60 protein-coding genes (1 of these 60 running past the window's edge) are annotated in these 54,013 nt (G+C 71.0%); 36 read left to right on the top strand and 24 right to left on the bottom strand.

Going from position 1 to position 54,013, the window contains the following annotated elements; all coding sequences use genetic code 11:
• Positions 1-361, bottom strand: partial view of an SDR family oxidoreductase gene (locus tag ACIRA5_RS31300; protein ID WP_403696296.1) — the 5' end (the start) only. The gene continues 1,175 nt to the left of window position 1, outside the view; 361 of the gene's 1,536 nt are visible here — the first part of the coding sequence; it begins with the start codon at positions 359-361; its stop codon lies off the left edge, out of view.
• A 174-nt stretch (positions 362-535) separates the two neighbouring features.
• Between ACIRA5_RS31300 and ACIRA5_RS31305 the strand changes: the two genes are divergently transcribed.
• Positions 536-715 carry a hypothetical protein gene (locus ACIRA5_RS31305; protein ID WP_352051588.1) on the top strand — a complete coding sequence of 60 codons (180 nt, stop codon included), beginning with the start codon at positions 536-538 and terminating at the stop codon, positions 713-715.
• 10 nt (positions 716-725) lie between these two features.
• Here ACIRA5_RS31305 and ACIRA5_RS31310 read toward each other — a convergent pair whose 3' ends face one another.
• Positions 726-893: a hypothetical protein gene (locus tag ACIRA5_RS31310; protein WP_403696298.1), complete on the bottom strand. Its 168-nt coding sequence runs from the start codon at positions 891-893 to the stop codon at positions 726-728.
• A gap of 115 nt (positions 894-1,008) precedes the next feature.
• Between ACIRA5_RS31310 and ACIRA5_RS31315 the strand changes: the two genes are divergently transcribed.
• The 5 genes from ACIRA5_RS31315 (at position 1,009) to ACIRA5_RS31335 (ending at position 6,155) form a co-directional block, all read left to right on the top strand.
• Positions 1,009-1,365: a YciI family protein gene (locus tag ACIRA5_RS31315; RefSeq protein WP_067377593.1), complete on the top strand. Its 357-nt coding sequence runs from the start codon at positions 1,009-1,011 to the stop codon at positions 1,363-1,365.
• Entirely contained in the window at positions 1,362-2,579 is a 1,218-nt protein-coding gene (locus tag ACIRA5_RS31320) for an RNA polymerase sigma factor (RefSeq protein ID WP_403696302.1), read from the top strand. The genes ACIRA5_RS31315 and ACIRA5_RS31320 overlap by 4 nt, the downstream gene beginning before the upstream one ends.
• A 100-nt stretch (positions 2,580-2,679) precedes the next feature.
• On the top strand, positions 2,680-4,038 hold the full coding sequence (locus ACIRA5_RS31325) for an aldehyde dehydrogenase family protein (RefSeq protein ID WP_403696305.1): 1,359 nt from the start codon (positions 2,680-2,682) through the stop codon (positions 4,036-4,038).
• Positions 4,039-4,298: 260 nt separating this feature from the next.
• Positions 4,299-5,189 (top strand): glycoside hydrolase family 19 protein, encoded by an 891-nt coding sequence (locus tag ACIRA5_RS31330; RefSeq protein WP_352051594.1) that lies wholly within the window; start codon positions 4,299-4,301, stop codon positions 5,187-5,189.
• 54 nt (positions 5,190-5,243) lie between these two features.
• Positions 5,244-6,155, top strand: coding sequence for an aldo/keto reductase (locus ACIRA5_RS31335; RefSeq protein ID WP_403696308.1), 912 nt, complete (start codon positions 5,244-5,246; stop codon positions 6,153-6,155).
• A gap of 55 nt (positions 6,156-6,210) precedes the next feature.
• Here the strand turns inward: ACIRA5_RS31335 and ACIRA5_RS31340 are convergent, their stop codons facing one another.
• The 3 genes from ACIRA5_RS31340 to ACIRA5_RS31350 all read right to left on the bottom strand — a co-directional run bounded on the left by ACIRA5_RS31340 (position 6,211) and on the right by ACIRA5_RS31350 (position 8,745).
• Positions 6,211-6,921: a dienelactone hydrolase family protein gene (locus tag ACIRA5_RS31340; RefSeq protein ID WP_403696311.1), complete on the bottom strand. Its 711-nt coding sequence runs from the start codon at positions 6,919-6,921 to the stop codon at positions 6,211-6,213.
• Between the two features lie 71 nt (positions 6,922-6,992).
• Complete coding sequence (locus tag ACIRA5_RS31345) at positions 6,993-8,045, bottom strand: sodium-dependent transporter (protein ID WP_403696313.1); 1,053 nt, start codon at positions 8,043-8,045, stop codon at positions 6,993-6,995.
• Positions 7,999-8,745: a phosphatase PAP2 family protein gene (locus ACIRA5_RS31350; RefSeq protein ID WP_403696316.1), complete on the bottom strand. Its 747-nt coding sequence runs from the start codon at positions 8,743-8,745 to the stop codon at positions 7,999-8,001. Before ACIRA5_RS31350 ends, ACIRA5_RS31345 begins: the two co-directional genes overlap by 47 nt.
• 390 nt (positions 8,746-9,135) lie before the next feature.
• Between ACIRA5_RS31350 and ACIRA5_RS31355 the strand changes: the two genes are divergently transcribed.
• Positions 9,136-9,531: a VOC family protein gene (locus ACIRA5_RS31355; protein WP_054233807.1), complete on the top strand. Its 396-nt coding sequence runs from the start codon at positions 9,136-9,138 to the stop codon at positions 9,529-9,531.
• A 41-nt stretch (positions 9,532-9,572) separates the two neighbouring features.
• Positions 9,573-10,637, top strand: a complete 1,065-nt coding sequence (locus ACIRA5_RS31360; protein WP_403696319.1) for an adenosine deaminase — start codon at positions 9,573-9,575, stop codon at positions 10,635-10,637.
• On the opposite strand, the gene ACIRA5_RS31365 is transcribed toward ACIRA5_RS31360, so the two are convergent.
• The 3 genes from ACIRA5_RS31365 to ACIRA5_RS31375 all read right to left on the bottom strand — a co-directional run bounded on the left by ACIRA5_RS31365 (position 10,625) and on the right by ACIRA5_RS31375 (position 13,655).
• Complete coding sequence (locus tag ACIRA5_RS31365) at positions 10,625-11,134, bottom strand: DinB family protein (RefSeq protein WP_403696322.1); 510 nt, start codon at positions 11,132-11,134, stop codon at positions 10,625-10,627. The two genes, ACIRA5_RS31360 and ACIRA5_RS31365, sit on opposite strands and share 13 nt — an antisense overlap.
• Positions 11,135-11,161: 27 nt before the next feature.
• Positions 11,162-12,661 carry a carotenoid oxygenase family protein gene (locus tag ACIRA5_RS31370; RefSeq protein WP_403696324.1) on the bottom strand — a complete coding sequence of 500 codons (1,500 nt, stop codon included), beginning with the start codon at positions 12,659-12,661 and terminating at the stop codon, positions 11,162-11,164.
• 100 nt (positions 12,662-12,761) lie between these two features.
• Complete coding sequence (locus tag ACIRA5_RS31375; protein ID WP_403696326.1) at positions 12,762-13,655, bottom strand: LysR family transcriptional regulator; 894 nt, start codon at positions 13,653-13,655, stop codon at positions 12,762-12,764.
• A 127-nt stretch (positions 13,656-13,782) separates the two neighbouring features.
• Between ACIRA5_RS31375 and mgrA the strand changes: the two genes are divergently transcribed.
• Positions 13,783-14,775 carry an L-glyceraldehyde 3-phosphate reductase gene (gene mgrA / locus ACIRA5_RS31380; RefSeq protein ID WP_403696329.1) on the top strand — a complete coding sequence of 331 codons (993 nt, stop codon included), beginning with the start codon at positions 13,783-13,785 and terminating at the stop codon, positions 14,773-14,775.
• 52 nt (positions 14,776-14,827) lie between these two features.
• Here the strand turns inward: mgrA and ACIRA5_RS31385 are convergent, their stop codons facing one another.
• Positions 14,828-15,823 carry an oxidoreductase gene (locus ACIRA5_RS31385; protein ID WP_403696332.1) on the bottom strand — a complete coding sequence of 332 codons (996 nt, stop codon included), beginning with the start codon at positions 15,821-15,823 and terminating at the stop codon, positions 14,828-14,830.
• 100 nt (positions 15,824-15,923) lie between these two features.
• Between ACIRA5_RS31385 and ACIRA5_RS31390 the strand changes: the two genes are divergently transcribed.
• Positions 15,924-16,853, top strand: a complete 930-nt coding sequence (locus ACIRA5_RS31390) for an AraC family transcriptional regulator (RefSeq protein WP_403696336.1) — start codon at positions 15,924-15,926, stop codon at positions 16,851-16,853.
• Here ACIRA5_RS31390 and ACIRA5_RS31395 read toward each other — a convergent pair.
• Both ACIRA5_RS31395 and ACIRA5_RS31400 read right to left on the bottom strand, forming a co-directional pair.
• Positions 16,843-17,148: a DUF1905 domain-containing protein gene (locus ACIRA5_RS31395; protein ID WP_403696339.1), complete on the bottom strand. Its 306-nt coding sequence runs from the start codon at positions 17,146-17,148 to the stop codon at positions 16,843-16,845. The two genes, ACIRA5_RS31390 and ACIRA5_RS31395, sit on opposite strands and share 11 nt — an antisense overlap.
• 97 nt (positions 17,149-17,245) lie before the next feature.
• Positions 17,246-17,626 (bottom strand): nuclear transport factor 2 family protein, encoded by a 381-nt coding sequence (locus ACIRA5_RS31400; protein WP_403696342.1) that lies wholly within the window; start codon positions 17,624-17,626, stop codon positions 17,246-17,248.
• A 383-nt stretch (positions 17,627-18,009) separates the two neighbouring features.
• Here ACIRA5_RS31400 and ACIRA5_RS31405 point away from each other — a divergent pair, with 383 nt between their 5' ends.
• From ACIRA5_RS31405 to ACIRA5_RS31415, 3 genes are all read left to right on the top strand, one after another.
• Positions 18,010-18,420, top strand: a complete 411-nt coding sequence (locus ACIRA5_RS31405; protein WP_261688162.1) for a hypothetical protein — start codon at positions 18,010-18,012, stop codon at positions 18,418-18,420.
• 227 nt (positions 18,421-18,647) lie between these two features.
• On the top strand, positions 18,648-20,981 hold the full coding sequence (locus ACIRA5_RS31410; RefSeq protein WP_403696345.1) for an FHA domain-containing protein: 2,334 nt from the start codon (positions 18,648-18,650) through the stop codon (positions 20,979-20,981).
• A gap of 5 nt (positions 20,982-20,986) precedes the next feature.
• The gene (locus ACIRA5_RS31415) at positions 20,987-21,613 is read left to right on the top strand and encodes a hypothetical protein (RefSeq protein ID WP_403696347.1); all 627 of its coding nucleotides are present in this window, start codon (positions 20,987-20,989) and stop codon (positions 21,611-21,613) included.
• 51 nt (positions 21,614-21,664) lie between these two features.
• Here ACIRA5_RS31415 and ACIRA5_RS31420 read toward each other — a convergent pair whose 3' ends face one another.
• Positions 21,665-22,966 (bottom strand): streptophobe family protein, encoded by a 1,302-nt coding sequence (locus tag ACIRA5_RS31420; protein WP_403696349.1) that lies wholly within the window; start codon positions 22,964-22,966, stop codon positions 21,665-21,667.
• 162 nt (positions 22,967-23,128) lie between these two features.
• Between ACIRA5_RS31420 and ACIRA5_RS31425 the strand changes: the two genes are divergently transcribed.
• Positions 23,129-24,493 carry a DUF6777 domain-containing protein gene (locus ACIRA5_RS31425; protein WP_403696352.1) on the top strand — a complete coding sequence of 455 codons (1,365 nt, stop codon included), beginning with the start codon at positions 23,129-23,131 and terminating at the stop codon, positions 24,491-24,493.
• Positions 24,494-24,500: 7 nt separating this feature from the next.
• On the opposite strand, the gene ACIRA5_RS31430 is transcribed toward ACIRA5_RS31425, so the two are convergent.
• From ACIRA5_RS31430 to ACIRA5_RS31445, 4 genes are all read right to left on the bottom strand, one after another.
• Positions 24,501-24,923 (bottom strand): PRC-barrel domain-containing protein, encoded by a 423-nt coding sequence (locus ACIRA5_RS31430; RefSeq protein ID WP_403696354.1) that lies wholly within the window; start codon positions 24,921-24,923, stop codon positions 24,501-24,503.
• Entirely contained in the window at positions 24,920-25,516 is a 597-nt protein-coding gene (locus ACIRA5_RS31435) for a PRC-barrel domain-containing protein (RefSeq protein WP_403696357.1), read from the bottom strand. Before ACIRA5_RS31435 ends, ACIRA5_RS31430 begins: the two co-directional genes overlap by 4 nt.
• Positions 25,516-25,659 carry a hypothetical protein gene (locus tag ACIRA5_RS31440; protein ID WP_403696359.1) on the bottom strand — a complete coding sequence of 48 codons (144 nt, stop codon included), beginning with the start codon at positions 25,657-25,659 and terminating at the stop codon, positions 25,516-25,518. The genes ACIRA5_RS31435 and ACIRA5_RS31440 overlap by 1 nt, the downstream gene beginning before the upstream one ends.
• 126 nt (positions 25,660-25,785) lie before the next feature.
• Positions 25,786-26,967, bottom strand: coding sequence for a PP2C family protein-serine/threonine phosphatase (locus ACIRA5_RS31445; RefSeq protein WP_403696361.1), 1,182 nt, complete (start codon positions 26,965-26,967; stop codon positions 25,786-25,788).
• A gap of 126 nt (positions 26,968-27,093) precedes the next feature.
• Between ACIRA5_RS31445 and ACIRA5_RS31450 the strand changes: the two genes are divergently transcribed.
• Positions 27,094-27,606, top strand: coding sequence for a MarR family winged helix-turn-helix transcriptional regulator (locus ACIRA5_RS31450; RefSeq protein ID WP_403696364.1), 513 nt, complete (start codon positions 27,094-27,096; stop codon positions 27,604-27,606).
• A 274-nt stretch (positions 27,607-27,880) separates the two neighbouring features.
• Positions 27,881-28,210, top strand: coding sequence for an STAS domain-containing protein (locus tag ACIRA5_RS31455; protein WP_403696366.1), 330 nt, complete (start codon positions 27,881-27,883; stop codon positions 28,208-28,210).
• A gap of 7 nt (positions 28,211-28,217) precedes the next feature.
• On the opposite strand, the gene ACIRA5_RS31460 is transcribed toward ACIRA5_RS31455, so the two are convergent.
• The gene (locus tag ACIRA5_RS31460) at positions 28,218-28,790 is read right to left on the bottom strand and encodes a MarR family winged helix-turn-helix transcriptional regulator (protein ID WP_403696369.1); all 573 of its coding nucleotides are present in this window, start codon (positions 28,788-28,790) and stop codon (positions 28,218-28,220) included.
• A gap of 187 nt (positions 28,791-28,977) precedes the next feature.
• Here ACIRA5_RS31460 and ACIRA5_RS31465 point away from each other — a divergent pair, with 187 nt between their 5' ends.
• From ACIRA5_RS31465 to ACIRA5_RS31495, 7 genes are all read left to right on the top strand, one after another.
• On the top strand, positions 28,978-29,430 hold the full coding sequence (locus tag ACIRA5_RS31465) for an ATP-binding protein (RefSeq protein ID WP_403696371.1): 453 nt from the start codon (positions 28,978-28,980) through the stop codon (positions 29,428-29,430).
• Between the two features lie 68 nt (positions 29,431-29,498).
• Positions 29,499-30,737, top strand: a complete 1,239-nt coding sequence (locus ACIRA5_RS31470; RefSeq protein WP_403696372.1) for a PP2C family protein-serine/threonine phosphatase — start codon at positions 29,499-29,501, stop codon at positions 30,735-30,737.
• Positions 30,734-32,401, top strand: coding sequence for an ATP-binding protein (locus tag ACIRA5_RS31475; RefSeq protein WP_403696374.1), 1,668 nt, complete (start codon positions 30,734-30,736; stop codon positions 32,399-32,401). The genes ACIRA5_RS31470 and ACIRA5_RS31475 overlap by 4 nt, the downstream gene beginning before the upstream one ends.
• Complete coding sequence (locus ACIRA5_RS31480) at positions 32,398-32,841, top strand: response regulator (RefSeq protein ID WP_352051621.1); 444 nt, start codon at positions 32,398-32,400, stop codon at positions 32,839-32,841. The genes ACIRA5_RS31475 and ACIRA5_RS31480 overlap by 4 nt, the downstream gene beginning before the upstream one ends.
• A 213-nt stretch (positions 32,842-33,054) precedes the next feature.
• Complete coding sequence (locus ACIRA5_RS31485) at positions 33,055-34,398, top strand: diacylglycerol/lipid kinase family protein (RefSeq protein ID WP_403696377.1); 1,344 nt, start codon at positions 33,055-33,057, stop codon at positions 34,396-34,398.
• A gap of 235 nt (positions 34,399-34,633) precedes the next feature.
• Positions 34,634-35,155, top strand: a complete 522-nt coding sequence (locus ACIRA5_RS31490) for a DinB family protein (protein ID WP_403696557.1) — start codon at positions 34,634-34,636, stop codon at positions 35,153-35,155.
• 124 nt (positions 35,156-35,279) lie between these two features.
• The gene (locus ACIRA5_RS31495; protein WP_403696380.1) at positions 35,280-35,762 is read left to right on the top strand and encodes a helix-turn-helix domain-containing protein; all 483 of its coding nucleotides are present in this window, start codon (positions 35,280-35,282) and stop codon (positions 35,760-35,762) included.
• 69 nt (positions 35,763-35,831) lie between these two features.
• On the opposite strand, the gene ACIRA5_RS31500 is transcribed toward ACIRA5_RS31495, so the two are convergent.
• The 3 genes from ACIRA5_RS31500 to ACIRA5_RS31510 all read right to left on the bottom strand — a co-directional run bounded on the left by ACIRA5_RS31500 (position 35,832) and on the right by ACIRA5_RS31510 (position 38,508).
• Entirely contained in the window at positions 35,832-36,434 is a 603-nt protein-coding gene (locus tag ACIRA5_RS31500; protein ID WP_388528179.1) for a ClpP family protease, read from the bottom strand.
• Position 36,435: 1 nt separating this feature from the next.
• Positions 36,436-37,089 carry an ATP-dependent Clp protease proteolytic subunit gene (locus ACIRA5_RS31505; protein WP_403696384.1) on the bottom strand — a complete coding sequence of 218 codons (654 nt, stop codon included), beginning with the start codon at positions 37,087-37,089 and terminating at the stop codon, positions 36,436-36,438.
• 192 nt (positions 37,090-37,281) lie between these two features.
• A complete protein-coding gene (locus ACIRA5_RS31510; RefSeq protein WP_403696387.1) occupies positions 37,282-38,508 on the bottom strand; it encodes an epoxide hydrolase family protein in 1,227 nt (408 codons plus the stop codon).
• Between the two features lie 158 nt (positions 38,509-38,666).
• Between ACIRA5_RS31510 and ACIRA5_RS31515 the strand changes: the two genes are divergently transcribed.
• The 4 genes from ACIRA5_RS31515 to ACIRA5_RS31530 all read left to right on the top strand — a co-directional run bounded on the left by ACIRA5_RS31515 (position 38,667) and on the right by ACIRA5_RS31530 (position 42,225).
• Positions 38,667-39,149: a VOC family protein gene (locus tag ACIRA5_RS31515; protein WP_403696390.1), complete on the top strand. Its 483-nt coding sequence runs from the start codon at positions 38,667-38,669 to the stop codon at positions 39,147-39,149.
• A 265-nt stretch (positions 39,150-39,414) separates the two neighbouring features.
• Positions 39,415-39,927, top strand: coding sequence for a winged helix-turn-helix transcriptional regulator (locus tag ACIRA5_RS31520; protein ID WP_403696392.1), 513 nt, complete (start codon positions 39,415-39,417; stop codon positions 39,925-39,927).
• Between the two features lie 682 nt (positions 39,928-40,609).
• Complete coding sequence (locus ACIRA5_RS31525; RefSeq protein ID WP_403696395.1) at positions 40,610-41,140, top strand: SRPBCC family protein; 531 nt, start codon at positions 40,610-40,612, stop codon at positions 41,138-41,140.
• Positions 41,140-42,225: an LLM class flavin-dependent oxidoreductase gene (locus ACIRA5_RS31530; RefSeq protein ID WP_403696396.1), complete on the top strand. Its 1,086-nt coding sequence runs from the start codon at positions 41,140-41,142 to the stop codon at positions 42,223-42,225. Before ACIRA5_RS31525 ends, ACIRA5_RS31530 begins: the two co-directional genes overlap by 1 nt.
• Positions 42,226-42,419: 194 nt before the next feature.
• Here ACIRA5_RS31530 and ACIRA5_RS31535 read toward each other — a convergent pair whose 3' ends face one another.
• Positions 42,420-45,797, bottom strand: coding sequence for a lectin (locus tag ACIRA5_RS31535; protein WP_403696398.1), 3,378 nt, complete (start codon positions 45,795-45,797; stop codon positions 42,420-42,422).
• A 478-nt stretch (positions 45,798-46,275) separates the two neighbouring features.
• Between ACIRA5_RS31535 and ACIRA5_RS31540 the strand changes: the two genes are divergently transcribed.
• The 4 genes from ACIRA5_RS31540 (at position 46,276) to ACIRA5_RS31555 (ending at position 48,273) form a co-directional block, all read left to right on the top strand.
• Positions 46,276-46,611: a TetR family transcriptional regulator C-terminal domain-containing protein gene (locus ACIRA5_RS31540; protein ID WP_403696401.1), complete on the top strand. Its 336-nt coding sequence runs from the start codon at positions 46,276-46,278 to the stop codon at positions 46,609-46,611.
• Between the two features lie 66 nt (positions 46,612-46,677).
• Positions 46,678-47,073 (top strand): nitroreductase/quinone reductase family protein, encoded by a 396-nt coding sequence (locus tag ACIRA5_RS31545; protein WP_403696403.1) that lies wholly within the window; start codon positions 46,678-46,680, stop codon positions 47,071-47,073.
• Between the two features lie 44 nt (positions 47,074-47,117).
• On the top strand, positions 47,118-47,456 hold the full coding sequence (locus tag ACIRA5_RS31550) for an SDR family NAD(P)-dependent oxidoreductase (RefSeq protein ID WP_403696405.1): 339 nt from the start codon (positions 47,118-47,120) through the stop codon (positions 47,454-47,456).
• Positions 47,457-47,943: 487 nt separating this feature from the next.
• Positions 47,944-48,273: a helix-turn-helix transcriptional regulator gene (locus tag ACIRA5_RS31555; protein WP_403696407.1), complete on the top strand. Its 330-nt coding sequence runs from the start codon at positions 47,944-47,946 to the stop codon at positions 48,271-48,273.
• Here the strand turns inward: ACIRA5_RS31555 and ACIRA5_RS31560 are convergent.
• Positions 48,258-48,773 carry a hypothetical protein gene (locus ACIRA5_RS31560; protein WP_403696409.1) on the bottom strand — a complete coding sequence of 172 codons (516 nt, stop codon included), beginning with the start codon at positions 48,771-48,773 and terminating at the stop codon, positions 48,258-48,260. The two genes, ACIRA5_RS31555 and ACIRA5_RS31560, sit on opposite strands and share 16 nt — an antisense overlap.
• A gap of 315 nt (positions 48,774-49,088) precedes the next feature.
• On the opposite strand from ACIRA5_RS31560, the gene ACIRA5_RS31565 reads away from it, so the two are divergent.
• Together ACIRA5_RS31565 and ACIRA5_RS31570 are read left to right on the top strand one after the other, a co-directional pair.
• A complete protein-coding gene (locus tag ACIRA5_RS31565; protein ID WP_403696561.1) occupies positions 49,089-49,382 on the top strand; it encodes a sigma factor in 294 nt (97 codons plus the stop codon).
• Positions 49,286-49,798: a hypothetical protein gene (locus tag ACIRA5_RS31570; protein WP_403696575.1), complete on the top strand. Its 513-nt coding sequence runs from the start codon at positions 49,286-49,288 to the stop codon at positions 49,796-49,798. Before ACIRA5_RS31565 ends, ACIRA5_RS31570 begins: the two co-directional genes overlap by 97 nt.
• Positions 49,799-49,898: 100 nt before the next feature.
• On the opposite strand, the gene ACIRA5_RS31575 is transcribed toward ACIRA5_RS31570, so the two are convergent.
• Positions 49,899-50,780, bottom strand: coding sequence for an RNA polymerase subunit sigma (locus ACIRA5_RS31575; RefSeq protein WP_403696410.1), 882 nt, complete (start codon positions 50,778-50,780; stop codon positions 49,899-49,901).
• Positions 50,781-51,162: 382 nt separating this feature from the next.
• Between ACIRA5_RS31575 and ACIRA5_RS31580 the strand changes: the two genes are divergently transcribed.
• From ACIRA5_RS31580 to ACIRA5_RS31590, 3 genes are all read left to right on the top strand, one after another.
• Positions 51,163-51,432: a WhiB family transcriptional regulator gene (locus ACIRA5_RS31580; RefSeq protein WP_403696412.1), complete on the top strand. Its 270-nt coding sequence runs from the start codon at positions 51,163-51,165 to the stop codon at positions 51,430-51,432.
• A gap of 299 nt (positions 51,433-51,731) precedes the next feature.
• On the top strand, positions 51,732-52,682 hold the full coding sequence (locus ACIRA5_RS31585) for an alpha/beta hydrolase (protein WP_403696415.1): 951 nt from the start codon (positions 51,732-51,734) through the stop codon (positions 52,680-52,682).
• Between the two features lie 113 nt (positions 52,683-52,795).
• Positions 52,796-53,407, top strand: a complete 612-nt coding sequence (locus tag ACIRA5_RS31590; protein ID WP_403696417.1) for an alpha/beta fold hydrolase — start codon at positions 52,796-52,798, stop codon at positions 53,405-53,407.
• Between the two features lie 222 nt (positions 53,408-53,629).
• On the opposite strand, the gene ACIRA5_RS31595 is transcribed toward ACIRA5_RS31590, so the two are convergent.
• The gene (locus ACIRA5_RS31595; protein WP_403696419.1) at positions 53,630-53,845 is read right to left on the bottom strand and encodes a hypothetical protein; all 216 of its coding nucleotides are present in this window, start codon (positions 53,843-53,845) and stop codon (positions 53,630-53,632) included.
• Between the last annotated feature and the right edge of the window lie 168 nt (positions 53,846-54,013).

The following is a 54,013-nucleotide window of genomic DNA, read 5'->3' on the forward strand; positions in this document are numbered from 1 at the left end:
TGAGGCCGCCCAGGTAGACGATCCTGCTCACCCCGGCGGCGCGGGCCTGCTCGCCGAAGATCCGGGCCGCCTTCCGGTCGGTCTCCTCGAAGTCGTGGCCCGTGCCCAGGGCGTGCACCAGGTAGTACGCGACGTCGATGCCGCGCAGCGCCTCGGCGACCGAGTCGGCGTCCGTGACGTCGCCGCGCACCACCTCCGCGTCGCCCGCCCACGGGTAGTCGCGCAGCTTGGCGGGGGAGCGGGCGAGACACCGTACGGGGTGACCCGCCTCCAGCAGCTCGGGGACCAGCCGGCCGCCGATGTAGCCGGTGGCACCTGTCACCAGACAGTGCGGGCCGGGGCGGGGATCGTCGTCGCTCATGGGTGCCTCCGTCGTTCACCGGGCCACCGGCTTTCCGTGTTCCCTCCCTCATCTCTTCCACGCGAACACGGCGGTCGGATGCGCCCAGGAGCTGTCCGGCGGAGTCTTTGCGGACATGTCCGGGGGAATCGCGGGCAGACGGGAGAACACGAGAGTCCGAGGTCACCGCTGGAGGTGTCTGCCGTGAGGGGCACGAAGGTGTTGGAGCGGTTTCCCGCGGGAGGCCCGCGCGGATCCTGGACGGCGGAGGAGTACGCGGCCCGGCGCCGCACCGAGGGGCAGCCCGCGACGGTGGTGATGGACCTGAAGTCGGACGCCTTCCTCGTGGTGGTGCCGGTCGGCGACGAGGACTGAACGACCCCGGTCAGGGCCGACCCGAGAGCCGGGCGCCGAGCTCCGCCGCCCTGCGCGCGAACGCCTCGATGCTGCTCGCCGGCATGCCCTCCTGGTCCACGCGTTCCGCCCGTGGGGCCAGCACCTCGGCCGCCAGCCGTCCGGCCGTCGCGACGAGCGGATGCGGTGGGGTGGTCATCGAAAAAATCTCCCGCTGCCGTCGTGTCGTGTGTCGATCCGGCCGTCTCCGGTTCGTGTAGTCAGTGAAAGACCACCCGAGAACGAGCCGAGAACGACACGGCCGAGGAGCACACATGAAGTACTACCTGCTGAGCGTGATGCAGCCGCCTGGTGAGCCGCCCGCGCCCGAGATCCTGAAAGAGATCATGCACAATCTCGACGTCTTCCACGCGGAGCTGCGCGAGGCCGGTGCGTGGGTGTTCGCCGGGGGACTGCACGGACCGGAGACGGCCACCGTGGTGCGCGCCAAGGACGGCGACGTGCTCGTCACCGACGGCCCGTACACCGAGAGCAAGGAGTACCTGGGCGGGATCTGTCTGATCAAGGCACCCGACCTCGACGCGGCTCTCGCATGGGGCCGCAAGGCGACGGTGGCGACCACGCTCCCCATCGAGGTGCGGCCTTTCATGGGCGAAGCCGAGGACGGATGACCCCGAACGCCGACATCGAGGCCGTGTTCCGCGCCGAATACGGCCGCGCGGTCGCCGTCCTCGTCCGCTTCCTCGGCGACATCGACCTCGCCGAGGAAGCGGTCCAGGACGCCTTCACCACCGCCCTGCGGAAGTGGCCGGAGTCGGGCATACCGCCCAGCCCGGCCGGGTGGATCATCACCACCGCGCGCAACCGCGCCGTCGACCGGCTGCGCCGCGAGTCCACGCGCGAGGCCCGGCACGCCGAGGCCGAGCGGCTGTACGCCCGGGACGACCCGGCCGAGGAGGGTCCCGTGCGCGACGACCGGCTCCGCCTGATCTTCACCTGCTGCCACCCCGCGCTCGCCACCCAGGCCCAGGTCGCCCTCACCCTGCGCCTCCTCGGCGGTCTGACCACGCCGCGGATCGCCCGCGCCTTCCTCGTCCCCGAGCCGACCATGGCGCAGCGGATCGTCCGCGCCAAGGCCAAGATCCGCGACGCTCGCATCCCCTACCGCATCCCGCGCGACGCGGACCTCCCGGACCGTGTCAGGGGGGTGCTCGCGGTCGTCTACCTCGTCTTCAACGAGGGCTACGGCGGCCGGGAGGACCTCTGCGCCGAAGCCGTCCGGCTCGGCCGACTCCTCGTCGAGCTGATGCCGGACGAGCCCGAGGCCCTCGGCCTGCTCGCCCTGATGCTCCTCATCGAGTCGCGTCGGCCCGCCCGCGCCACACCGGACGGCGCCCTGATCCTCCTCTCCGACCAGGACCGCTCACGGTGGGACCGCGATCTCATCACCGAGGGACAGACCCTCGTACGCCGCTGTCTGCGCCGCGACCGGCCTGGCCCGTACCAGATCCAGGCCGCGATCAACGCCGTACACAGCGACTCCCCGACCGCGGCCGCCACGGACTGGGGCCAGATCCTCCAGCTCTACGACCAGCTGGCCGCGCTCGTCCCGAGCCCGGTGGTCACCCTCAACCGGGCTGTCGCCGTCGCCGAGGTCGAGGGCCCGGAGCCGGCGCTCGCCCTCGTGGACGCGCTCGACCTGGACGGCTACCACGCCTTCCACGCCGTACGCGCGGACCTGCTGCGCCGCCTCGGACGCCACACCGAGGCCGCAGGGGCGTACGAGGCGGCCATCGCGCTGACCGACAGCGCACCGGAGCGCGCCTACCTCGAACGGGCCCGCGCGGCACTCCCGCGAAGCCCACCCTCCGACCTCCGTCCGTGACCCCGTGATTGCGGAACGTATTCCTCGTGCACCCGGAATTTATTTGGGCACATGAAAGGTTGGTGTTTACACCGAGCCCTCCGGCTCAAGACGACCGCCCGTGGGCCGCCAGGTCCGCACCGATCAGCGAGGCACCGTGAACGACCGCACCCCCGAGCAGCCCGCCGACATCGTGGCCCGGCTGCGCGCCACCTTCCGCTCCGGCCGCACCAAGCCCCTCGCGTGGCGCACCACCCAGCTGCGCCGACTGCGCGAACTGCTCACCACGCACGGCGCCGAGCTCGCGGAGGCCCTCCACGCGGACCTCGGCAAGAGCTCCACCGAGGCCTTCCGCACCGAGATCGACTTCACCGTGCGCGAGATCGACCACACCCTCGACCACCTCGACGAGTGGCTGCGCCCCGAGTCCGCCCCGGTCCCCGCCCACCTCGGCGCCGACGCGACGGCCTGGACGCGGTACGACCCGCTGGGTGTCGTGCTGGTCATCGCCCCCTGGAACTATCCGGTACAGCTCCTGCTGACGCCGATGCTCGGCGCGCTGGCCGCGGGCAACGCAGTGGTCGTCAAGCCCAGCGAGCTCGCGCCCGCCACCTCGGCGGCCGTCGCGCGGCTGCTGCCGCGCTACCTCGACACGGACGCGGTCGCCGTCGTCGAGGGCGCGGTTGCGGAGACCACCGCGCTGCTGGCGGAGCGTTTCGACCACATCTTCTACACCGGTAACGGCGCGGTCGGCCGGATCGTGATGCGGGCCGCCGCCGAGCACCTCACCCCCGTCGCCCTCGAACTGGGCGGCAAGTCCCCGGCGTTCGTCGACCGGGACGCCGACCTGTCCGTCGTCGCCGACCGGCTCGCCCGCGGCAAGTTCCTCAACGCCGGGCAGACCTGCGTCGCACCGGACTACGTCCTCGCCGACCCGGAGACCGCCCGCGCGCTGGAGCCCGAGCTCGCCCGCGCCGTCGAGGCCCTGTTCGGTGCCGAGCCGCGGCGCTCGGGCGAGTACGGGCGGATCGTCAACGAGCGGCACTTCGACCGGCTCAGTTCGCTGCTGGACTCCGGGCGCACCGTCATCGGCGGCACCGGAGACCGGGCCACCAAGTACCTCGCGCCCACCGTCCTCGCCGATGTCGATCCCTTGGCCCCCGTGATGCAGGAGGAGATCTTCGGACCGATCCTGCCGATCGTCACGGTGGTGGGGCTGGACGAGGCCATCGACTTCATCAACGACCGCGACAAGCCCCTGGCGCTCTACGTCTTCACCGAGTCGGACGCCACCCGGGAGCGGATCGCCGAGGAGACGTCCTCCGGAGGCCTCGGCCTCGGTCTGCCGCTCGCCCATCTGACCGTCTCCGACCTGCCGTTCGGCGGGGTCGGCGAGAGCGGCATGGGCCGCTACCACGGCCGCTACTCCATCGAGACGTTCAGCCACCGCAAGGCGGTGCTGGAGAAGCCGTTGGGCTAGGTCCTGTCCGACCCTCGGTGCCCCGGGAGATCGTTGAGGATCTGCCGGGGCACCGTTGTGCGCCCCTCTCTGCCAACGTTGTCAGATCTGACTGGTCTACACCCTTGACTGGTACATACCAAAGCGGTTGAGTGTGGCTCCACACCCCCCACCACGGCCGCCCCCGATGCCGTGGCCGGCCCCGCCGGCACGTGCGTACAAGGCTCAGCTCCGCGCTGCCCTTGACGGGGAGCGGCCGTGTCCCGCAAAGGAGTTGACCTGTGTCGAGGCGCCGCATCTCCGCAGTCCTGACAGCCCTCGCCCTCGCGTCCGCCACCCCGGTGCTGCTGCCGGCCGCCGGCGCCTCCGCCGCCGCCTGTTCGAGCTATCCGAGCTGGGTGGCCGGGAGGTCGTACGTCACCGGTGACGTCGTCCGCTACACCGACGGGAAGACCTACATCGCCGAGCACGACAACCCGGGCTACGACCCCACCATCAGCACCTGGTTCTGGGACCCCTACGCCTGCGACGGAGGTTCCACGCCTCCCTCCGACGGCTTCGTGGTGAGCGAAGCGCAGTTCAACCAGATGTTCCCGAACCGGAGTTCCTTCTACACCTACAGCGGCCTGCGGGCGGCGATGAGCGCCTACCCGGCCTTCGCCAACACCGGCAGCGACACGGTGAAGAAGCAGGAGGCTGCGGCCTTCCTCGCCAACGTCAGCCACGAGACCGGCGGCCTGGTCTACGTGGTGGAGCAGAACACCGCCAACTACCCGCACTACTGCGACTGGAGCCAGCCCTACGGCTGCCCGGCCGGACAGTCGGCCTACTACGGCCGCGGCCCGATACAGCTCAGCTGGAACTTCAACTACAAGGCCGCGGGCGACGCGCTCGGCATCGACCTCCTCAACAACCCCTACCTCGTACAGAACGATGCCGCCGTGGCCTGGAAGACCGGCCTCTGGTACTGGAACACCCAGACGGGTCCCGGCAGCATGACGGGCCACAACGCCATGGTCAACGGCGCGGGATTCGGCCAGACCATCCGCAGCATCAACGGCTCCCTGGAGTGCGACGGCAAGAACCCGGCACAGGTGCAGAGCAGGGTGGACGCCTACCAGCGCTTCGTGCAGATCCTCGGGACCTCGGCCGGCGGCAACCTCTCCTGCTGATCGGCCGTCGACGGCAGCCGTCCGGGCCCGCAGAAGGTGTGCGAAACTGCCGCGATGACCTCGGAAACGATCACCGCGGCAGCTTCCGGCACCTGGACGCTCGGAGATCTCCCCGTCCGCCGCATCGGCTTCGGCGCGATGCGGCTGACGGGCAGCGCGGCCTTCCACCTCGGTACGCCGAGCGACCGCGACCGCTCGATCGCCGTGCTGCGCCGCGCGATCGAGCTGGGCGTCGACCACATCGACACCGCCGCCTTCTACTTCTCGGCGGTGCGCTCGGCGAACGAGCTGATCAACAGCGCGCTGGCCCCGTACGCCGACGACCTGGTCATCGCCACCAAGGTCGGGCCGTTCCGCGACTACGCGGGGGAGTGGGGCACCCCGGCCCGGCCGGACCAGCTCCGTGCCCATGTCGAGGAGAACCTGCGGCAGTTGGGCCGCGACCACCTCGACCTCGTGTATCTGCGGCGGACGGGGCAGGACTCGATCACCGAGCACTTCGGCGCACTGGCCGAGCTGCGCGAGGCGGGGCTGATCCGGCACCTCGGCATGTCGAGCATCGGACTCCGGCACCTCGAGGAGGCGCTGGCCATCGCGCCGGTGGTGAGCGTGCAGAACCGGTACGGGCTCGACTCCCCGAACGCCGGGACCGACGAACTCCTGCGCAGGTGCGGGGAGCTGGGCGTCGCGTTCGTGCCGTTCTTCGCGATCGCCGGCAAGGGCGGTGAGCAGGGCGCAAGCGGCGGCGGCGACGGCGACGAGGAGGTGCTCGCCGTCGCGCGTGCGCACGGCGCGACGCCCGCGCAGGTACGCCTCGCGTGGACCCTGCGGCAGGGCCCGCACGTGCTCGCCATCCCCGGCACCGGCAGCCCGGACCACCTCGTCGAGAACGTCGCCGCGGGCGCGCTGCGGCTCACCGACGACGAGATGGTCCGCCTCGACGCACTCCATCGGCCGGGCGAGTGACCGACGGGCCCCGTCACGGGGGGCGGTCCTCGTCGGGCCGCCCCGGGTGACCTGCTCAGCCCAGTTGCTCGTGCAGGAAGGGCACCGTGCGCTCCCAGGCCCGCGCTGCCGACTCGGGGTCGTACGCCTCCGGTCGGCCGTCATTGAAGAAGGCGTGGTGGGCAGGGTAGAGACGGAAGTCCGCGGCAATGCCGGCCTGCTGCTGGACCGCCTCCCTCAGCTGGTCCAGGTTCTCCGTCGGGATGCTCGTGTCGAGTTCGCCGTAGTGACCCAGGATCTGTGCCTTCAGGCGGGAGAAGTCGGGCAGTTCACCCTGGATCACGCCGTAGAACGGCACCGCCGCGCTGACCCGGGGGTCGGCCGCGGCCAGGTGGAGGACGAAGCCGCCGCCCATGCAGAAGCCGACCGCGCCCACCGTGTCCGAGGTGACCTCGGGCAGCCCGAGCAGATGATCGACCGCACCGGAGAGCAGCTCGACGCCGCTCGACACCGGCAACTCCTTCATCATCCGGAAGGCCTCGCCGCTGTCATGGGCGACATTGCCGCCGTACAGGTCGGGCGCGAGGGCCACGAAGCCCTCCGCGGCCAGCCGGTCCGCCACCTGCGCGATGTGGTCGGTCAGACCCCACCACTCCTGGATGACGATCACCCCAGGTCCCTGCCCGGACGGCGGCAGTGCCAGATAGCCGTGGGCCGTGGTCCCGGCGCTGGGGAAGGTCACGTTCTGATGGGCGGGGGCTCCGGTCGGCTTCGGCAGCTCGGACATCGCACTCAACTCCTGTGGGACAGCGCTGGGCAGGAGCCGGGGGGGCCGGCCCCGAGTTGATCTCCACGATGTCATGCGCGGGCGCCCGGCCTGCCCCCGGCCCGCACGACGCGCCCCGCGGCCACCTTCTGCAGCAGGCTGTACGCCAGCACCGGCAGCAGGACGTGCGGCCGGTCGGGCAGGGTCGTCGTGATGAGGACCGCGCTCGCGCTGCTGTTGTTCATCCCGCAGGCCAGTGTCACGGAGGCGCCCGCCGGAGCGTCCAGGCGCAGTGCGCGGGCCGTGATCCCGCCCAGGGCGAACGACAGGCCGCAGACGGTGGCGGCGACGACCAGCGCCGCCACCAGCAGCACCGGTTCGGGATGGGTGAGGAAGGGGCCGAGGACACCGCTGGCGTTGACGTACGTCAGAAGCAGTGAGCCGATCATCGCCGTGGGGACCGCGGCGGCGAGGAGGCGGGTCAGCGCGCGGTCCGGCAGGGCGAGCCGGCACAGGATTCCCGCGCCGCAGGGCAGCAGGACTCCCGTGAGCGCGAAGGCGTGTCCGGCGGTCCGGGCGGCCCCCGACAGCGTGTTCGCGTAGTCGCCGCTCAGCAGGGGGCACAGGGCCGTCATGGTGACCGGGATCGTGAGCGGGCTGACGATCGTGGACGCCAACACCAGGCCCACGGTCGTCGACTGGTCGCCGTCCCCCTTGCTCGTCCACACGGTGGCCCCGGCCGCCACCGGCATCGCGACGATCAGGATCATCGCCGCGATCATTCCGCTGCCCCCGTCGCTGTCGGGCGACCGGCTCAGGACGAAGGCGACGCCCGGAATGATCAGCAGGGGTGCGACCAGATGGAGGACGAGCCCGGTCAGCAGTGCGGCGGGGCGCCTGACCAATGCCCGCAGTGCGTGGACCGGCACCTGTAGGCCGGCGGTGAACAGGAGCAGGGACAGCAGGAGACGCGGGGTCTCGAAGGCGATGTGCGGTAACCCGGCCGCCCAGATCAGGTGCGGCTGACGCAACCACCGCCCCGGCGCCGGCAGGGCCGCGGCGGCGAGGTACGACGCGCCGACGGCCCAGCCGAGGTGGTCACGGAGCCGAGTGAGGGGGGACTTCGCGGTGCGGGTGGGAGTCATCGGGGCGCTCTTCCGTCGGCGTGGGACCAAGGCGGAGACGGAGCGCCGATATGGAAGAGAACGTGTGCGGGGCGATGCGGGCGAGGACATAGACGCTGAGGCTCAGCCAGCACAGGGCGAACAGCCAGCCGCCGAGCACGTCGGAGAACCAGTGGACGCCTAGGTAGACCCTGGTGAGTCCGACCAGGACGGCCCAGCATGCGAGGAGCGCCGCGAGGGCCCGCCCGCCGCGGGGCGCCCGCGAGAGCACCGCGAGGACGAGCAGACCGCCGGTGATGGCGGACGTGGTGGTGTGGCCCGAGGGGAAGGACCAGCCGGAGGCTTGCGTGGCCCACTCCACCGTCGCGGGGCGGGGGCGGGCGACGAGGGACATCACGCCGTACCGAACGGCCTGGGCGGCGGCGAGACAGCCGACACAGCCGAGGGTGAAGAGGATGCGCTGTCGTGCGGTGCGGCCGAGGACGACACCCGCCAGCGCGACCAGCAGGTACGGCAGGACGCCCGTGCCCGTGTAGGTCAGCCCACGGGCCACGGCCAGCGCCACGGGTGGGCGGTGGTCCGCGGACCAGGCGTTGAGGTCCTGGTCGCCGAAGAGCGGGGCGCCGTCCCGGCCGGTCACGACCAGCGCCAGCAGCACGAAGGCGACCAGGCTGCCGACCGCGGTCGATCCCGCGAGGTCCGACGCGTCCGCACGCCTCATGACAGGGCCCGGAGGACATCGACCGCGTACGGCGGCGCGGCGCGCAGGGCTGCGGACATCGACGGAGGCCCCTTCCATGATGGGCGTGCGGGCGCGTCGGAAGACCGCGTCCGCGGTGACTACAATCCTGTAGACGGTCTACAGAACTGTAGACGATTGGCGCGCCGAGATCGTTCCCGCGGCGGCCGCGAAAGATGAACGCCGCGCGTGGGGCGCGGCCTTGCCGGACGCCGGCGGGCGACGGAGGCCGAGGGTGTGCTCAGCGTCCCGCACCCCGCCGCACCTGGCGACTCGGCATGGGCGGGGCGGGAGCGTGCGGCGGGGCGGGCGGGAGCATGCGGTGGGATGCCGTACCCTAACGTGTTACGTATAACTACCTAAGGGGTCCCGATGCGACGCATCGCGCTGGTCACCCTCGTCGTCGACGACTACGACGAGGCGATCCGCTTCTACACCGAAGCCCTCGGGTTCCGGCTCGTCGAGGACCAGCCGCGGCCCGACGGCTCCCGCTGGGTCGTCGTCGAGCCGGGCACGGAGGGCGGCGGCAGCGGACTGCTGCTGGCCCGGGCCAAGGACGAGGCGCAGCGCGGCCGGGTCGGCGACCAGACCGGCGGGCGCGTGGGCTTCTTCCTGCACACCGACGACTTCGCCCGCGACCACGCCCGCATGCGCGAGGCGGGCGTCACCTTCCTGGAAGAGCCGCGCCACGAACCGTACGGCTCGGTCGTCGTCTTCCAGGACCTGTACGGAAACCGCTGGGACCTGCTCCAGCCCGCCACCGCCTGACATCCACCCATCTGTTCAGAACCTGCCGAGGAACGACACGCATGACCGCGCCCCGCATCGACATCGACACCATCCGCCGCCTCCCCAAGGCCGTGCTGCACGACCACCTCGACGGCGGCCTGCGCCCCGCCACGCTGGTGGAGCTCGCCGCGACGGTCGGCCACACGCTGCCCACCACCGACCCGGACGCGCTCGCCGCCTGGTACTACGAGGCCGCCAACTCCGGTGACCTGGTGCGCTACATAGCCACCTTCGAGCACACCCTCGCCGTGATGCAGACCCGCGAGGGCCTGCTGCGCACGGCCGAGGAGTACGTGCTCGACCTGGCCGAGGACGGCGTCGTCTACGGCGAGGTCCGGTACGCACCCGAGCTGATGGTGAACGGCGGGCTGACCCTGCCCGAGGTCGTCGAGACCGTGCAGGAGGGCCTGGCGGCCGGTATGGCCAAGGCGGCGGCAGCGGGCACCCCGGTCCGGGTCGGCACCCTGCTGTGCGGGATGCGCATGTTCGACCGCACCCGGGAGATCGCCGATCTCGCGGTGGCGTTCCGGGACGGCGGCGTCGTCGGCTTCGACATCGCGGGTGCCGAGGACGGCTTCCCGCCCGCCGACCACCTCGCCGCCTTCGAGCACCTGCGCGGCGAGAGCGTCCCGTTCACCATCCACGCCGGTGAGGCCCACGGTCTGCCCAGCATCCACCAGGCCCTCCAGGTCTGCGGCGCCCAGCGCATCGGCCATGGCGTCCGCATCACCGAGGACATCGTCGACGGCAAGCTCGGCCGCCTCGCGGGCTGGGTGCGCGACCGCCGTGTCGCCCTGGAGATGTGCCCGACGTCGAACCTCCAGACGGGTGCCGCGACCTCCATCGCCGAGCACCCCATCACCACCCTGCGCGACCTCGGCTTCCGCGTCACCCTCAACACCGACAACCGTCTGGTGTCGGGCACCACGATGACGCGCGAGATGGCGCTGCTGGTCGAGGAGGCGGGCTGGACGGTGGAGGACCTGCGCACGGTCACGGTGAACGCCGTGAAGAGCGCGTTCATCCCGTTCGACGAGCGCAGGGCCCTCATCGAGGACGTCGTGCTGCCCGGCTACGCCCTCTGAACCAGCCCCCGTACATAGGCGGCCTGTCCGACGTGCTGCAGATCGTCGGACAGGACGCTGACCAGCCGTACGCCGAGCGTGACCGCGGGATCCCAGCGCTCGTCCACGATCCGCTCGAAGTCCTTGGCGGCCAGCCCGCGCAGGAACTCCAGCGTCTGTTCGTGCACGGCGTCGTAGTAACCGGTCAGCAGGTCACCGGAGTCGACCCGCACCTTGGCGACCTTCGCGGAGCTGTGCCCGTACCCCGTGTCCCGGCGCGGCAGATCGAGCCCGAAGCGCTTCTCCCAGTCCTGCGTGAGCCAGACCTGCTCGAGCCCGGCGGCGTCCGCGACATGGTCGTCCTGGACGCGGGTGAGGTGCCAGACCAGCCATGAGACGGAGTTGGCGTCGTCCGAGGGACGGGCGTTGAGAGCGTCCGGCGGCAGGCCCCCGACGGCGGCATGGACCTCTTCCTGGATGCGGCTGTACGCGTCGATGAGGATGTCCTTTGCATGCATGCGTCCACCATCGCGCATCGCGGTCCCTCACGCGTCCGGAATCCAACTCCCGTGGAAGCCGAGCGGCACCCGCCCCGGGAGATGGATCCGGGCGACCGGCTCGCCCGTGAAGTCCTGGGCGGCCAGGACCACCAGGTCGGCGGCCCCGCGATCGGGATTGTGCACATAGGCGATCGCGTAGCCGTCGTCCTCCGCCCGTGCGCCCTCGGAGGGTACGAAGACGGCTTCCCCCGCGGCGGCGTCCCGCGGCAGCCGGTGGACCTGAGTGGTCCCGCGCAGCAGGTCGTGCTTGATCAGCGCGTTGGCGAAGGCCCGGTCGGGCGGGTTCCCGTCGGGTGTCAGATACGCCAGGGTCATGTCCGCGGCGGCGACCGTGTAGGCGTAACGGTGCCGCCTGGACACCAACGCCTCGTGGACGCGCGGGAACTCCTGGGGGCGGTCGTCGAGCGTCCTGGTGCGCACCCGGCCATGCGCCACGTCGATCGTCCAGCGTTCGAGCGAGGCGGTGCCGGCGCCGTACGGTCCGTCGGAGCCGCGGCCCGCGACGTAGAAGGGCGCCGGGTAGGTCGTCATGTCGACGACCACGGACGAGCCCTCGTCGTACGCGTTCAGGGTGTGCGAGTAGTAGACCGGATCCACCTCGAACCAGCGGACCTCGCCCCCCGCGCGCGGCAGCAGACCGACCCGCGTCGGGTGCTTCTCGTTCCAGACATAGGGCACGAGGTCGCCCCGCTCGGCTCCCGCGGGGTCGAAGGTGATGGGCAGATCGAAGATCACGACGTACTTCTCGGTGAGCGCGAAGTCGTGCATCATCGGCGCGTCCGCGACCGGGATCCGCGTGGTCCTCGCGACCCGGCCCGTGTGGTCGATCACCTGGTGCCGGACGTGGTCCCAGGTGGGGTAGTAGGCGATCGCGTGCAGTTCTCCGGCCGCCGCGTCGAACTTGGTGTGGGCGGTGAAGGCCCCTTCGAGGGTGCCGCGGAAGTCGTACGTGCCCACCGTGTCGAGCTCGTGGTCGAGTTCGTACGGCAGCGGCCCGCTCTCCTGGAGCGCGAGGATCCGTCCCCTGTACCCGATCACATGGGTGTTGCACGGGAAGTCGTCCGGCGGGACGGGCCCGGGGTACGGCTCGCCGAGCTTCTTCGCCACGGAGGCCGAGCGGACCCAGCGGTTGCGGTACCACTCCGCGCGCCCCTCCCGCAGCCGCACGCCGTGCACCATGCCCTCACCGAGCATCCAGTGGTGGGCGCGCGGGTCCTCCAGGCCCAGGACGTTGGGGCCGTTGCGTAGGAAGCGGCCGTTCAGCTCGCGCGGGATGTGTCCGGTGACCGGCAGGTCGAACGCCGTCAGCTCCTCGGTGACGGGCTTGAACGCCCCCTCCAGGAAGGGGAACCGATGCCCGCCCTGTGCCGCCGTGCCCGGCACCGGTGCCGCCGCTGCCACCCGGCCCCCCATCGCGCCGACGAGCCCGCCCGCCGCCGCGACCGCCGTCCCGCGCAGGACCGTCCGCCGTGTGTGATCCGCCATCTCCGTACTCCAGCCTCGCAGTTGCCTTCGTGGACGTCCACGAGTCTGCGGCCGGGCAGCGGGCCGGGTCAGGAGTGCTGGAGCCCCTCCGGAGGTGGTGTCAGGCCCCCTCTTGCCGGGTGTCGAGAAGCACCATCAGCGCCCGCGCCGCCGGACTGGTGGCGTCCGGCGGCGGCAGCATGGCGACCGTCTCGTACGAGGCTTCACAGGCGCCCTTGAAAGGGAGGACGGTGAGATCGCCGGCCTCGCGCTTGTGGCCGAAGTGGCGGGGCACGACGGCGATGCCGAGGCCCTCGTGGACCAGCTCCAGCAGGCTGTGCACGTCGCTGACCTCCAGCGCCACCGTCCGCCGTACGTCTGCCGCCGCGAAGGCCGCGTCCGTGGTACGGCGCGGCCCCCAGTCGGGGTGGAAGTCGACGAAGGCCTCGCCGCCCAGTTCCTGGGGCGTGACCACGGCGGCGGTCGCGAGGTGGTGCGTGGGATGGCAGAGCACGGTCATCGGCTCGCTGGCCAGCGGGACCGACCGCAGCTGGTCCCCGTCCGCCCGCGTCCTGACGGCGAAGGCCAGGTCGAGACGGCCGGCGGCGACCTCCTCGGCCAGCGCCTCGGAACCCGCCTGCCGCAGCCGGATCTCGACGTCGGGATGGCGCCGCCGGAACGCCGCGAGAAGCTTGGCCACGTCGACGCCCGCGATGCACTGCTCGGTGCCGAGGGAGAGCGTGCCGCGCAGGACGCCCTGTACGGCGGCCACGGCGTCCTGCGCCGAGCGCACCTGGGCGAGGATCCGCTCCGCCTCGCCGAGCAGCGCGCGACCGGCCTCCGTGAGCGTGACCCGGCGGGTGGTGCGCACGAACAGCGGGGCCTGAAGCTCCCGCTCCAGGGCACGGATGGAGGACGACAGTCCCGACTGCGACACCATCAGCCGTTCCGCCGCCCGGGTGAAGTGCTGGTCCTCGGCGACCGCGACGAAGTGCTGAAGGTGGCGCAGTTCCATGGGGCACCACAGTAGTCGCCGATTGAGAAGCGCCGTCGCTCAGTCCCATCCGATTCTCCCGTTGGACCTCTGCACCGTGCCCGCGCGAGAGTGGAGACCTGTTTTCCCGGCCTTCCAGGAGTACGCGTTGTACACCGCACACCCCGACCGTTACGCGGACATGCCCTACCGGCGCACCGGACGCAGCGGACTGAAGCTGCCCGCGCTGTCGCTCGGCCTGTGGCACAACTTCGGCCCAGACCGGCCGGTGGCGACCCAGCGTGCGATCCTGCGCCGCGCCTTCGACCTCGGTGTCACCCACTTCGACCTGGCCAACAACTACGGTCCGCCGCCCGGCGCCGCCGAGTCGGCCCTCGGCGACGCCCTGAAGGCGGACTTCGCGCACCACCGCGACGAGCTGGTCATCTCCACCAAGGCCGGCTACCTGATGTGGCCGGGCCCCTACGGCGAGTGGGGCTCCCGCAAGTACCTGCTGTCCTCGCTCGACCAGAGCCTGGCCCGGATGGGCCTGGACTACGTGGACATCTTCTACTCGCACCGCCCCGACCCGGAGACTCCCCTGGAGGAGACGATGGGCGCCCTGCACTCGGCGGTCCAGCAGGGCAAGGCGCTCTACGTCGGCATCTCCAACTACTCCGCGGAGCAGACCCGGGAAGCCGCCCGCATCCTGGCCGAGCTCGGCACCCCGCTGCTGATCCACCAGCCGCGCTACTCGATGCTCGACCGCCGCCCCGAGGACGAGGGGCTCCTGGACACGCTGGACGAGCTGCGGGTCGGCTCCATCGCCTACTCCCCGCTGGAGCAGGGCCTGCTCACCAGCCGCTACCTCGACGGCATCCCGGAGGGCTCGCGCGCCGCGAGCGACAGCCCCTTCCTGAGCGCCGACACGGTCACCGAGGACCTGGTGGGGCAGCTGCGCGCCCTCGACGAGATCGCCAAGTCCCGCGGCCAGTCCCTGGCGCAGCTGGCGCTCGCCTGGGTGCTGCGCGGCGGCCGGGTGACCTCCGCGCTCATCGGCGCGAGCAGCCCCCAGCAGCTGGAGGACAGCGTCGCGGCGACCCGTGCCCTGGACTTCACCGCGGAGGAGCTGGCGCGGATCGACGCGATCATCAAGGCCTGAGCCCCGCTGGTCAGGCCGTAGGAGAAGCCGACCCGGCCGTGCGGTCCGGTCGTCAGGCGGTGAGCCGCTCGCTGAGCTCCCAGAGGCGGTCGACCGCCACCGGATCCACGGCGTAGGGCACGACGCCGGCCTTCCACGACCTGTTCCCGAGGGACCACTCACGGCCCTCCTCCGCGGACATCGGAGGGGCGATGTCGCTGTTCTCGCAGTAGACGCCGCCCCTGCCCTCGAGCAGGGGGCTGGTCGCGCACCACACGCTGGTGGCCGCCCCCTGCTCGACGGTCTTCAGCTGCCGCTCCGGGTCGAGGATCGGCCGGCCGTCCGCGTCGAGGACGCCGACGGCCCTGAGGTCCTCCTCGGCCAGGTACTTCTTCAGACCGGTGGCGACGATGCTTCCCGGGTGCAGGGCGAAGGCCCGGATCCCGTCCGCCCTGCCGCGCTCGTCGAGACCGAGCGCGAAGAGGATGTTCGCCGTCTTCGACTGCCCGTAGGCGACCCAGCGGTCGTACGCGTGGTGCTCGAAGTGCGGGTCGTCGAACAGGACGGGGGAGAACCGGTGGCCCCACGAGGACACCGAGACGACCCGGGCCCCGTGCGCCCGGCGCAGTGCCGGCCACAGGCGGCCGACCAGCTGGAAGTGGCCGAGGTGGTTCGTGGCGAACTGCACCTCGTACCCCCGGGCGTCGCGCGTCAGCGGCGTCGCCATGACGCCCGCGCTGTTGACGAGGACGTGCAGCGGCCGCCCGGAGTCGAGGAAACGCTCGGCGAACGCGTCGATCGAGGCCGGATCCAGCAGATCCATGGGCGCGGTCTCGACGCCGTCGATCCCCTTGAGCGCGGTCCGCGCCCTTGCGCTGTCCCGCGCCGGTACGACGACCTCGGCGCCCGCGGCCCGCAGGACGCGCACGGTCTCCAGGCCGATGCCGGAGTAGCCGCCGGTGACGATGGCGACCTTGCCGGTCAGGTCGATGCCCTTGATGACGTCCTCGGCGCTGGACGCGGCGTCGAATCCGGAGTGGAGGGGCTGCTGCTGTTGCTCGGTGGTCATGGTTCGGCTCTCCTCATGTGTGCCTTCCCGACCACCGTAGAACCGGGCCTCCGTACGATGAATGCTTGATAGTCCGCATTACTTGCGCGATAGTACGGACATGCCTGCGGATCCCCTCTCCGACACCCTCGGCCTCATGGACGCCCGGTGCGTCATCTCCGGCGGTTTCACGGCCGGTGGTGACTGGGCGCTGCGCTTCCCGCCGCCCGGGATGCTCAAGATCGCCGCGGTGGTGAAGGGCGGCATGTCGGTGTCCCTGGACGGACTGCCGGAGTTCGCCCGGCTGGGGCCGGGCGATGTGGCCGTGTTCGACGGCAGCCGGGCGTTCGTGGTCGCGAGCGATCCGTCCGTGGAGCCGGCGGACGCCGCGACACTCTTCGCGGACACCCCCGGGTCCGTGATTCGTTACGGCGGAGGAGAGGACGCCGTCTTCGTCGGCGGGCACATCGAACTGGGCCGGGCGGGCGAGGAGTTGCTCCTGCATGCCCTGCCGCCGCTGCTGTGTGTCCGGTCCGGCGCCGAGGAGGCGCCGGTCATGCGCTGGCTGCTCGACCAGCTGCTGCGCGAACTGACCACCGAGCGGGCCGGGGCCGATTTCGCGGCCGACCAGCTCGCCCAGCTCATGTTCGTCCAGGTCCTGCGCGCCTATCTCACGGATGCCGACGCCCTGCCTGCCGGACGTCTGCGCGCCCTCGCCGACGAGCGCATCGCCCCGGCGCTGCGGCTCATGCACGCCGACCCGGGCCGCCCCTGGCAGCTGGAGGAGCTCGCCAGGGCGGCGGCCATGTCCCGGACCACCTTCGCCGAGCGCTTCCGGGCCGTGGCCGGGGTGCCGCCCCTGACGTATCTGCTGGACTGGCGGATGAGTCTGGCCCGCCGGGCCCTGCGGGACGGTGAGACGTCGGTGTCGGCCCTGGCCCAGCGGGTCGGCTACACGTCCGAGAGCGCGTTCAGCAACGCCTTCAAGCGAACGACGGGTGTCGCGCCGCGGCGCTACCGTGACGTCGCACGGGCGGCCCTCACGGGCTGAGGCGCTCCTCCAGACGGACCGTGACGGTGTCGCCCTCCTGCTTCCCGATCGCCTTGCGCACATCGGCCTTCACCGGCAGCTTGTGGGAGCCGTCCCCCAGGGCCATGAAGGAACTGCGGAAGGGGTGCCCGTCGATCGTGCCGCTGACCTTCACCAGCCCGCGGGTTCCGAAGAAGGAGACGGACTCAGGCCAGACGACGTAGGTCCAGCCGCCCTTGGCGGGGCTCTTGCGCAGCACCGCGCTGAACTGCTGGTCCAGCCTGCCCGCCCTGCCTTTCTTGCCGACGCTGTTCATGTGGTCCTCCGCTTCCGGTGGGTGTCCTGCTCAGGAGACCACCGGAGGCGGGAAAACTCATCGCACTCCGCGCTGACGCACTGGAGGCGCGGGAGCGTCACTGGGTCGGCACGCGGTCCAGGAATCCGTGCACGCTGCGGATCCGGCCGTCGCCGTCCAGGGTGATCACGTCGAATCCCGCGACGGGCGCCGTGCCGTCGGCCTCGTTGACCAGTTCCCAGCCGAAGCGGGCGATGTCGTGGTGCCCGTCGACCGGCCCGGCGGGCCGGAAGGAGAACCCCGGGAACTGCTCGTGCGCCGCCGCGATCACGGCCGCGATCCCGTCGTGCCCGCGGACCTCGGCCAGCGGGTCGGTGTAGCTGCCGTCCGCGCTCCAGGCGGCGGCGACCGCCTTGGCGAGCGCATCGCGGTCAGTGGCGTTCCAGGCCTCGAAGTAGCGGGCGACGGCGTTCTCGTAACGGTTGTCGACTGCGGACATGGTGGATCAACCTCCGTGGAAAGTAGGGTAGTTGCTGGTCAGCGAGTGGATTCCGGGCGGTGGTTCCCCGCCGGGATCCGATACCGCAACCATGCCCGCCGATGCCCGAGGGCGTCGATTACCTCCCGGGTAAGGACAGCGAGTCGCGTTTCGGCCAAAGCGGGCAGTGAATATGCCAGGAGACTGGCTGGAATGGCATGGTGACAGAGTGTCAGGAGTGGCGATACTCGAGTGACAGGGCGATTCAGCCACGCCCGCGCGCTGCACGACCATGCACGACGCGCGCAGCACCACCGTGCACCACGAACGAGCCGCACGCAGTGAACGAGCCGCAGGGGAAGCGAGGCCGGGCCGGCGGAGAGCGTTGCAATGGGGGAGCGATCGTGCACGACGAATTCCTGTGCCATGTGACCGCATACGGAATATGCGGAGGTAGACGCATCGGCGTCCCGTTGGGGACCTATCGCGCGCCCACCCTGGCGCTGGCCCTGTGGTGGATGCGGGACCGTGCCTCCTGGATGGCGTCGCGGCTCGATCCGCAGCCCGACGATCCGACCTTCCCGCCGAACTCGATCGCGCCGGTGGCGGACACCGTCCCGGACGTGCCGAGCGTCCTGCGCGCCTGGTGCGGTGACACCCTCCAACAGGAGCTGGTCGCCGAGGAGTTGGCCGCTGGAAAGCTCGTCCGCATCGCCACCAGCGACGACACCACCGAGTACGAACTGCTCGCCGAATCCGTCGACGCGCTGCGCATGCAGCGGACCGCCGCCGCCCTCGGCAGCTCCGCCGCCTGACCGCCGCCGGGCAGGTCCCGGAGGGTCCCGCCGGCCAGCAGCGCCAGGTCGGTGATGTCGGAGACGAGCGTGCGCCGCCGCGGGTCGTAGGCGTACGGGTGCACGCCGAGGACGATCGTGACGTCCTCGCCGGTCGCCGTCACCCCACGGCAGGGCGGCCCGACGCGGGCACCGGCCATGAGCCGCTGATCAGGCGCATATATGAACGAATGGCTAGAATTCTGGGCATGGGAGAGCGGTCGGTCGCGCCGACGGCGCCCGAACTCGTCCTCGAAACGGAGACGGGCTCCACGGTGCTGAGTCCGAGCCGCGACTATCACGTCGGGCGTGACCCGTCGAGCGAGATCGTCATCGACGACGTCCGGGTCTCGTGGCACCACGCGGTCCTGCGGCCCGAGGCCGACCACTGGACGATCCAGGACGAGAACAGCACGAACGGCACGTACGCCGACGGCAGGCGGGTCCGCGAACGGGGCGTCGGACCCGGCAGCGTCATCCACTTCGGCAGCCCCTCCGACGGCCCCCGGGCGGTTTTCGCCGACAAGACCCCGCAGCGGCTCTCGGGCGAATTCCAGCCCTGGGCCAGCGGCACCTTCCCACGGCTGACCACCGTACGACCGCTGCCCACCCGCACCGTCCGCATCGGCCGCGGCGCCGACAACGACCTGGTCATCGACGACCTGGTCGTCTCCCGGCGGCACGCCGAACTGCTGGCCCACCCGGACAGGACGTACGAGATTCTCGACCTCGGCAGCCACAACGGCACGTTCCTCAACGGGCAGCCCGTCACCCGCGCCGCGATCACCCCCGGTGACATCGTCGGCATCGGCCACTCCGCGTTCTGCCTCGTCGGAGACGAGTTGCAGGAGTACGTCGACACCGGCGAGGTCTCCCTCGATGTCCAGGAACTGACCGTCGCCGTCGACCGTGGCCGCAAGATCCTCCTCGACCAGGTGTCCTTTCCCGTCGGCGAGAAGTGCCTGCTGGCCGTCGTGGGCCCCAGCGGCGCCGGGAAGTCCACGCTCCTCAACGCCCTCACCGGGCAGCGCCCCGCCGACCGCGGAGCGGTCCTGTACGACGGCCGCGACCTCTACCGCGACTACGCCGAGCTGCGCCAGCGCATCGGCCTCGTGCCGCAGGACGACATCCTGCACGCCCAGTTGACGGTGCGGCGCGCCCTCGCGTACGCCGCCGAGCTGCGCTTCCCGCAGGACACCGCGAAGGCGGAGCGCCAGGCGCGGGTCGACGAGGTCATCCAGGAACTGGGCCTGGAGCAGCGCGCCGGCCTGCCCATCCACAGTCTGTCCGGCGGTCAGCGCAAGCGGGTCAGCGTGGCCCTGGAACTGCTGACCAAGCCGTCGCTGCTGTTCCTGGACGAACCCACCTCCGGTCTCGACCCCGGCATGGACCGCTCGGTGATGCACATGCTGCGCGGCCTCGCGGACGACGGCCGTACGGTCATCGTGGTCACCCACAGCGTGCTCAGCCTCGACGTCTGCGACCGGCTCCTGGTGCTCGCTCCCGGCGGCAAGGTCGCCTACTTCGGACCGCCCGACGACGCGCTCGCCTACTTCGGCTACGAGCAGTGGCCCGAGGCCTTCGAGGCCTTCGAGCGGGACCAGGACCGGGACTGGGCGGGGGAGTACCGCAGCTCGCCGCTCCAGGGCCGGTACATCGACAGCTCCAGCACACAGCCTCATCTGCTCCGGCCCGGCCCGGCCGCCCCCGTCGGACCGCCGCCCAAGACCCAGAGCTGGGGCGCGCAACTCGGCACCCTGGTGCGCCGGTACGCGGCCGTGCTCAGCGCCGACCGGACCTTCCTCGCCGTCATGATCGCGCTGCCGTGCATCATGGGCGTGATGACCCGGGCCGTCGCGGGCAGCAGACTGACGCTGGAGACGTCGATGAACACGCTGCTCACCCTGTGCATAGGCGGAGTCCTGGTGGGCGCGGCCAACGCCGTACGCGAAGTGGTGAAGGAACGGGTCATCTACCAGCGGGAGCGCGCGGTCGGCCTGTCCCGGTCGGCGTACCTGATGTCGAAGATCGTGGTCCTCGGCACCATCACCGTTGTCCAGGCCGTCGTCCTGACCCTCGTCGCGCTGTTCGGCGTCGACCTCGACGCGCCCCGCGGCAAAGGTGTCCTCATGTCGCCGCTTCTCGAGCTCACGCTGACCGTGGCCCTGCTGGCGTTCAGCGCGATGATGCTCGGCCTCCTGGTCTCCGCCGTGGTGACCAAGGAGGAGGTCACCATGCCGCTGCTGGTGCTGATCGCCGTCGTCCAGGTGGTTTTCAGCGGCGCGCTGCTCAAGCTGCACGGGGTGCCCGGAATGGAGCAACTGGCCTGGCTCGTCCCCGCCCGCTGGGCGCTGGGCGCGATGTCGGGGACCATCGCCCTGGGCCGGATCGTCCCGGGGCCGCTCACGTCCGACCCGCTGTTCCGGCACGAGCCCAGCGTGTGGCTGGTCAACATGAGCATGCTGGTCGTGCTGTCGATCGTCTTCGGGTGCGTGGTGGCCCGGCTGCTGCGGCGGCACGAACCCGAGGTCATGCGGAAGTAGGTGCGATGACGACTCCCGACCCGGCGACGACCGACGAGTTCCGCCCGACGCACGTCGTTCCGCCGGACGGCCTGCCCGCCTGGGAGGCGCCGGACCCCTCCCGGCCCACCGTGCCGCTCGACGCGCTGCTCCCGGTGCGGCTCGTCGAGCGGCTCGGTGACTGGGGCCGGGTCGTCTGCGCCAACGGCTGGTCGGCCTGGGTCGACGGCCGACTGCTGGTCGCCGTACCGCAGCCGCCGCCCGCGGAGGGCGACCCCCTCACCCGAACGGCCGACCCGCGCCCGCTCCTCGCCCGCGTCGAGCAGGCCCTCACCCGCTATCGGAGCGCGGCCGAGGACCTCGCGGCCGGGCGGCTGGACGGGGCGTCCTTCCGCGGCATCACGCGCGGGCAGCGGATCGGGGTGGTCGTCGACGGTGAGTCCCTCTGGCTGTACGACGCCGAGCACGAGCGCTGGGTGTACACCGACGGGACGCGGCTGAGCACGTACGCGGTCGCGGACGAACCGGCGGCGACCGGGGAGCGGAACGGGAGTGTTCCGGGCCGGGCGCGCACAGGTGTCGTACGGGCGCCCGACGACCATGAACCGACCCGTCTGGTCCCGGGGGTGGCGGACGAGCCGGGTGACCGCTGACGGCGCGGGAGCCGACCGCCCTGGCCGCGGGTGTCCTTCCTCGCCGCCTTCCTAGCCGACCGTGTCCTGCACGACCTCGCCCTTTCGGCGGACTCCCCTCGCCAGCAGGGCGCCGAGGAACCCGGTCACCAGGCCCCACACGACGGCGAGGCCGAGCGCGCTCCAGAGTTTCGGCTCGAGGAAGAGCTCGCCCGCGAGGCCGCCGCCGGCGTCACCGATGCCGATGAGCGACAGGCCGTAGTGCGCCGAGATCCTGCCGACCAGGCAGATCATGAGCACCGTGAGCGCCAGCGCGAGGGCCATGCGGACGGCGTGCTGCCAGGCCCGCATCCGGGCCGGTGAGCGGGCGGCCATCAGGAAGGCGGCACCCAAAAGCAGCAGCGCGTCGACGACCGGCAGCCACCACACCCTGCCGTCGTAGTGGCCCAGGGTGCGCAGGTTGACGGCGGAGACGTCCGGGGTGCGCAGCACCTGGTCGAGGACGTGCGGCATGGGCAGCCCGAACGGCCCGTCCACGCGACCCCGCCAGGTGGCGCCCAGCCCGATCGTGAGGGCGAGCCAGGCGAGGTTGGGCAGCCCGAGGAAGATCACCGCGAAGGTCTCGGGGACGTGTCCGCGCGTCGCGGCCACCATCAGCGCGACGACCGCTCCCGCCGCGACGCAGGCGAGGAGCAGGACGACCATGGCGTACGCGGCCGGGCGCACCGACTCCTGGAAGCGCAGCAGCCGGGCCGGGAGCGGAGCTCCGCGCGACACCAGCAGGGCGAGGACGAGGACGCCCGCGAGCCACAGCACCCCGTAGCACAGCGTCACCGGCACGGCTGTCTTGAAGCCCACCTCGGGCGAGACCCCGATGAGGTCGCCGATGTCGCTGATCGTCCCGGTACCGAGGGAGATCTTGAAGTTCTGGTGGGAGTAGAGCGCGAGTCCGACGAGGGCCAGCAGCCACAGGACCGCGATCCTGGCGGCCCAGCCGGCCAACTCGGCGGCACCCGCGACGGCCCGGTGCCGCAGCGGCCGCAGGAACCCGGCGGCGATCATCAGGGCCCCCGCGAGCGTGACCGACAGAGGGATCACCGTCAGTCCCGCCCGGGTGTCGGCGATCACGCCCGCGTCACCCGCGAGCTCGATGGTGCCGCCGACCGCGGTCACGACGGAGGCCGCGACGACCCGTGGGTAGGCGTGCTCGGGCAGGCCCGTCGCACCGGCACCCCACAGCCCGAGGGCGGCGACCGCGAGCATGACGATCACCCCGGCCACCACCGCCAGCAGGGCCTGGACCCAGCCGTGACGGGCGGCCGTCCGCTCGCCTGGAGCGGCGATGACCTGGTCGGACCGTGTCTGCGGGCGCACGCTGCCACGCTAAGCAGCACCGGGGTCCACCGCCCGTCGGGAGGGCCGACCGCGTCAGCTTGCGGGGGACACCCGGCCGGAGCACACAATGGCTCGTTGTGGAATGAAACGGCATATAAGGCGTGAAATGCCGCGAGATCCCTACGCGCGGAGGAAGAGCCAGTGAGCGTCGACCCGCCGTCCTCCGACCGGCCCACCGGACCTCCTTCGGGACCGCTGTCGGGCTCCCCCCGGCCGGGTGCCTCCGACCACGCTCCGACCCAAGGGATCGGCCGCCCGCTGCCGCCACCGCCGACCGGTCCGCCGACCGGTCCACCGGCTGGTCCACCGGCTGGTCCGCTCGGCGGCGGCGGTCCCGGCGGCCGGCCCCGGCACGGCGGTGGCCCGGACCATCCCTGGTGGAAGTCGGCGCCGCGGGTGGCGCTGATCACCGGGGTCGTGGCGGCCGGGGTGGTGCTCGGTGTCGTCCTCTCCCGCTCGGGCGGCACGTCCGGCACGGCGTCGGGCGGTGAGTTGTTCCTGCAGGCCGCGAGCAAACCGGGTCCCGACCCGTTCACGGAGTCGACGGCGAAGGACAGTTCCCTCACGCCGGTGACACCGGCGGCGAACGCGCCGGAGTCCGCCAATGTGACGCGCGGTGTGTCGGGTTCCGCACCCGGGCTCTACGGCGGCACCCGCAACACCGCGAGTTGCGATGTGGAGAAGCAGGTCAAGGCGCTCCGGGCGGAGCCGGCGAAGAACAAGGCGTTCGCCTCCGTGGAGGACGTCCGGCCCACCGAGGTCCCCGCCTACCTGCGCTCGCTGACCCCCGTACAGCTGCGGATGGACACCCGCGTCACCAACCACGGCTACCGGGGCGGCGCGGCCGCCAGCTACCAGGCGGTGCTCCAGACGGGAACGGCGGTCCTCGTCGACGGCCACGGGGTGCCGCGCGTGCGCTGTGCCTGCGGGAACCCCTTGACACCGGCGGTCGCGCAGCAGGCCGTGCCCAGGCGGACCGGTGACACCTGGGCCTCGTACCGGTCGCAGAACGTGGTGGTCGTCGTGCCCGCCACGACCACCATCGACGTCTTCGTCATCTACGACCCCCACCGCGACGAATGGGTCGGCCGTCACCGGGGCGACTCCGACGGCCGCCGGGACAAGGAGACGTCCCCTCCGGCGAAGCCGTCCCCCGCGGCGAGCGAGTCGTCGGCGCCACCGAAGTCTCCGGCATCGAAGTCTCCGCCCCCTTCGTCTCCGTCGCCGTCCTCTTCCGTCTCTGCCTCTTCTTCTTCTGCCTCCCCTTCCTCTCCCTCCTCCCCCTCGTCGCGCGATGCGCCGTCTCCGGCCACCTCTTCGTCATCGGATCCGGAGTACCCCTCCTCCGACCCTGCCACGACGGCATCGGAGTCGGCGGGGGCGTACTCCGGTCGCACGTCTCCTGACACGACCACCGACATCACGGCGAGTGCGGGCGCCACGACGCCGGACACCTCGTCGTCCTACGACGCGCCGGAGCCGGCCCTGACGCCTCCCGGGTACTGAGGCGACCTCAGCCGGTCCGTACGACCAGGGCGTAGTCCCCGAGCCCGACCAGCCGGTCGCCCGGGATGTCGCCCAGGGCCGTGCACATCTTCTCGACGCGGCCGGTGACCGGGTCGAAGGCGATGTCCCGCACGGTGTCGCGCTCGTCCCCGTCCTCGGTCAGGACCCGGACGCCCAGGATGTCCACGGGCGCCGGGGGAGGGGCGGTGTCCAGGGCGGTGCCCGACCGGACGAGGACGGCGTCCGGGCCGATCACGTGCACGGCGCTCCAGTCGATCGCGAACTCCTTGCGACCCCGGGCCGGCGACAGCCGTACCTGGCCGATCAGCCCCGATACGACATCGATCGTGAGTGACCTGACGACGCCGAGCTCGTCCGCCTCGCCGAGCGTGACGACCGGCAGGCCGCGGATCCTGGAGAACAGCGTCACGGTGTGGGTTCCGTCCGGTCGGCGGTGTCCCGCAGCCGGAACGCCTCGACCTGGGCGGCGAAACCGGCCAGGTCGTCCGCGACGAAGCGGGTCGCGTCCGCGGGGATGACAAGAGCCTGTCCCGACACGGCGATCGTCTCGCCCCGGGGGACGTACACCTTGCGGCGGCGGCGCTTCGAACCGGACTCCAGGGACTGACGGGCGGCGATCTTGAACCCCACCACGCGGCCGCTGATACCGGCCTCGACGACGAGGTCGAGCACGCTCCCCACCTCCGTGCCGCCGTCCGTGAGGACCCTGGCGCCCAGCACCCGGCCGTGCGCCGCCTCGTCCCGGGCGATCACCGCGGCCGGTTCAGCGAGGACCCCCCGGCCGAGGATCATGACGGCGTCGCGGCCCAGCGAGTGGACCGCGCTCCACGGCAGGCTCTGTTTCAGCGGGCCCGCGAGCAGCCCCCGGCCGTTGAGCGTGAAGCCGGTGACACGTCCCGCGGGCCCGTCGAAGACGGTGTCCTTGACCCGCGCCACCGCCTCACCGCCGAGCGTGACCACCGGCCGTCCGCCAAGGTCGCGCGCGGACATCAACTCGCTCATCACATCTCCCGCTTCCCGAACCGCTGCCCGCGCCGCACGGCGATGACGGTCCCCGACCGTCTGCTCGTCTGCACCCAGACCGCCGCCGCGCTCAGCAGCACCAGGGCCGCGACCACGACGACCGGCCACATCCACCAGTCCACCGTCCACCTCCGGGCCTTCGGGCCCCGGCCGCCGTCGACCGGATTCCGCCCGGTCCGGGTGCCCCGAGCGGACCGGGGAATGCGCGGTGGCCGTCGTCGTTTCGGCGGCCGAACCCGGGCGAGACGTCAGCCGGACGGCGTGCCGACCGGTCTGCCGGACCAGTCGAGACACACGATCAGCGCGTCGTCCAGCGGTTCGGTGACGCGGTACCGGGCCAGCTCGTCGAGGACGGCGCGCGGTACGTCGGCCGCGGGCAGCAGGGCGGTGGCCGACACGGCACGGGCCAGCGCCCGCTCCCCGAAGACCTCGCCCAGCGGGGACAGGGCGTCGTACACCCCGTCGCTCACCACCAGGAGCCGGTCACCGGGCAGGACGCCGAACTCCTGTGCCACGTAGTCGGACTCCTCGAACATGCCGAGCGGCAGCTGCGCCTCCAGCTCGATCCGCTCCACGGCCGTGCCCCGGCGGCGCCACATCCGGGGCGAGCCCGCGTCCACCGCGAGCGCGCTGCCGGTGGCGAGGTCGAAGGAGAGCAGCAGCGCCGACACGTGCTGGTCGCCGTGGTGCTGGGCGTAGAGGGCCTGGTCGGCGAGTCTGGCCTGGTCGGCGACCGGGAGCCCGGCGCGGCGGGCGTTGCGCAGGGCGCCGACGGCCAGGTGGGTCAGCAAGGACGCGTGGATGCCGTCCCCCATCCCGTTGATGATCGACAGGGTGAGCCGGTGCGCGTCCGAGGACCAGTCGAAGTTGTCCCCGCGCACCGCGTACGCGGGCTCCAGCTGGGCGCCGACGGCGAACTCCTCGCGGGCACAGGCCCGGCCCGGGAGCAGCTCCCACTGCATTTCGGCGGCCAGCGTCAGCCGGCCGACCCGCCGGGCCTGACGGTAGACGTCCGTGTCCCGTTCGGCCACGACGATCGCGTGGCCCAGCAGATCGGCGACCTGCACGAGTTCGTCGGTCACCGAGGGGTCCACGGGCCCCGGGGGCAGCAGGACGGTGAGGATGCCCAGGCGCTCGCCCCGGGCGGTGACCGGCAGATGCAGACGCGTCCGTGCGGTGGTGCGGGGGTGTTCCTCGTGCGGCTCCTGACTGCCGAAGGCGCGGCTCTCGGGGGTGTTGTGCAGGGACACGGCACGCGCGAGGTCGCCGGGCTTCTCGACCGGCTGCAGCACGGTCATGCCGTAGTCCGCCAGCAGCAGGTCGGCGTCGATCGCCCCCCAGACATCCGTCAGGAGGGGGCGCAGGGTGTCGAGCAGCGCGTGCGGCGGGGCCGCGCGCAGGGCTCTGTCGACGTCGTTCACAGAGGTCACGGTCGTGATGACTTTCTCGTGCGGTGGGCGTGCGAGGGGGTCTGCGTGGTCGCAGGGGTCTGTTTCGAGAGCTCCGGTGGACCGGCGCGGCTGGCAATGGCCTTGAGTTGATGACAAGGTGGATCGGTGCCTCGCTCGATCCGTCCACGCGTCTCCCGAGAAGAAGCCGCGCATACGCTCGACGCCGTCTCGGAGCTCCTCGAACTCCTGTGGGGTCGAGGGCAGGAGTCCGCGCCGTCCGGACCGGTGCCGCCCTCTCAGCTACGGGCCCTGATCGTGATCGAGCAGGGCGGGTCCATGAATCTTCGCTCGCTCGGTGACGCCCTGGCCTCGCGTCCCTCCTCGGTCAGCCGTCTGTGTGACCGGATGGAGGCAGTCGGCCTGATCCGCAGAGTGCCGAGCTCGACGAGCCGGCGTGAGGTCGAGGTCGGCCTCAGCCCGCTCGGCGAGCAGGTGCTGAGCGAACTGCGGGAGCACCGTGCGCGCGAGGTGCGGGCCGTGCTGGAGCAGATGTCCTCGGCGGACGTCGCCCGGCTCACCGAAGGCCTCGAAGCGTTCCGGGCGACCGCGCTGGACCAGCTCGAAGAGCGCTCCGGCGGGTCCGGCCGGGAGCCCGGGCAGGCGACCGGTACCGGTTAGCTCCATCTGCGTCCCTTCGGTGCGACCCATCACTGCGACCCCATCACTGCGACAACCGGCCCACGGGTCGCCGGACTTGGGGTCGCAGGGGCACCAGATTGTTGCCTGACGGCAATTGTTGTCAAATGACAACGATCGGCTACGGTAGGGCCTGACACCGCTCCATCGCGGCGTTGTGGCGCACCGTCCCCATGCGGTTACCCCACTCTCCGCGGATTCGACAACATTTCGAGGGATCGCTGTGCATTCAGGCCGGAGTCCAGGTCAGGCGGCCATGTCGCTGTCGATGCGCGAGGACGGTCGTTCGACCGTGATCGCGGTCCGCGGCGAGGTGGATCTCGACAACGCGGGTGAGCTCGACGAGGCCCTCGCGGCGGCGGGCCGTGCCGGTCCGGGAGCGGTGGTCCTCGACCTGGCCGCGGTGACCTTCCTGGACTCGACCACGATCAACGTCGTCCTGCGGGCCCACGGGGTGCTCGGCCCGCGGCTCCGGCTGGCCGCCCTCTCCCCGTTCGTGGAGCGGGTGCTGGGCCTCACCGGCGTCTCGGACGTGCTGCCGGTCTTCCCCGGCGTGGGGGAGGCACTGGAGGCCGATGCGGTCTGAGAGCGTGTCAGACGGACCGGTCGGGTGGCCCGGGTGTCTGCGCGTGCTCCGGATGCCCGTGGGCCAGCGACGGGCCGAGCGAGCGCAGCGCGGCCAGCAGTCCGCTCAGATCGGACTCCGGCATCCGCAGCAGCGCGTCCTTGATCCAGGCGGTGCGCTGATCCCGCACCCGGTCGAGGGCCGAGCGGCCGCGGCCGGTCAGACTCAGGCCGACGCCCCTGCGGTCCTCGGTGCGCGGCGAACGGGCCAGCAGTCCTGCCTCTTCGAGCGTGTCGCACACCCGGCTCGCCCGGGAGCGGCTGATCTGCGCCCGCTCGGCGAGTGCCGCGAGCGTCAGACCCGGATCCGTGCCCACCAGGGTCAGGGCGCGCAGCAGCGGCGGCGAGAGTCTGCTGTCGACCGCGACCGCCGTACGGGCCGACACGGAGACCAGGATCTCCGCCGCGGCCGCGAGCCGGTCGGCGGCCTGGAGCAGGGCGTTGTCCCGTTCCCGGGGCGGTATGCCGTCCCGTGCATCGGGGTCCTGTCCGTCCATCCGTCCGCGCCCCTTGCTCGTACCGAGAACTCGGTGACCGGTCATGCCTCGACTGGAGGCCCTGCCCTGCCGCGTCGGGATGACACCGTTCCCTTGTGGGAATCGTGTGCGGAAGCCACCCGGACGGGGGAACATCGGGGTGACTGTGGAGGACTTCACGGGGTACGAGCCCCTGTGCAGCAGCGTCCGGACGCGCAATGTCCCGACGTACCGGCATCCGAGAGAGAACCACATGATCGAGCGCTTGGACGGAGCGGTGATACCGACTGGCTTCGACGTGCCCGTGGAACCGCTTCGGCGGGCGGCGCACTACACCGGCGAGCCGGGGTGCATCGCCGAAGCGCGCCACTTCGCCGAGCTGTTCGTCGAACAGCTCCGTTCGGAGTGGTGTGCCGAGATCGGCGCACAGGCCACCGGCGACCTCCTGCTGGTCGTCAGCGAGCTGGTCACCAACGCGGACCGGCACAGCCATGGGCCGTACATCCTGGAACTGGAGGGAACCGACACCTCCGTGACCGTCATCGTGTACGACAGCAGCGCCGCCCTGCCCCGGCCCTATCCCCGGGATCCCGAACGCGTGGGGCGGCACGGCCTGGAGATCGTGCACGCGCTCGCGACGGAGGTGACCGTCGGGCGGGTACCGGTCGGAAAGTGCGTCAAGGCCCGGCTCGCCCTTCGCCGTTGAACCGGAGCGACGTACCACTAGGCTCACGGCGGACCATGGTCGTCGTGGGTCATCCAAGGGGGGCGAGCGTGGCGGATCGCCTGCCGCGGACAGGTGAACGAGGCGCGGTGCCCCGGCAGGGGAGTGCGGATCCCCGCTGGGGCCTGGACGCCACCGCGGTACTGCTGCTGGTCGAGGACGACGCCGGAGACGCACTGCTGGTGCGGGAGGTGCTGGCCGACAGCGGACTGCCGAGGGAGGTCACCTGGTGCAAGTCCCTCGCCGAGGCACGCGTGTTCCTCGACGCCACGCCGTACTCCGTGTGCGTCCTGCTGGACCTGCATCTGCCCGACACCCACGGACTCAGCGCGGTCCGTCAGGTACGTGACGCCGCGCCCGACGCGGCCGTCGTGGTGCTCACCGGAGTCGCCGAGAACGAGGCCGGGCTCGCCGCGGTGGCCGAAGGAGCGCAGGACTTCCTGGCCAAGGACGGCCTGGACGCCGAAGCGCTCAGCCGCGCGGTCCGGTACGCCCTGCAACGCAAGCAGGTGGAGCGTTCGGGCGCCGAACTCCAGGCGAGTCGGCTGCTGGCCCGGGAGAACGCGCGCCTGGAGCGCGGACTGCTGCCCACACCCCTGCTGCGGAGCGCCGGTTGTCAGGTGGCCTCGCGCTACAGCCCGGGACGGGACCACGCCCTGCTCGGCGGCGACTTCTTCGACGTCGTCGAGAGCGAGGACGGCACCGTGCACGCGGTGATCGGGGACGTCTCCGGCCACGGCGCGGCGGAGGCCGCCCTCGGCGTCTGTCTGCGGGTGGCCTGGCGGGCCGCCGTGCTCTCCGGATGCGTGGGCACGCGCCAGCTCGAGCTCCTGGAGGAGATCATCGGCGCCGAGCGCGCCGCGGACTACATCTTCGCCACCCTCACCGTCCTGCGGATCGCCAAGGACCGCAGCCGTATGAGCGTGATCCGCGCCGGACACCCGGGACTGCTCGTGGGCACCTCGCGTGGCATCGAGCTGTTCGAGCCGGCCCCGGGCCCCGCGCTCGGACTGCTTCCGGGCCGGACCCACTGGCCGGAGACCGAGCTGCCCGCGCACGACATCAGCGCCGTCACGCTGTTCACCGACGGCCTCTTCGAGGGCGTCGTGGCCCCGGGCCGGCGGCTGGGAGAGGAAGGGCTGCTCGCGGTGGCGAGGAAACACCAGGCCCTGCGCGGGCGCCCGTTCGCCGACGCGGTGGTCGAGGACGTCGCCGCGCTGACCGCCTCCCACGGCGGACTCGCCGACGACGTGGCCGTCCTGCACCTGGCGACGGACGGGATGTCATGACCCGTACGCCGAACGCCCCGGGACCGGACGACGCCACGGCGGACACTCCCGAGGACGTAAAGCCCCCACGCGTCGCCCGGCTGACCGTGCAGGGCTGGATCCACGTGGTGCTGGCCGCCAACGTGCTGCTGGTGATCGTCTTCGCCGTGTCCGGCGGTGTCCTCCAGGCCCGCGCCGACGACCGCACCGATCTGCTCACCGACCGCATCCAGCCGGCCCGCGCCACCGCCTACCAGCTGGAGACCTCGCTGGTGGACCAGGAGACGGGCGTACGAGGCTACGTACTGAGCAGGGACGCCGGTTTCCTCGATCCGTACGCGTCCGGAGCACGGGACGAGAAGACCTTCGAGGCCCGCCTGGCGACGCAACTCGCCGACCACGCCAAGATCGCCGCGGACCTGAGGACAGCCGGGCGCCTCAGTGACGCCTGGCGCCGCGACTACGCCGGGCCGCTGATCGAGGCGGCCCGCACGCCCGGCGGCGCCCAAGCCCCCTCCCTGGAGGCGAGCAAGGCCAGGTTCGACGAGATCCGGGGTCAACTCGCCACCCTGGAGAAGGACATCCAGCAGCTGCGCGACCGGACCCGCGCCTCGGCCGACGACAGCCGCCGGTCCCGCAACCTCCTCTTCCTCGGCATGCTCGCCGCCTTCCTGGCGAGCGGCCTCGCGCTGACCCTGCTGCTGCACCGGATCGTGGGCCGCCCTTTGCGGGTTCTGGAAGCGGCCTCGGTGGACGTCAGCGGCGGCGCGTTCGAGCGCAGGATCCGGCTCGACGGGCCACGCGACCTGGAAAGGGTCGCCCAGGCCGTCGAGGAGATGCGCCACCGCATCGTCGAGGAACTCTCCGCCTCCAAGGCCCGTGAGGTCCTCCTGGAGCGGCAGGCCGAGGAACTCGACGCCCAGACCCTGGAACTGAAGCGCTCGAACGCGGAGCTGGAGCAGTTCGCCTACGTCGCCTCGCACGATCTGCAGGAACCCCTGCGCAAGATCGCGTCCTTCTGCCAGCTCCTGGAGAAACGGTACGGCGACCAACTGGACGACCGGGCCAAGCAGTACATCGACTTCGCCGTCGACGGCGCCAAACGCATGCAGATCCTCATCAACGACCTGCTGACCTTCTCCCGCGTCGGGCGCGTCGGCGAGGAGCCGGTCCCCGTCGCCCTCGACGACGTCCTGGACCGGGCACTCGGCAACCTCAGCGTGGTCCTGGAGGAGACGGGTGCGCATGTCGTACGGGAGGGGCCACTGCCCACCGTGACGGGCGACGTCACCACCCTGACCATGCTCTGGCAGAACCTGATCGGCAACGCCGTGAAGTTCCGCCACCCCGACCGGCCGCCCGAGATCGCCGTCCGCTGTGAGGCGGATCCGGAGGACGGACAGTGGTGGCTGACCGTGCAGGACAACGGCATAGGCGTCGAACCCGAGTTCAGGGAGAAGGTCTTCGTCATCTTCCAGCGGCTGCACGGCCGCGACGAGTACGAGGGCACGGGGATCGGCCTTGCCCTCTGCCGCAAGATCGTCGAGCATCACGGGGGCGCCATCACCCTGGACGATGCCGCCGGTGCGGGCACGCGCGTGTCCTTCACCCTGCCCATGGCGCGACCGGAACCCGCCCTCGGGGCCGAGGAGGCAGCGCGCCCACCCGAAGGAGCACACACGTGAGCACCCCCGCCGTACCCATTCAGGTCCTGCTCGTCGAGGACGACCCCGGCGACGAGCTGATGACCCGCGAGGCGTTCGAGGACAACAAGATCCGCAACACCCTGCATGTCGTACGGGACGGCGAGGAGGCCCTCGACTTCCTCTACCGCGCCAACCAGTACACCGAGGCTCCGCGCCCCGACCTGATCCTGCTCGACCTCAACCTGCCCAAGTACGACGGGCGCCAGGTCCTGGAGCGGATCAAGTCCGACGACGAACTGGCCCACATCCCCGTCGTCGTCCTCACCACCTCCTCCGCCGAGGAGGACATCCTGCGCAGCTACAAACTGCACGCGAACGCCTATGTGACCAAGCCGGTCGACCTCGACCAGTTCATCGCCGCGGTCCGCCAGATCGACGACTTCTTCGTGACCGTGGTGAAGCTGCCCAAGACCATCTGACCCCCGCACCGGCCGGGGTCCATGAATGCGCGAAGTCGGGGAACAGGGACAACGGCGGCACAACCTTGCCGACCAGGAGATCTGTTGTCGAGACGCGAGGGTGGGCCTCAGATGAGAAGGCGCGGGACGGGGCGACGAACAGGCAGTGGCACGCCGTGGTGGCCGGGCGGGGCGGCCACGGGACCGGCCGGGCCCTCCGGATGGCGGCGGACCGTGGCCGGTGGACTCGCGTGGGGCGCCGCCGCCGCGGCCCTCGGCGCGTCAGGGAACCGGACCGCGCGCCGGGCCGCGCTGCGCGGCATCGGCACCGTCGCCATCGCCTCGGCCGTGACCCGCGTGCTGGCGCGCCCCGCGGCCCGCAAGGCGCAGCCGCCGGGCGCGGCCGGCCGGGTCGCGTCGGCCGCCGCGTTCGCCGTCGGCGTCCTGCTCGAAGCGCCCCGATACGGCCTGTTCGCGGTGCCCGGCGCCGCGGCGCTGACCCTGGCCCGCACGCGCTCGGGGGACCGGCGTCCCGGCGACGTGGCCGTGGGCGTCGCGATCGGTGTCGGCGCCGCCGCGCTGACCGCCCGCTGGTGGCCGGTCAAACCGGAGGCGGCGGCCGCGGCGGCACCCCCGCGGCGGCCCGCTCCCGCGCTGCCCGGGGGCGCCGGACTGCACATCGTGGTCAACCCGTCCTCCGGGCTCTCCTGGAGCGCCGATACCCCTGACGCGAGCGCGTATCTGCGCGCCGCGCTGCCCAAGGCCGGGATCACGGTGCCGCAGGAGGACCAGGACCTGGTGGAACTCCTGGAACAGGCCGCCCGGCGGGCCAAGGCCGAGGGCGGCGCCCTCGGCGCCTGCGGCGGCGACGGCACGATCAACGCCGCGACGGAGATCGCCGCCCGGCTCGGTCTGCCGCTCGCGGTCTTCCCCGGCGGCACCTTCAACCACTTCGCCGTCGACCTCGGCAACCAGACCCTGGAGGACGTCGTACGAGCCGTGCAGGCGGGCGACGCGGTCGTCGCGGACCTCGGGCGGGCCCGCGCCCCCGGCGGACCGGAGCAGGTGTTCCTCAACACCTTCAGCCTCGGCGTCTACTCGGACCTGGTCGGTGCCCGGGAGAAGCTGGAGCAGCGGATCGGGAAGTGGCCCGCGCTGGTGGTCGGACTGGCCAGGGTCCTCACCAAGGGCAGCCCCGTGAACGTCTCGGTCAACGGCCGCCCCAAGCGCCTGTGGCTCCTCTTCGCGGGCAACGGCATCTACCACCCCGCCGGGTTCGCCCCCACCTACCGCACCCAACTCGACGACGGACTGCTCGACGTCCGTGCCGTCGACGCCGGCACCCCCTTGGCCAGGACCCGGCTGCTGCTCGCCGTCCTGACCGGCACCCTGCACAACAGCCGGGTCCTCACCACGGCGCAGGTGCGCGGCCTGCGGCTCGAAGTGCTGCACGGCGACCCGCGGTTCTCCTACGACGGCGAAGTGACCCGGGTCGCGGCGCCGAGGCTGGTGCTCGACAAGGTGACACGCGCCGTGACGCTGTACCGGCCCGCGGAGAAGGACCAGTGGCTGCGCTGAACGGGCTGAAGGGCCCCGGCCACCCGGTTCCTCCCGATCGACGCGGGCCGGGTCCCGCCCCGACTCCCGGGTACGGCGGGTGACTTGACATCGTTTCGGGGCGGCGGAAAACCGGTGGCGGATCGGGTTCGGTACGCCGATGCTCGTAGGCATGGCCGACACCACACTTCCCCAGCCTCCCCAGCCTCCCCACTCCGGGAACACCCCGTCCGAGCGGAGCTTCGGGTGGTGGGACATGTTCGTGCACCCGGACGACGATCCGCGCTCCGACGGCGGGTTCGTGGGGGAGCGGGACACGCTCGTCGGGTATCTGCGCGACCAGCGGCTGACGTTGGAGATGAAGTGCGCGGGCCTGGACGCCGAGGCGATGGCCCGGCGTTCCGTCGAGCCCTCGAACATGTCGCTGCTCGGGCTGGTGCGTCATCTGGCGGGGGTCGAACAGGCCTGGTTCCGTGGGGTGCTGGCCGGCCAGGACGCGCCGCGGCACTACCGCTCGGACGGCGACCCGAACGGCGACTTCAACGGCGCGGTACCCGACCCCGAGGCGGTGGCGGATGCCTGGGACACCTGGCGCTCCGAGGTGGCCTTCGCCGAGCGGTTCGTGGACGAGGCCCGTGACCTCGACATCACCGGCACCCACGACGACGAGCCGATCGCGCTGCGGGAGGTGCTGGTGCACCTGATCGAGGAGTACGCCCGGCACAACGGCCACGCGGACTTCCTGCGCGAGCGGATCGACGGGCGGGTCGGGCAGTGACGGGCGTGTCGGACAGTGACGGTGCGTCGGGCAGTGACGCACGGGTGACGTGGTTCGATTCCCCCGAGAGCGGAATGCCGAGCCGATCCCTTCCGTCGTGGCTCGGCGCTTCTAGGCTGAAGGGGTGAGCAACCAAGCGCCGAACGAAGCCCGCGTCATTCCCCTCCGCCCGGCGACCGCACCGGCTCCGGCCAGCGGCCCGGCGACCCGTCCCACCGGCCCCGCCGCCCCCGTGGCCGACGCGCCCCAGCGGCCCCGCCCGGCCCTCGCGCCCCGGCAGACGCCACCGGCGCCCAGGATCAGGGAGCCGCTGTGGCGCGACGTGGTGGGTGACGTCCTGCGGCGCGAGCGGCTCGCGCAGGAGCGGACGCTCAAGGACGTCGCCGACGCGGCTCGGATCTCGATGCCGTACCTCTCGGAGCTGGAGCGCGGCCGCAAGGAGGCGTCGTCCGAAGTCCTCGCGGCCGCCGCGCGCGCCCTGGGCCTCGGGCTCACCGATCTGCTCTCGCTGGCCCAGGGCGAACTCACCCGCCTCGCCCAGGTGCGGCCCGCCCGCCGCCGCACTCCGTCGGCCTCGCACCACAACGGCATGTGCCTCGCCGCCTGACCGGGCCGACCGGCCAGGGCCTGCCCGGCGAACCGCGCCGCGGACGCGGGCCCTGGCGGTGGTCCGGTCTCAGACCGTCGCGAGCCGTCGGCTCAGGACCTCGTCCGCGAGTCCGTATGCCACGGCCTCCTGCGCGGTGAACACCTTGTCGCGGTCCATGTCCGCGCGCAGGGTCGGCACGTCGTGGTGCGTGTGCCGGGAGAGGACCTCCTCGACCTGGGCGCGGATACGGAGCATCTCCTTGGCCTGGAGAGCGAGGTCGGACACCGTCCCCTGCCGGCCGCCGCTCGCGGGCTGGCCGAGCAGCACACGCGCGTGCTCCAGCACGAACCGCCGCCCGGGATCGCCGCCGGCCAGCAGCACCGCCGCCGTGGAGGCCGCCTGGCCGACGCAGAACGTCGAGATGGGCGCCTGTACGAACGTCATCGTGTCGTAGATCGCCATGAGCGAAGTGAACGACCCGCCGGGCGAGTTGATGTAGATCGCGATCTCGCTCTCCGGGCTCGACGACTCCAGATGGAGGAGTTGCGCGATGACGACGTTGGCGACCCCGTCGTCGATCTCGGTGCCGAGAAAGATGATCCGCTCGGACAGCAGCCGGCTGAAGACGTCGTAGGACCGCTCGCCCTGCGGGGTCCGCTCGACGACGTTCGGAATCGTGTACGTACCCATGTCAGAGCCCCATCCGTCGCCGTGACGCGGCCGGGCGGACGTCGTCGAGCGACTCCACGACCCGGTCCACCATGCCGTACTCCTTGGCCTGTTCGGCCGTGAACCAGCGGTCGCGGTCGCCGTCCCGGGAGATCGTCTCCTCGCTCTGGCCGGTGTGCTCCGCGGTGATCCGCTCGATGGCCTGCTTCGTGAACTCCAGGTTCTGCGCCTGGATCTCGATGTCGGCGGTGGTGCCGCCGATGCCCGCCGACGGCTGGTGCATCATGATCCGCGCGTTGGGCAGCGCGTAACGCTTGCCGTGGGTGCCGACGCTGAGCAGGAACTGTCCCATGCTCGCGGCGAATCCCATGGCGAGGGTCGCGACGTCGTTGGGGATCAGCCGCATGGTGTCGTAGATCGCGAGCCCCGCGGTCACCGATCCGCCCGGGCTGTTGATGTACAGGCTGATGTCGGTGCGCGGGTCCTCCGCCGACAGCACGAGCAGCTGGGCGCAGACCCGGTTCGCGGACACCTCGTCGACCTGGGTGCCGAGAAGGACGATGCGCTGCGTGAGCAACTGGGCGGCCAGATGGTCGTCGAAGCGGGTCGCGGGGGTGTCGCCGTCCTCGGCGCGCGGTGCGTGGGCCGGGTACCGGCCGGTGATGAAGGGAGTCATCGGTCCTCCTCGTGGTGGCGCGGCTGGCGTCGCCGCGATCCCCACTCTCGGACCGAAGGGCCTGGCGGATCAGCTTTCTCGGCCGGCAGCAGATTCGCCACGGGCAGAGGGGCTACGGGGTTGCCGTCACGAGTGCCACCGGCGTCACCGCCGGCCCCGGCGGGGACCGGGGCTCAGGTGTCCGACCCGTGCTCAGGCGTCGGTGCGCAGGTCCCGGAAGAAGGACCGCACATCCCCGACCAGCAGCTCGGGCTCCTCCGCCGCGGCGAAGTGTCCGCCCCGGTCGAATTCCGTCCACCGCACGATGTTGTTCGTACGCTCCGCGATGTGCCGCAGTGGTACGAGGGGCTCGTGCGGGAAGACGGCCAGCGCGGTCGGCGCCGTCGACGGCTCGGGCGCGGTGCCCCAGTACTCCGCGTGCGCCCGCTCGTAGTAGATGCGGGCCGAGGACCCTGCCGTGGCGGTCAGCCAGTACAGCATCACGTTGGTCAGCATCAGGTCCCGGTCGACGGCGTCCTCGGGGCGGTCCTTCGCGTCCGTCCATGCCCTGAACTTCTCTGTGATCCAGGCGAGTTGACCGACGGGGGAGTCCGTCAGCGCGTAGGCCAGGGTCTGTGGCCGGGTGCCCTGGAGTTCGGCGTAACCGGCCTCCTCGCGGCGCCATTCCAGACCCCGTCGCCACGACAGCAGCGTGCGCTCGCGTTCTTCGGGGCGCAGCGAGGCCAGTTCCTCGGGAGTCGGCTCGGTGGCCGCGGACGATCCGGGCAGCAGGTTCAGGTGGACACCGACGAGCCGTTCGGGGTACGCCCGGCCCAGCTCGCGGGAGATGGCCCCGCCCCAGTCGCCGCCCTGGGCGCCGAACCGCTCGTAGCCGAGCCGTGTCATGAGCTCGGCGAAGGCGGCGGCCACCCGTTGGAACTCCCAGCCGGTGTCCCGGGTGGGACCGGACAGCCCGAAGCCGGGGATGCTCGGTACGACGAGATGGAAGGCGTCGGCCGGATCGCCTCCGTGCGCGCGCGGATCGGTCAACGGGCCGACGACGTCGGTGAATTCGACGATCGAGCCGGGCCAGCCGTGCGTGATGACCAGCGGGGTCGCGTCCGGCTCCGGGGAACGGACATGCGCGAAGTGGATCCGCGCGCCGTCGATCTCCGTCGTGAACTGCGGCCATGCGTTCAGCCGTGCCTGCGCCGCCTGCCAGTCGTAGTCGTGGCGCCAGTACCGTACGAGTTCGCGCAGGTACTCCCGCGGGACACCGTAGGCCCAGCCGACCCCCGGCAGTTCGTCGGGCCAGCGGGTGCGATCGAGTCGTTGGTGCAGGTCGTCGAGGTCGCTCTGCGGGACGTCGATACGGAACGGCTCGATGCGCGCGCTGTCCGAGGCGGAGGAAGGGCTGGAGGAATCAGCGGAGGAGGTCATGTCCGCGCATGCTATAGCGCCCCTTGGAGGGCGCGGCGAACGACGCGATCGGCCGCCACCGTCTTCGCGGCGAAAGGATCCCGCGCGACGCCGATGAGTTTTGGGACGACGATCGGTCGACAGAGGTGACGAAACTTTTCCCGCCGCAGGAGGTACGTATGTCCGCCGACGGATTCACCACGTGTCTGTGGTTCGACGGTCAGGCCGAGGAGGCCGCGCACTACTACGTCTCGATCTTCAAGAACTCCCGGCTCGGCAGGATCGCCCGCTTCTCCGAGTCCGAGCACGGCACCGCCGGTTCCGTGATGGCCGTCGACTTCGTGGCCAACGGACAGAAGTTCGTCGCGCTGAACGGCGGCCCGCAGTTCACGTTCGACGAGGCCATCTCGTTCCAGATCCACTGCGACGACCAGGAGGAGGTGGACCACTACTGGAACAAGTTCGTCGAGGACGGCGGCGAGGCGGGTCCCTGCGGCTGGGTCAAGGACAAGTACGGCCTGTCCTGGCAGGTCGTCCCGAGCAGGCTCATCGACCTGATCAGCGACCCGGACACCGAGAAGGCGGCCCGGACGACCCAGGCGATGTACAAGATGTCCAAGCTGGACATCGCGGTCCTGGAGAAGGCGTACGCGGGCGAGTAGCGGACCGCCGGCACGACGGGCCGGCCCGCGTCTCCTCGCCCGGGCGGGGATCGGCCGAGCCGGCCGCCGTGCAGCGCCGAGGTGGCCTGGTCGGGCGGGAGCGGGCTCTGGGTTCGCGGCGCACGGGAGGCAGCGCTCCGCTCCGGCCCGTCGTGACGGCAGGCCACGAGTGCCCGCTTTGCGTCTTGACCGGCACGCGCTTCCCCTCCCCCTCCCCATCACTCAGCTGCTGGGTCTCTTTTCGCGACTCTCATATGCTGGGGGGATGAGAAGGACTTCGTTCGCGAACTGGCCCTGCTCCATCGCGCGCACCATGGACTTGCTCGGAGACTGGTGGACGCCTCTCGTGCTGCGTGAGGCGTTCTACGGAATCAAGCGTTTCGACGAGTTCCAGCAGGAGCTCGGGATCGCCCGGAACACCCTGGCGGACCGGCTGCGACGCCTGGTCGACGAGGGCCTCATGGAGAAGCGCTCCTACCAACAGGATCCGGTGCGCTACGACTATGTCCTCACCGAGATGGGGAGTGACTTCTTCGGCGTGCTGGCAGCCATGAACGGCTGGGGCAACCGGTGGCTGGCCGGCGAGCAGGGGGCTCCCGTCGTCTTTCACCACGACCGCTGCGGACACCAGGGCGAGCCGGAAGTCGTGTGCGGTGAGTGCAAGCAACCCATGACCGCGGCGGATACGCATCCGCGGATGGGCCCTGGATACCCGCCCCACCTGGCGGAGCGTCCGGAGATCCGGCAGCGGTTCACGCCATCACTTGACGGCGCCTGACCTGCGTGTGAAACGCGGGCACCAGAACGATCCGCATCCTCATGCAAGGCGTCGGCCGCCCGCGGCCCGCGCAGGTTCTTTCGCGGGATCTCGCCCGCAGGCGACTTGGGGATCTCGTCCGCACAAAGGTGGGGATGTGCCGTCTCCGGGGCGATGAATGCGTGGGGCAGCTCCTCGCCGTCGGCCCTGCACACCCCGATCACGGCCGCGTCAGCGACGCCGGGGCGGGTGATGAGCAGGTCAGCCCGTAGCCCTGGAGCGTGGTGGCGTTCGGCCGTCTGGCCGGCGCGGGACGGCCACGGGGGTGATCGTCAGGCTCCTCGTTGAGTCGTTGAGTCGTTGAGTCGTGGAGTCGTTGGGCGGCAGGCGGCCCTCAGTGAGACGCGGGGCTCGGCTCCTTCGCACCTTGCTCGGCTCGCCGGCCGGACGCCTCGATGTCCTGGCGAACATCATCCTTTCCCCTCGAGGGCAGTAGGCCCGCCGGGGCGGTCCTGGCAGGAAGTCGGACACTGCGGCGGAAGGATGCCCCTCGCTCGGTGAGCGGGCGGCCATCCGCCCGGCCGATTGCGAGGGTCGCGACTGCGAGGATGCGATCCGTCACCATCGGGAGATGCTTGACACCTAAGTCTATCTACGAAACTCTCAAGGTCAGAGGCGCGACAGCGGGGAGGCTGAGCGGCAGATGGAGTGGACAGGCGCACGGTATGCGGATACACCGACGGTCGAGGTGGACACCTGGATCGACGCTCCCCCGGAGCGGGTGTGGACACTGGTGTCAGATGTCGAGCTGATGCCGAGCATGAGTGCCGAGCTGCAGTCGGTGCGGTGGCAGGACGGGTGCTCAGGCCCAGCGCTGGGCGCACGGTTCATCGGCCACAGCAAGCACGACGCCCTCGGCGAGTGGGAGACGACTTCGTACATCGTGGAGTACGAACCGCTCCGGGTGTTCGCCTGGGCCGTGGAGGACCCGGACCGGCCCACTGCGCTGTGGCGGTTCTCCCTCCAGTCACGCGACGGCGGCACGCAGCTGAGTCAGTGGATGCAGATGGGACCTGGCCGCTCGGGGCTGTCGTTCGCGATCGACCGGATGCCGGAGAAGGAGCAGAAGATCGTCTTCGTGCGGATGCGCGAGTTCGAGACCGGCATCACCACCACCTTGGCGGCGATCAAACAGCGCGCCGAAGCGGGAACCACCGGAAGGACGGGTGCCTGATGCGCACGGCGACCACCATCGAAGCCTCTGGCGGCTCATGGCAGGAGACGGTCGACTTCGTCACCGAGGCCGAGAGGCTCGGCATGGACATCTGCTGGGTGGCCGAGGCATGGGGCTCCGACGCCCCCTCGCCGCTTGGCTACCTTGCCGCCCGTACCCAGCGCCTCCTGCTCGGCTCCGGCATCATCCAGCTCGCCACCCGCAGCCCCGTAGTGATCGCCCGCACCGCGATCACGCTCTCCCAGATCTCCGAGGGACGCTTCCTGCTCGGTCTCGGCCCTTCCGGGCCGCAGGTCATCGAGGGCCTGCACGGCGTTCCGTTCGCCCGCCCGCTGGCGCGGATGCGGGAGACAGTGGAGATCATCCGGCAGGCCACAACAGGCGAGAAGATCACCTACTCGGGGCGGGAGTTCCAGATCCCGCTGCCCGGTGGCGAGGGCAAGCCCATGCGCCTGTCCACGCGCGCCGAGCACGACATCCCCATCTACCTCGCCACGCTTTCCCCGAAGATGCTCCACCTCACCGGTGAAGTCGCGGACGGCTGGTTGGGCACGAGTTTCGTCCCCGAAGGGGCCAAGGAAGCGTACTTCGACCACCTCGACGCCGGCCTGGCGGCGGCCGGCCGCTCCCGCACCGAGTTGGACATCTGCCAGGGTGCGGAAGTCAACTTCGCCGAAGACGAGGAACATCTGCGCGCGCTCATCGCCCCCCGCAAGAAGGAACTCGCCTTCAGCCTGGGCGGGATGGGCTCCGGCAGCACCAACTTCTACAACGACGCCTACAGCCGCCAAGGCTGGGCCGATGTCGCGACGGCTGTGCGCGAACGCTGGCAGTCCGGCGACCGTGAAGGTGCCGCCGATCTGGTCACCGACGACATGGTGCTGGGTACCACCCTCATCGGCACCGAGCAGATGGTCCGCGACCGCTTGCGGATCTGGCGCGACGCCGCTGTGGACACCGTCCGCTTCTATCCGGCAGGGGACACCCTGGAGGCCCGCCTCACCACCCTGGGCCGCGCCATCGATCTCGTACGCGCCATCGACGACGAGGACAGGGTGCGGCCGCAGCGGAAAGCCGGCGCGTAGCCCTCCTCGGTACTCGATCAAGACGCGCGCCGCGCGTTCGAGACCGACTTCTACGAACCGCCGCATGTCACGCGGGCGTTCGTGGCGTTATCACCTGCTCGAGTGGTGCACCGGGCGGGGCCGCGCCCGCGTGGGGCCGGTTCCCGGGCTCATGCCCGGGAACCGGCCCGAATGCGTCGGCGTGTGCCGAGCTCTTACTGGCCGAAGCCGTAGGCGAACAGGTGGTCGGTGCCCGTCGAGCCCGTCACGGGCAGCGTGATCGACGCCACCTGCTTGGATGCGTCGAGCGGGACCTTCGTGGCGAAGACGTAGGTCTTCACGTTGTCCCGGCCTCCGCTCCCGGTGTTCCGGTAGGCCGTCGTGACGGCCGTCGTGTCACCCGCGAGCGGCTTGCTCGACCCGCCGTTGAGTGTCCAGTCCGAGAAGCCGACGGTCGCCTGGGAGGTGGTGCCGTCGGTGTAGGCGACGGTCACCGTGCCCGAGACCCCGCTGCCGTCGGTCGGCGCGTTGGCCGCCGAGCCCAACAGGCCCAGCGACGCACCCGACGTACCGGCCGGCATCGGGATGGTCTGGCCGGCCATCTCCAGGTTGTCCAGCTGACCGGACGTCACCGTCGGCCAGGTGTAGGAGACGCCGTCGACCGTGACGGTGGACCCGCTCGTGACACCCGCCGCCGACAGCGCGTTCTGCGAGAACGCCCAGCCGCCGCCGTCGAAGCCGCCCGAGTAGCCGGCGCCGTCGGGGTAGATGCCCTCGTTGGTGTCGTACGGCCACAGCGCACCGGCCTTGGCCACCGCCACGCGGAGGGTGGCCCCGCTCACGGCCGTACCGGTGCCGTGGTCGGTCAGCGCGAAGGTGACCGGGAACGTGCCCTCGTCCGCGCCCGCCGTCACATGGACCTTCGCCTCGCCGCTGCCCGAGGCGGGCACCGTCACCGAGCCGGATGTCGTGTCCAGCGTGACGCCGGAGGGCGCCGTCGCCTTCCAGTCGACCGTGACGGCCTTGCCGCCGAGGTTGGTCAGGTCCAGCGTGCCGTCACCGGACGCGCCAGGCTGGAGCACCAGGCCGTCGCTGGAGGGGCCGGTCGCCGCCAGGACCCGGTCGCCGCCCGTGGTGTCGGACGGCGGTGCCGCCGACGGGTCGGACGCCCAGGACGTGTCGGGTTCGGTGCCGAGCGTGAAGTCGACCGTGCCCGCGCCCGCGAATTGCTGGTACGTCAGCCAGGAGGTCGTCCACTCCTTGTCCTTGACGTCGAGCGACTGCACGTACGGCGCGTCGGGTGCGGCCTGGGGCGCGGTGATCTGCACCGACTTGCCGTTGCCGAAGGTCACCTTGGCCACCGGGAACGCCGGACTGCCGAGCGCCAGGGTGTCCGTGCCCGGGGTCTGCGGGTACATGCCGAGCTCGGACCAGACGTACCAGGAGCTCATCGCGCCGAGGTCGTCGTTGCCGAACGAGCCGACGGGAGCGTTGAAGTACAGGTTCTGCTGGGCCTTGCGGACGGCCACCTGGGTCTTCCACGGCTGGCCCGTGTAGTCGTACTCCCAGGGGATCTCCACGCTGGGCTCGTTGCTCAGGTCGGCGTCGGTGTTGCCGGGGCGCGTGATGTTGTCGAGCAGGCTGTCCAGGAAGGACGAGTACGCCTTGGCGCCGCCGCGCGCCTGGATGAGCTGCTGCAGGTTGAACGGGACCATCGGCGTGTACTGGGCCGAGGTGCCCTCCACGAAGCCGTTGGAGGTGCCGGGGGTGAAACCGGTCGCGAACTGGCCGTCCTTGTTCTTGCCCTGGACATAGCCGGTCTGCGGGTTGAAGACGTTCATCCAGTCCTGGGCGCGAGTGGCGAACTTCTCGTACACGGCCGTCTTGCCCAGCGACTTCGCGAAGGCGGCGACGGCGTAGTCGGCGGAGTCGTACTCCAGCTGCGTGGAGACCGGGCCGTAGAAGTTGCAGCAGCCGTAGTCGTTCTCGTCCAGCGGGAGGTAGCCCTTGGTGTCCCGCACCGACTCGCCGGGGCGGTCGTTGTTCGGGGCAGTGGCCTCGTGCTGCAGGGCGGCGAGTGCCTTGTCGGTGTCGAAGCTCCGGGCGCCGAAGGCGTACGCGTCGGCGATGATGCCGGCGGCGGGGTCGCCGACCATCACATAGCTCTCGCCGTTGTTCGAGGCCCACTTGGGCAGCAGGCCCGTCTCGTCGTAGCCGTTGAGCATCGAGGTGACGACATCGCTGGTGACCTTGGGCTCGACCATCGCCATCAGCTGGGTCTGGGAGCGGTAGGTGTCCCAGCCCGAGTAGTTGGCGTACTGGGCCTGCTGGCCTTTGGCCAGCTTGTGGACCTGGTTGTCCATGCCCATGTACTGGCCGTTGTCGTCCGAGAAGACGTTGGGGTGCAGCAGCGCGTGGTAGAGCGCGGTGTAGAACTGCACCTGCTGGTCCGAGGACCCGCCGCCGGTCCGGATCTTGTTCAGTACCGCGTTCCAGGCGTCGTGGTTCGCCTGCTCGACGGCGCCGAGGTTCCAATTCCTGATCTCGGTGGTGAGGTTGTCCGCGGCGTTGGCGTCATTCGTGTACGAGATGCCGACCTTCGCGCTCACCGTCGGGGTCGAGGAGGTGTCGAAGGTCAGGTACATGCCGTTCGCACCCGTGGTGGGGGGCTCGACGGCGGCCTTGCTCGTGGTGGAAGCCCCGGACCCCGCATCGGCGCTGGGCGCCGGGGACGGCGTGCTCGAGGATGCGGTGCCGCTCCCGTGCACGGTCGGGGAGGGCGCCGCGGGAACGGTGAAGTGCTTCTCCTTGAGCGGTTTCGACGGGTGCGTCTGCAGGTTCTGCTGGGCCTTGTCCGCCTTCAGCGACGTCGCGCTGGGGTTGATGGTGCTGCCGACCCAGGTGCCGCTCGCGGTGAACGGCCGATCGAACTTGATGTCGAAATGCAGCGTGTACCTGTTGCTCGCGCCGCAGAAGTGACCGCTGTCGATCGAGCCGCTGATCTCCTTCTTGTTCACCGCCTGGACTCGGGTTCCGTCCACCTGCGTGGCACCCCCGCTGAGCTTGAACAGCAGGTTCGCCTGCCGGCCCGCGGGGAAGGTGAAGGTGCCCAGCCCCGCACGGGTGGTGTCGGTCAGTTGGGTCTTCACCCCGTTCGCGTCGGTGACTTTGTAGTACCCGATACCCGCCTGCTCGTTGTCGTGGCTGAAGCCGACGGACGTGTCGCCGAGTTTGCCCGACAGCGCGCCGGTCACCGGCAGGACGGGCAGGTCACCCGCGACGCCGCAGCCGGGGCCCGAGACATGGGTGAGGCTGAAGCCGGAGATCTTGTTGTCGTTGTACTCGTAGCCGCCGCCGGAGGGCCGGTCGGGCGTCGTGTCGGGACCCCACTGCACCATGCCGGCGGGCATGTCGGGGCCGGGAAAGGTGTCCACCGCACCGGAGGTACCGATGAGGGGGTTGACGAGGGACGCGGGGTCCTTCACCAGGGCCGGCGTCGCGGCGCTCGCGGCATGGGCGCCCCCGATCGCCGGGAGTGGGAGTACGGCGATGCCCAGGACGGACACCACCGCCAGGCGTTGCCGGAATCTCATTCGGTCACGTGGCGCCGTAGAACGTCGAGGTCTGACCATCGGTTGCCTCCGCAGCGGTTCACGATTCGCACATCGGTGCTGACGTCCTCGGGGAACGGAAAACGCCAGCGAGGGGCAACGGCGCCGGTCGCTCCGACGGCCTGACAACGTTGCCATGCACGAGAGTCGAGTGAAACGCGAGTGCTTGCGGCATGTCAACGAGGCCAACAAGACTTTCTGAGCGCGAAGTTCGCAGAGGGATGCTCTGAGTGTCGTGATCCCGAGGCCGGCCGGACCGGCCAGGTGCCGTGCAGCCTTGAGGGAGTGGCCGTCTCGGCGAAGGCTCCTTGCGCTCGCGGCCACGAGCACACATCACCAAAGACAGGGGCAAGGCACGGTTGTTCGCGTTGCGACCCCGCTGCCCGGGCCCAGCGCCTTGCACCCGGGGAACATCAGCGCCGGGAGTGTGGCGTCGTGTGCCCGGACGACGCCGGCCACGATGGCCGGACCCGGACCCGGACCCGGACCCGGACCCGGACCCGGACCCAGCCATGGCTATGGCTATAGCCATAGCCATGCGACGGGCCAGGACCCGGACCAGGCTTTCGCCCGCGGCCAGGCCGAGTGCTACGACGCCTGGCGCACCCAGATCCGTGAACTGGCCGAACGAGGTGTCACCGAGAGGGAGTTCGGCTCCGGCGGCCTGGACGGCTGCACGGTCCGCTGCCCCGCCCTCGCCGACGGTCTTGCCCCGCAACGGCTGCGGCAGGCACCCCCGCCGAGCACCGAGGACACGCGCCGCCACCTCAACCGTCTGATCGAAACGGAACTCTGACGGTGGTCGTGAGACGGTCGCGGGGCCCTGCACAATGGTGCCCGGCACCGAGCAGGAGGACCCCGCATGTCCCGCAACCCCGAACGGAAATACCGCGTCGTCACGTCGTTCCAGCGGTGGATCGGCAATCCGCTCCTGAAGCGCCTGCCGATCCAGACCCTGCTGGAGACCACGGGACGCAAGTCGGGGCTGCCGCGCCGGACCCCGGTCGGCGGACGTCTGACGGGACGGGAGTTCTGGTTCGTCAGCGAGTACGGCGAGCGTTCGCAGTACGTGCGCAACATCCAGGCGGACCCGAGGGTCCGGGTCCGCGTCCGGGGTCGCTGGTACACCGGGACCGCCCATGTGATGCCCGACGACGACGCCCGCGCACGACTGAAGAGCCTGCCGCGGTTCAACAGCGCCGCGGTGCGGGCGATGGGCGCCGGTCTGACGACGGTACGCGTCGATCTCACGGACTGATCCCCGGCGCGCGGGGAATTGTGAGCCCGGCACGGAATTCCCATGTGCCTTTTCCGGAAAAGTGTAGGAGCGACGCGGTCGCGGCAACCGTCGAGCACGACGGAACCCTCGACGTCCTCGTGAACAACGCGGGCGTCATGCTCAGCGGCCCGATCCTCGGCGCGGACACCTCGGAGTGGACACGCATGGTCGAGACCAACCTGCTCGGGTCGATGTACATGGTCCACGCGGCGCTGCCCCACCTGCTCGAAACCAAGGGCGCGGTGGTGCAGGCCTCATCGACCTCAGGAAGGACGGCATCGGCCACGAGCGGCGTGTACGCGGCCATGCAGTTCGGCGTCAACGCCTTCTCGGAGGCGCTGCGCCAGGAGGTCACCACGTAGGGCGTGCGGGTCGTCGTCATCGAGCCCGGCTTCGTAGCGACGACTCGCGAGTCAGGTCACGGACCCGGCCGTCCAGGCCGCGGCCAGGAGCATGGCCGAGTCGATGCGCACGCTCCAGCCCGAGGACATCGCCGCCGAAATCGTCTACGCCGTCACCCAGCCCGAGCACGTAGCCGTCAAGGAGATCCTGATCCGGCCGACCGACCAGTCCCGCCAGCGGGCTCCATCGAGGCGGAGGAGACCCCCGGGCTCGTCATCCTCGACCGGGCCTTCGCGGTGCGATCGGCGTCGCCGGGTATCGGGCGATGGCTGCGGAGGCTTCCCGGCGACGACCCGGGCGCGGGCCGATTGCCGACAGTCGTCCCGTCCGTGGCAGCCGCGACCTCGCGGGCCGCGGACCGGAACGAGGCGACAGCATGAGCACCTTTCGCCCGCGTCACCTCTGCGGACGGCGGACGGTGGCCGGCTCGCGCTCTATGGAGCCCATGTGCGGGGGCGGGGGAGCGAGGACGGGGTCGCCGTCGTCGTCGAGCACGCGTCGGCAGGCCAGATGCTGCCGTTGCTGATGTCGGACTACGCGCTGACGGGCCGGGAACGGGAGGTCGTCCGTCTCATCCGTCGGGGCAGGTCCACGGCACAGAGCGCCGCGAGTTCGTCAGTGACCCTGCACACGGTGCAACAGCACCTCAAGAGCGTCTTCGCCAAGACCGGCGTACACAGCCGACGGGACCTGGTGGGGCTCTTCCTCTCCGGCCGGTACCGACGTTCTGCGACCGGTACTGACAGTGTCGGGCCTATGACCTACGCGGCGCGGTAAAGGCCGCGGCCCGAGCGACGGATCCGCGCGGTGCCGACCAACCGGTCGAGAGTGCTGCGGACCGCGTTGATGCTCCCGCTGTCCGTGGCTCGGCCGAGCGCCGCCGCGACATCGCGGGCCCGTACGTCGGTGTCGCCGGCCCCGGAGAAGTAGTCCAGGATCTGCTCGGTGAGCTTGCCGTACTTGTTCTGCTCGCCCGTCACTTCGGAGGATTCCGGCGCGACTCCCTGGTCCTGGGGTGCGGCCGTGGGCACAGCCGGGTCCACCACGGAGGGGCCGGGCGCGGGCGTCGCGGCCGCAGCATCCGAAGAGCTCGATCCGGCGGGCGGCATGAGGATCTGAAGGGCGCTGAGAGCCCGCTGGACGGAGCCGAGGTGGGCGACGACCGCGGCCAGTTCTCTCTCCAGCGCCTGCTTCTGGACCTCCAGGCGGGCCAGGTCCCCCTGCAGGCTCTCGGCGGTGACCTCGATGTGATGTGCCGCGTGGGTGACAGACACCATGCGTTCCTCTCGTCCTCAACCCGTGTGATCGGGTCCGGGCACGGCTCGCCTCGAATTGTCCGCCCCCACACGTACCACTCCCCATCATATGGGGGATCCCTCTTGTGCCGTGAAGACATCAGATCCATGCACACGGTGCCTGGGTGTGTACCCAGTGAATCCGCTTCCACTCGAAGTCGCAGCCAGGGTTGGGAGCGTCCTGTCGCCGCGATTCCGGCCGATGCGAGTCCTGGTTGCCGACGGTGGTCCGGGCCAGGAGTTTCGCGCTGACGCCAGGACCGCCTGGACACGTTGTGACAACGTTTCGTTCCGATGATGGTGATCGCCTACCGCGTGTTGGGAAGCGCGGTGGAGGCCGAGGACGTCGCGCAGGAGGTGTGGCTGCGAGGGCCGAAGACCGATCGTGCGGCCGTGGTCAGCCCCGTGGCCTTTCTGTCGAGCGCGACGACCCGGCTGGCGATCAACGTGGCCCGGTCCACCCGTGTGCGCCGGGAGACTTGCATCGGCCGTGGTTGCCGGAACCGATCGACACGAGCAGCGATCCGGACGTGGGCGCGCAACGGGCGGAAGGGCTGGAACTCGCGCTCCTGCTGGTCCTGGAGAAGCTGACGCCCGCGGAGCGGGCCGCGTACGTCCTGAAGGAGCACAGGCGCCTGCTCGAGGCGTTCGTGGCGGCGGCACGGCAGGGTGACGTCGCCTCGCTGGAGGCGCTGTTGACACCCGGGGCCGTGAGTCCGTCCGACGGCGGCCTGCGCGGCGCCGCTCGCGTTCCGGTGCTGGGACGTGCGCGGGTGGCGAATCCGTCGACCGCGTTCCCGAGGTTCTGGGGCGAGGTGGAGGTGCGCTTCGTCGAGGCGAACGGACGTAGCGGGGTGCTGCTCTGCCGGGGCGGCCGCCCCACGACGTTCATGACGGTGGCGGCTTCGACTGAAGGCGTTCACCGGGTGATGTGGGTGTGCAACCCGAACAAGATCGCCGCGTTCCTCGACTCGCCTTCGCGGTACGAGACCGTGCTCGGCGTGTGAGGGCGATCCCGGTCAGATGTGGGCGAGGCGGGCCGCTCCCGCCGTCGGTGCGGCCGCCGTGGCCTGTCCTCGCCGGCCGCACCGGCATGGCGTGGGTGCGTCAGCGGTAGCTGGGAGCGGCCTGGTTCCAGGGACGTAGCTTGTCGGGGTTGACGACGACCCAGACCTGAACGACCTGAGGGCCGGCGAGGTCGAGGCTGATGACCGCGGCGACCCGCCGGTCGTAGCGCACGACCAGCCCGGTCCGCCCGTTGACGGAGTGCGGGTCCACCGTTGTGCGCGGACGCGGGGCCAACAGCGTCAGCAGACTCCGTGCAACCTTTTCCCGCCCGTGCGCGGGCCGTACCTGGGCCCGCACCTTGCCGCCGCCGTCGAAGAACGCCGTCACGTCCTGGGCCAGCGCCGCCATCAGCCGCTCCGGATCCTGGAGCGTGCACGCCTCGCGCACCTCGCACACCACCGCGTCCTGCTGCTCCGGTGTCGTCGGCCGCCCGCGCGTGGCCCGTAGACTCCGCCGGGCCCGTTCCGCCAGCTCGGAACACTCCGGCTCGGACTGCCCGACGATGGTCGCCACCGTTCCGGGCGCCATTCCGAAGACATCGTTGAGCACGAACGCGGCCCGCTCGGCCGGGGACAACGCGTCCAGCGCCCCCAACAGCACCGTGCTGACCTCCTGTTCCAGCATGCGCCGCTGCTCACCGGCCGCGTCCTGCGGCTCCGTAGCGGGCCCGCCACGCCGCCGCCTGCCCGGCCGCGTCAGGCGCTCCAGGCAGATCCCGCCCACCACGTGTGACAACCACGCGCGGGGTTCCTCGATCACCGCCTGTTCCGATTCGGGAAGTCCGTACCACTGCCGATAGGCCTCATCCACCACTGCTTCGGCCTCACCGCCACTGCTCAGCATCCAGAGCGCCACATCCAGCAGATGACGCCGCTCGGCCACCAATTCCCCGATCGGCAGCGCCCCGTCGGTAAACTCCATGCCCGCCTCCTTCTCCGTCTCGAAAGACGAGACCAGGCAGGCACAGGTCTTGTGACATCGCGGCGGCGACCGCGGCGATGTGTCTCGGATGCCGAACCGGCCGGCGCTTCGGTGTCACACAAGCACGGTCCCCCCGGTCTCATGTGCCAGAGACCGTGACGCTGTTGTGAGCGGCACAGGCAGGATTGCGCCCCCAAGCGACCTCACCGCCGTGGCCACAGCGGTTCAGCGCAAAGAACGTGTCACCTGTCGTGCACGCGGGCGAACGCCGGGAGCGGCTTCCACGTGGTGGGGGGCCCGCGCTCGCGTCTCCCCGGCGTGGGGCACAACACCGCACCGTGCGCTTGCGAACCCAACCACCTTTCCGCACAGGAGGAAGCTCATGGACTGGCGTGAATTGTCCAGCTGCCGGGGCATGGACCCCGAACTCTTCTTTCCCATCGGCGCGAGCAGCAGCGTCGCGGCACTCGACCAGATCGACGAGGCGAAAGCCGTGTGCCACACCTGCCCCGTCATGCCGGAATGCCTGGGCTGGGCACTGAACGTGGCAGCCGTGGAGGGAATCTGGGGCGGAACCACGGATGCCGAACGCCGTGCCCTGCGACGTCGCAGGGCACGCGGCGACCGCGCCGAGGCGAGCACCTCTGCTTGAACGCCGGCGCCGCCCGGGCATCACTGGTCCCTTCTCCTTGGGGAGACCTGTCTGGACAGCTTCCTCAGCTCTTCGTCGTGACCAGACGTCAGGCCCTCGTTCTCCAACGGCATGACCGCGGCCTCGTCCTGCACGCTCGCGCGAACGGCATGCCGATCCGCGTGCGCGGCGCAGCAGAAGGAAGTCGCCGACCGACAGCACTGGCAAACACCGTCTCACATCGATGTCACACCTTCGACGAGTCAACTGTCATGACAGTGCACGCGGTACGTAATCCCACTGATATATGAAGGAAGAACATGAACCGTCCCATACTCGAATCCGCTGCCCAGGCGATCGCCGATGCGACGGCCACCCCGCCGTTCCTGTACGAACTGGGCCCGGACGGCGCGCGGAAGGTGCTCGACGATCTGCAGTCCGCGCCCGTCGAGAAGCTCGATGTGCAGGAGAAATGGATCACGGTGCCCGCCGACGTCGACGACGTCCAGGTGCGCATCGTCAAGCCCGCCGACACCGAAGGCACCCTGCCGGTCGTGCTCTATGTCCACGGCGGGGGCTGGGTCATCGGCAACGCCGGCACCCACGACCGTCTGGTCCGCGAACTCGCCGTCGGCGCGCGGGCCGCCGTGGTGTTCGTCGAGTACGACCGGTCCCCGGAGGCCACGTACCCGGTCGCCATCGAGCAGGCGTACGCGACCGCCCAGTGGGTCATCGCGAACGGCGTCCGGGAAGACCTCGACGCCTCCCGCATGGCCGTGGCCGGAGATTCGGTCGGCGGCAACATGACGGCCGCGCTGACCCTCATGGCCAAGCAGCGTGGTGACGTGACCTTCGTCCACCAGTCGCTCTACTACCCGGTCACCGACGCGGGCCAGGACACCCCGAGCTACCGCGAGTTCGCGGACGGCCCCTACCTCACGGCGAAGGCGATGGCCTGGTTCTGGGACTGCTACACCACCGACCCGGCGCGGCGCGCGGAGATCACGGCGTCGCCGCTGCGGGCCCGGCTCGAGGACCTGCAGGGACTGCCGCCGGCGCTCGTGCTCGTGGACGACAACGACGTTCTGCGCGACGAGGGCGAGGCGTACGCCCGCAAGCTGACCCAGGCCGACGTGCCGACCACCAGCATTCGCTACAACGGCAGCCTGCACGACTTCATGATGCTCAACCCCGTGCGGGACACGCGAGCCACCGACGCCGCCGTGCAGCAGGCCATCCGCAGCCTGCGCACCGCCCTCCACGACGACTGACACGCACCCGGCGTCCTCCTCGGCGCGGCCCTCCCCGGCCGTGCGCCCACCCCTCACCCGCGCTTCCGTCCGACCGGACGGATGAAGCAGTCTCCATTCCGAAAGGCCCTGCCATGCAACGACCTTCTCTGCCCCGACGCGCCCGCGGCCCTCTCTCCCTCCTGGCCACGGCAAGTGTCGCCGCGGCTCTGCTCGCCACGTCGGTCGCGCCGGCGAGCGCCGGCAAGGGTTCTCCGCCGCCCGGCCGAAAGCGGACCGTCGTTCTCGTCCACGGCGCGTTCGCCGACTCCAGCAGCTGGAACGGTGTCGTGCAGCGGCTGTCGAGGGAGGGCTATCCGGTCGTGGCCGCGGCCAACCCGCTGCGCGGGCTCGGCATCGACGCCGCCTACCTGAAGGAGGTCTTGGCCGAGATCGACGGGCCCGTGGTGCCGGCGGGACACTCCTACGGCGGGTCGGTCATCAGCGACGCCGCCCAGGGTGTGAAGAACGGCAAGGCGCTCGTCTGCATCGCTGCCTTCCTGCCGGAGAAGGGAGAGAACGCGGTCGAGCTGTCGGGCACGTTCCCCGGCACCGAGGACCGCAGCATTCCTCGGAAGGCCCAGTACTTCACGGCCGACCGTGCCCACGCGTACACCACCGAAGTAAGGACGTCGCACGCCGTGAGCGTCTCGCGGCCGGGTGAGGTCGTCCGCGTCATCGAGGCGGCGGCGGGAGCGGCGCGCTGACGCGGCTTCAAATTCTGTGCTGAGGCGGCGAGTTGGCAGCCCACCCTTCGTTGCCCGCGTGCCCACGCCTACGACGCGCCGGCCGCCCGGTGTGTCACGCAGAGTCCGGGAACGCAATGATCCCGCCCGATCGGAAGGATCGGACGGGACTGGACGGGACCGGAAGGAGCGGACAGGATCGCCGGAGTCATAGTCGTCCGGGCGCCGACTCGTGAGCGGAGCTCAGGGCGCGCCGCAAGGGTGTGGTGACGCGGGCGCCTTCTCGGCTGCGGCGGCCCGAAGCTGCCTCAGGGCGTCGGACACCGACTGCATCTGTACGTCGAGCAGTGCGAGGGTGCCTCGCAGTTCGGAGATGTGGGCGGTGAGAGAGACGGCCTCCGCGGCCAGAGACCGCGCGAGGTCCGCGACGGAGAGCGGGGCGGGGGAGGTGGTCGTCATCGTGTGGTCCTGTCTCGGCGGGACGGCGGGAGAGAGGGCTGGTGTGGATGTGGCTGGTGCGGAAGTCCTGACGTCAGGCGGTGGCCCGATCGGCCCGGATGGTCCTTGATGTGCGGGTTCCCTTGAAGTCGGGCCCTCTGAGGTGCTCGTCGCGTTCCGTGATGCCCG

Source organism: Streptomyces sp. NPDC096311 (assembly GCF_044763085.1).
Classification (GTDB): domain Bacteria; phylum Actinomycetota; class Actinomycetes; order Streptomycetales; family Streptomycetaceae; genus Streptomyces.

Coding starts and splice junctions, on each gene's coding strand:
- ACIRA5_RS31310 (WP_403696298.1), bottom strand. CDS start 893: ATGACCACCCCACCGCATCCGCTCGTCGCGACGGCCGGACGGCTGGCG.
- ACIRA5_RS31315 (WP_067377593.1), top strand. CDS start 1,009: ATGAAGTACTACCTGCTGAGCGTGATGCAGCCGCCTGGTGAGCCGCCC.
- ACIRA5_RS31320 (WP_403696302.1), top strand. CDS start 1,362: ATGACCCCGAACGCCGACATCGAGGCCGTGTTCCGCGCCGAATACGGC.
- ACIRA5_RS31335 (WP_403696308.1), top strand. CDS start 5,244: ATGACCTCGGAAACGATCACCGCGGCAGCTTCCGGCACCTGGACGCTC.
- ACIRA5_RS31340 (WP_403696311.1), bottom strand. CDS start 6,921: ATGTCCGAGCTGCCGAAGCCGACCGGAGCCCCCGCCCATCAGAACGTG.
- ACIRA5_RS31345 (WP_403696313.1), bottom strand. CDS start 8,045: ATGACTCCCACCCGCACCGCGAAGTCCCCCCTCACTCGGCTCCGTGAC.
- ACIRA5_RS31350 (WP_403696316.1), bottom strand. CDS start 8,745: ATGAGGCGTGCGGACGCGTCGGACCTCGCGGGATCGACCGCGGTCGGC.
- ACIRA5_RS31355 (WP_054233807.1), top strand. CDS start 9,136: ATGCGACGCATCGCGCTGGTCACCCTCGTCGTCGACGACTACGACGAG.
- ACIRA5_RS31360 (WP_403696319.1), top strand. CDS start 9,573: ATGACCGCGCCCCGCATCGACATCGACACCATCCGCCGCCTCCCCAAG.
- ACIRA5_RS31365 (WP_403696322.1), bottom strand. CDS start 11,134: ATGCATGCAAAGGACATCCTCATCGACGCGTACAGCCGCATCCAGGAA.
- ACIRA5_RS31370 (WP_403696324.1), bottom strand. CDS start 12,661: ATGGCGGATCACACACGGCGGACGGTCCTGCGCGGGACGGCGGTCGCG.
- ACIRA5_RS31375 (WP_403696326.1), bottom strand. CDS start 13,655: ATGGAACTGCGCCACCTTCAGCACTTCGTCGCGGTCGCCGAGGACCAG.
- ACIRA5_RS31385 (WP_403696332.1), bottom strand. CDS start 15,823: ATGACCACCGAGCAACAGCAGCAGCCCCTCCACTCCGGATTCGACGCC.
- ACIRA5_RS31390 (WP_403696336.1), top strand. CDS start 15,924: ATGCCTGCGGATCCCCTCTCCGACACCCTCGGCCTCATGGACGCCCGG.
- ACIRA5_RS31395 (WP_403696339.1), bottom strand. CDS start 17,148: ATGAACAGCGTCGGCAAGAAAGGCAGGGCGGGCAGGCTGGACCAGCAG.
- ACIRA5_RS31400 (WP_403696342.1), bottom strand. CDS start 17,626: ATGTCCGCAGTCGACAACCGTTACGAGAACGCCGTCGCCCGCTACTTC.
- ACIRA5_RS31410 (WP_403696345.1), top strand. CDS start 18,648: ATGGGAGAGCGGTCGGTCGCGCCGACGGCGCCCGAACTCGTCCTCGAA.
- ACIRA5_RS31415 (WP_403696347.1), top strand. CDS start 20,987: ATGACGACTCCCGACCCGGCGACGACCGACGAGTTCCGCCCGACGCAC.
- ACIRA5_RS31435 (WP_403696357.1), bottom strand. CDS start 25,516: ATGAGCGAGTTGATGTCCGCGCGCGACCTTGGCGGACGGCCGGTGGTC.
- ACIRA5_RS31455 (WP_403696366.1), top strand. CDS start 27,881: ATGTCGCTGTCGATGCGCGAGGACGGTCGTTCGACCGTGATCGCGGTC.
- ACIRA5_RS31460 (WP_403696369.1), bottom strand. CDS start 28,790: ATGACCGGTCACCGAGTTCTCGGTACGAGCAAGGGGCGCGGACGGATG.
- ACIRA5_RS31465 (WP_403696371.1), top strand. CDS start 28,978: ATGATCGAGCGCTTGGACGGAGCGGTGATACCGACTGGCTTCGACGTG.
- ACIRA5_RS31475 (WP_403696374.1), top strand. CDS start 30,734: ATGACCCGTACGCCGAACGCCCCGGGACCGGACGACGCCACGGCGGAC.
- ACIRA5_RS31490 (WP_403696557.1), top strand. CDS start 34,634: ATGTTCGTGCACCCGGACGACGATCCGCGCTCCGACGGCGGGTTCGTG.
- ACIRA5_RS31500 (WP_388528179.1), bottom strand. CDS start 36,434: ATGGGTACGTACACGATTCCGAACGTCGTCGAGCGGACCCCGCAGGGC.
- ACIRA5_RS31505 (WP_403696384.1), bottom strand. CDS start 37,089: ATGACTCCCTTCATCACCGGCCGGTACCCGGCCCACGCACCGCGCGCC.
- ACIRA5_RS31510 (WP_403696387.1), bottom strand. CDS start 38,508: ATGACCTCCTCCGCTGATTCCTCCAGCCCTTCCTCCGCCTCGGACAGC.
- ACIRA5_RS31515 (WP_403696390.1), top strand. CDS start 38,667: ATGTCCGCCGACGGATTCACCACGTGTCTGTGGTTCGACGGTCAGGCC.
- ACIRA5_RS31520 (WP_403696392.1), top strand. CDS start 39,415: ATGAGAAGGACTTCGTTCGCGAACTGGCCCTGCTCCATCGCGCGCACC.
- ACIRA5_RS31525 (WP_403696395.1), top strand. CDS start 40,610: ATGGAGTGGACAGGCGCACGGTATGCGGATACACCGACGGTCGAGGTG.
- ACIRA5_RS31530 (WP_403696396.1), top strand. CDS start 41,140: ATGCGCACGGCGACCACCATCGAAGCCTCTGGCGGCTCATGGCAGGAG.
- ACIRA5_RS31535 (WP_403696398.1), bottom strand. CDS start 45,797: ATGAGATTCCGGCAACGCCTGGCGGTGGTGTCCGTCCTGGGCATCGCC.
- ACIRA5_RS31540 (WP_403696401.1), top strand. CDS start 46,276: ATGGCCGGACCCGGACCCGGACCCGGACCCGGACCCGGACCCGGACCC.
- ACIRA5_RS31545 (WP_403696403.1), top strand. CDS start 46,678: ATGTCCCGCAACCCCGAACGGAAATACCGCGTCGTCACGTCGTTCCAG.
- ACIRA5_RS31560 (WP_403696409.1), bottom strand. CDS start 48,773: ATGGTGTCTGTCACCCACGCGGCACATCACATCGAGGTCACCGCCGAG.
- ACIRA5_RS31565 (WP_403696561.1), top strand. CDS start 49,089: ATGGTGATCGCCTACCGCGTGTTGGGAAGCGCGGTGGAGGCCGAGGAC.
- ACIRA5_RS31575 (WP_403696410.1), bottom strand. CDS start 50,780: ATGGAGTTTACCGACGGGGCGCTGCCGATCGGGGAATTGGTGGCCGAG.
- ACIRA5_RS31580 (WP_403696412.1), top strand. CDS start 51,163: ATGGACTGGCGTGAATTGTCCAGCTGCCGGGGCATGGACCCCGAACTC.
- ACIRA5_RS31585 (WP_403696415.1), top strand. CDS start 51,732: ATGAACCGTCCCATACTCGAATCCGCTGCCCAGGCGATCGCCGATGCG.
- ACIRA5_RS31590 (WP_403696417.1), top strand. CDS start 52,796: ATGCAACGACCTTCTCTGCCCCGACGCGCCCGCGGCCCTCTCTCCCTC.
- ACIRA5_RS31595 (WP_403696419.1), bottom strand. CDS start 53,845: ATGACGACCACCTCCCCCGCCCCGCTCTCCGTCGCGGACCTCGCGCGG.